The 57,671-nt window shown below is 42.8% G+C and carries 43 protein-coding genes, 6 rRNA genes and 1 riboswitch (2 of these 50 running past the window's edge); of the genes, 5 read left to right on the top strand and 44 right to left on the bottom strand.

The genetic code is table 11. The features are described 5' to 3' along the window. Positions 1-901: the 3' portion of a sodium/proline symporter PutP gene (putP, locus tag AC2TFD_RS02370; RefSeq protein ID WP_335509453.1), read on the top strand. The gene continues 578 nt to the left of window position 1, outside the view; only the last 901 of its 1,479 coding nucleotides appear in the window; its start codon lies beyond the left edge, outside the window; it ends in the stop codon at positions 899-901. Between the two features lie 521 nt (positions 902-1,422). On the opposite strand, the gene gatB is transcribed toward putP, so the two are convergent. The 5 genes from gatB to AC2TFD_RS02345 form a co-directional block, all read right to left on the bottom strand. Next, entirely contained in the window at positions 1,423-2,850 is a 1,428-nt protein-coding gene (gene gatB, locus AC2TFD_RS02365; protein ID WP_484674878.1) for an Asp-tRNA(Asn)/Glu-tRNA(Gln) amidotransferase subunit GatB, read from the bottom strand. A 12-nt stretch (positions 2,851-2,862) separates the two neighbouring features. Further along, entirely contained in the window at positions 2,863-4,320 is a 1,458-nt protein-coding gene (gene gatA, locus AC2TFD_RS02360; RefSeq protein ID WP_484674877.1) for an Asp-tRNA(Asn)/Glu-tRNA(Gln) amidotransferase subunit GatA, read from the bottom strand. Between the two features lie 35 nt (positions 4,321-4,355). Then, the gene (gene gatC, locus AC2TFD_RS02355; protein ID WP_484674876.1) at positions 4,356-4,649 is read right to left on the bottom strand and encodes an Asp-tRNA(Asn)/Glu-tRNA(Gln) amidotransferase subunit GatC; all 294 of its coding nucleotides are present in this window, start codon (positions 4,647-4,649) and stop codon (positions 4,356-4,358) included. A gap of 189 nt (positions 4,650-4,838) precedes the next feature. Then, complete coding sequence (locus tag AC2TFD_RS02350) at positions 4,839-5,384, bottom strand: hypothetical protein (protein WP_335509460.1); 546 nt, start codon at positions 5,382-5,384, stop codon at positions 4,839-4,841. Between the two features lie 268 nt (positions 5,385-5,652). Next, the gene (locus AC2TFD_RS02345) at positions 5,653-6,084 is read right to left on the bottom strand and encodes a YueI family protein (protein ID WP_335509463.1); all 432 of its coding nucleotides are present in this window, start codon (positions 6,082-6,084) and stop codon (positions 5,653-5,655) included. Positions 6,085-6,117: 33 nt separating this feature from the next. On the opposite strand from AC2TFD_RS02345, the gene AC2TFD_RS02340 reads away from it, so the two are divergent. Next, positions 6,118-6,600, top strand: a complete 483-nt coding sequence (locus AC2TFD_RS02340; protein WP_484674875.1) for a hypothetical protein — start codon at positions 6,118-6,120, stop codon at positions 6,598-6,600. Here AC2TFD_RS02340 and aceA read toward each other — a convergent pair. From aceA to AC2TFD_RS02325, 3 genes are all read right to left on the bottom strand, one after another. Further along, positions 6,571-7,848 (bottom strand): isocitrate lyase, encoded by a 1,278-nt coding sequence (aceA, locus tag AC2TFD_RS02335; protein ID WP_335509465.1) that lies wholly within the window; start codon positions 7,846-7,848, stop codon positions 6,571-6,573. The two genes, AC2TFD_RS02340 and aceA, sit on opposite strands and share 30 nt — an antisense overlap. Before the next feature lie 33 nt (positions 7,849-7,881). Beyond that, positions 7,882-9,474, bottom strand: a complete 1,593-nt coding sequence (gene aceB, locus AC2TFD_RS02330) for a malate synthase A (protein WP_484674874.1) — start codon at positions 9,472-9,474, stop codon at positions 7,882-7,884. 354 nt (positions 9,475-9,828) lie between these two features. After that, a complete protein-coding gene (locus AC2TFD_RS02325) occupies positions 9,829-10,878 on the bottom strand; it encodes a glycoside hydrolase family 15 protein (RefSeq protein WP_335567313.1) in 1,050 nt (349 codons plus the stop codon). 189 nt (positions 10,879-11,067) lie between these two features. Here AC2TFD_RS02325 and AC2TFD_RS02320 point away from each other — a divergent pair, with 189 nt between their 5' ends. After that, entirely contained in the window at positions 11,068-11,244 is a 177-nt protein-coding gene (locus AC2TFD_RS02320) for a hypothetical protein (RefSeq protein WP_335509473.1), read from the top strand. Between the two features lie 32 nt (positions 11,245-11,276). On the opposite strand, the gene AC2TFD_RS02315 is transcribed toward AC2TFD_RS02320, so the two are convergent. The 12 genes from AC2TFD_RS02315 to AC2TFD_RS02260 all read right to left on the bottom strand — a co-directional run bounded on the left by AC2TFD_RS02315 (position 11,277) and on the right by AC2TFD_RS02260 (position 28,191). Next, positions 11,277-11,891: an NAD(P)-binding protein gene (locus AC2TFD_RS02315; RefSeq protein WP_484674873.1), complete on the bottom strand. Its 615-nt coding sequence runs from the start codon at positions 11,889-11,891 to the stop codon at positions 11,277-11,279. 9 nt (positions 11,892-11,900) lie between these two features. Further along, positions 11,901-13,346: a uroporphyrinogen-III C-methyltransferase gene (cobA, locus tag AC2TFD_RS02310; protein ID WP_484674872.1), complete on the bottom strand. Its 1,446-nt coding sequence runs from the start codon at positions 13,344-13,346 to the stop codon at positions 11,901-11,903. Positions 13,347-13,559: 213 nt separating this feature from the next. Beyond that, positions 13,560-13,880, bottom strand: a complete 321-nt coding sequence (gene nirD, locus AC2TFD_RS02305; protein ID WP_335509483.1) for a nitrite reductase small subunit NirD — start codon at positions 13,878-13,880, stop codon at positions 13,560-13,562. Between the two features lie 6 nt (positions 13,881-13,886). After that, entirely contained in the window at positions 13,887-16,301 is a 2,415-nt protein-coding gene (gene nirB, locus AC2TFD_RS02300) for a nitrite reductase large subunit NirB (RefSeq protein WP_484674871.1), read from the bottom strand. Positions 16,302-16,659: 358 nt separating this feature from the next. Further along, on the bottom strand, positions 16,660-18,207 hold the full coding sequence (gene pruA / locus AC2TFD_RS02295; protein WP_484674870.1) for an L-glutamate gamma-semialdehyde dehydrogenase: 1,548 nt from the start codon (positions 18,205-18,207) through the stop codon (positions 16,660-16,662). Positions 18,208-18,319: 112 nt separating this feature from the next. After that, entirely contained in the window at positions 18,320-19,486 is a 1,167-nt protein-coding gene (locus AC2TFD_RS02290) for a CamS family sex pheromone protein (protein ID WP_335509489.1), read from the bottom strand. Positions 19,487-19,502: 16 nt separating this feature from the next. Beyond that, complete coding sequence (gene ligA, locus AC2TFD_RS02285; RefSeq protein ID WP_484674869.1) at positions 19,503-21,509, bottom strand: NAD-dependent DNA ligase LigA; 2,007 nt, start codon at positions 21,507-21,509, stop codon at positions 19,503-19,505. Positions 21,510-21,578: 69 nt separating this feature from the next. Next, the gene (pcrA, locus tag AC2TFD_RS02280; protein ID WP_335509493.1) at positions 21,579-23,834 is read right to left on the bottom strand and encodes a DNA helicase PcrA; all 2,256 of its coding nucleotides are present in this window, start codon (positions 23,832-23,834) and stop codon (positions 21,579-21,581) included. A gap of 65 nt (positions 23,835-23,899) precedes the next feature. Next, a complete protein-coding gene (gene pcrB, locus AC2TFD_RS02275) occupies positions 23,900-24,583 on the bottom strand; it encodes a heptaprenylglyceryl phosphate synthase (RefSeq protein ID WP_335509495.1) in 684 nt (227 codons plus the stop codon). Positions 24,584-24,985: 402 nt separating this feature from the next. Continuing rightward, positions 24,986-25,297 carry a YerC/YecD family TrpR-related protein gene (locus AC2TFD_RS02270; protein WP_335509497.1) on the bottom strand — a complete coding sequence of 104 codons (312 nt, stop codon included), beginning with the start codon at positions 25,295-25,297 and terminating at the stop codon, positions 24,986-24,988. Between the two features lie 28 nt (positions 25,298-25,325). Continuing rightward, entirely contained in the window at positions 25,326-26,378 is a 1,053-nt protein-coding gene (locus tag AC2TFD_RS02265; RefSeq protein WP_484674868.1) for a DUF3048 domain-containing protein, read from the bottom strand. A 70-nt stretch (positions 26,379-26,448) separates the two neighbouring features. Next, positions 26,449-28,191 (bottom strand): adenine deaminase C-terminal domain-containing protein, encoded by a 1,743-nt coding sequence (locus AC2TFD_RS02260; protein WP_484674867.1) that lies wholly within the window; start codon positions 28,189-28,191, stop codon positions 26,449-26,451. Positions 28,192-28,357: 166 nt separating this feature from the next. Between AC2TFD_RS02260 and AC2TFD_RS02255 the strand changes: the two genes are divergently transcribed. Next, on the top strand, positions 28,358-28,651 hold the full coding sequence (locus AC2TFD_RS02255; protein ID WP_335509503.1) for a YgaP family membrane protein: 294 nt from the start codon (positions 28,358-28,360) through the stop codon (positions 28,649-28,651). A 321-nt stretch (positions 28,652-28,972) separates the two neighbouring features. On the opposite strand, the gene purD is transcribed toward AC2TFD_RS02255, so the two are convergent. From purD to AC2TFD_RS02170, 17 genes are all read right to left on the bottom strand, one after another. Next, on the bottom strand, positions 28,973-30,244 hold the full coding sequence (gene purD / locus AC2TFD_RS02250) for a phosphoribosylamine--glycine ligase (protein WP_484674866.1): 1,272 nt from the start codon (positions 30,242-30,244) through the stop codon (positions 28,973-28,975). Between the two features lie 15 nt (positions 30,245-30,259). Then, positions 30,260-31,798: a bifunctional phosphoribosylaminoimidazolecarboxamide formyltransferase/IMP cyclohydrolase gene (gene purH / locus AC2TFD_RS02245; RefSeq protein ID WP_335509507.1), complete on the bottom strand. Its 1,539-nt coding sequence runs from the start codon at positions 31,796-31,798 to the stop codon at positions 30,260-30,262. After that, a complete protein-coding gene (gene purN / locus AC2TFD_RS02240) occupies positions 31,773-32,375 on the bottom strand; it encodes a phosphoribosylglycinamide formyltransferase (RefSeq protein ID WP_484674865.1) in 603 nt (200 codons plus the stop codon). The genes purH and purN overlap by 26 nt, the downstream gene beginning before the upstream one ends. Next, positions 32,372-33,397 (bottom strand): phosphoribosylformylglycinamidine cyclo-ligase, encoded by a 1,026-nt coding sequence (purM, locus tag AC2TFD_RS02235; RefSeq protein ID WP_335509511.1) that lies wholly within the window; start codon positions 33,395-33,397, stop codon positions 32,372-32,374. Before purM ends, purN begins: the two co-directional genes overlap by 4 nt. 11 nt (positions 33,398-33,408) lie before the next feature. Next, entirely contained in the window at positions 33,409-34,815 is a 1,407-nt protein-coding gene (purF, locus tag AC2TFD_RS02230) for an amidophosphoribosyltransferase (protein ID WP_335509513.1), read from the bottom strand. Beyond that, entirely contained in the window at positions 34,791-37,019 is a 2,229-nt protein-coding gene (gene purL, locus AC2TFD_RS02225) for a phosphoribosylformylglycinamidine synthase subunit PurL (protein ID WP_484674864.1), read from the bottom strand. The genes purF and purL overlap by 25 nt, the downstream gene beginning before the upstream one ends. Further along, positions 37,003-37,686: a phosphoribosylformylglycinamidine synthase subunit PurQ gene (gene purQ, locus AC2TFD_RS02220; RefSeq protein ID WP_484674863.1), complete on the bottom strand. Its 684-nt coding sequence runs from the start codon at positions 37,684-37,686 to the stop codon at positions 37,003-37,005. The genes purL and purQ overlap by 17 nt, the downstream gene beginning before the upstream one ends. Then, positions 37,683-37,937 (bottom strand): phosphoribosylformylglycinamidine synthase subunit PurS, encoded by a 255-nt coding sequence (purS, locus tag AC2TFD_RS02215; RefSeq protein ID WP_335509518.1) that lies wholly within the window; start codon positions 37,935-37,937, stop codon positions 37,683-37,685. Before purS ends, purQ begins: the two co-directional genes overlap by 4 nt. Position 37,938: 1 nt before the next feature. Beyond that, a complete protein-coding gene (gene purC / locus AC2TFD_RS02210) occupies positions 37,939-38,643 on the bottom strand; it encodes a phosphoribosylaminoimidazolesuccinocarboxamide synthase (RefSeq protein WP_335509520.1) in 705 nt (234 codons plus the stop codon). Between the two features lie 75 nt (positions 38,644-38,718). Then, on the bottom strand, positions 38,719-40,017 hold the full coding sequence (gene purB / locus AC2TFD_RS02205) for an adenylosuccinate lyase (RefSeq protein ID WP_484674862.1): 1,299 nt from the start codon (positions 40,015-40,017) through the stop codon (positions 38,719-38,721). Next, on the bottom strand, positions 40,014-41,162 hold the full coding sequence (gene purK, locus AC2TFD_RS02200; protein ID WP_484674861.1) for a 5-(carboxyamino)imidazole ribonucleotide synthase: 1,149 nt from the start codon (positions 41,160-41,162) through the stop codon (positions 40,014-40,016). Before purK ends, purB begins: the two co-directional genes overlap by 4 nt. Further along, a complete protein-coding gene (gene purE / locus AC2TFD_RS02195) occupies positions 41,155-41,643 on the bottom strand; it encodes a 5-(carboxyamino)imidazole ribonucleotide mutase (protein ID WP_484674860.1) in 489 nt (162 codons plus the stop codon). Before purE ends, purK begins: the two co-directional genes overlap by 8 nt. 176 nt (positions 41,644-41,819) lie before the next feature. Beyond that, positions 41,820-41,921, bottom strand: a riboswitch (purine riboswitch). Between the two features lie 85 nt (positions 41,922-42,006). Beyond that, complete coding sequence (locus tag AC2TFD_RS02190) at positions 42,007-42,207, bottom strand: NETI motif-containing protein (RefSeq protein WP_484674859.1); 201 nt, start codon at positions 42,205-42,207, stop codon at positions 42,007-42,009. Then, positions 42,204-42,746, bottom strand: coding sequence for a DUF2179 domain-containing protein (locus AC2TFD_RS02185; protein WP_335509530.1), 543 nt, complete (start codon positions 42,744-42,746; stop codon positions 42,204-42,206). Before AC2TFD_RS02185 ends, AC2TFD_RS02190 begins: the two co-directional genes overlap by 4 nt. Before the next feature lie 107 nt (positions 42,747-42,853). Then, positions 42,854-43,771, bottom strand: coding sequence for an alpha/beta fold hydrolase (locus AC2TFD_RS02180; RefSeq protein WP_335509532.1), 918 nt, complete (start codon positions 43,769-43,771; stop codon positions 42,854-42,856). Positions 43,772-43,837: 66 nt separating this feature from the next. Further along, positions 43,838-44,290: a MarR family winged helix-turn-helix transcriptional regulator gene (locus tag AC2TFD_RS02175; RefSeq protein ID WP_484674858.1), complete on the bottom strand. Its 453-nt coding sequence runs from the start codon at positions 44,288-44,290 to the stop codon at positions 43,838-43,840. A gap of 360 nt (positions 44,291-44,650) precedes the next feature. Then, positions 44,651-44,812 (bottom strand): response regulator, encoded by a 162-nt coding sequence (locus AC2TFD_RS02170; RefSeq protein WP_335509535.1) that lies wholly within the window; start codon positions 44,810-44,812, stop codon positions 44,651-44,653. Between the two features lie 54 nt (positions 44,813-44,866). Here AC2TFD_RS02170 and AC2TFD_RS02165 point away from each other — a divergent pair, with 54 nt between their 5' ends. Continuing rightward, the gene (locus AC2TFD_RS02165) at positions 44,867-46,087 is read left to right on the top strand and encodes a hypothetical protein (RefSeq protein ID WP_484674857.1); all 1,221 of its coding nucleotides are present in this window, start codon (positions 44,867-44,869) and stop codon (positions 46,085-46,087) included. A 58-nt stretch (positions 46,088-46,145) separates the two neighbouring features. Here the strand turns inward: AC2TFD_RS02165 and AC2TFD_RS02160 are convergent, their stop codons facing one another. From AC2TFD_RS02160 to AC2TFD_RS02130, 7 genes are all read right to left on the bottom strand, one after another. Continuing rightward, positions 46,146-47,042 (bottom strand): fumarylacetoacetate hydrolase family protein, encoded by an 897-nt coding sequence (locus tag AC2TFD_RS02160; protein ID WP_484674856.1) that lies wholly within the window; start codon positions 47,040-47,042, stop codon positions 46,146-46,148. Between the two features lie 575 nt (positions 47,043-47,617). Beyond that, positions 47,618-47,733 (bottom strand): 5S ribosomal RNA (gene rrf, locus AC2TFD_RS02155). Positions 47,734-47,811: 78 nt separating this feature from the next. Continuing rightward, positions 47,812-50,747 (bottom strand): 23S ribosomal RNA (locus tag AC2TFD_RS02150). Between the two features lie 200 nt (positions 50,748-50,947). After that, positions 50,948-52,497 (bottom strand): 16S ribosomal RNA (locus AC2TFD_RS02145). A 319-nt stretch (positions 52,498-52,816) separates the two neighbouring features. Further along, positions 52,817-52,932: ribosomal RNA gene (gene rrf, locus AC2TFD_RS02140) — 5S ribosomal RNA — on the bottom strand. A gap of 79 nt (positions 52,933-53,011) precedes the next feature. After that, positions 53,012-55,947: ribosomal RNA gene (locus AC2TFD_RS02135) — 23S ribosomal RNA — on the bottom strand. Between the two features lie 200 nt (positions 55,948-56,147). Continuing rightward, positions 56,148-57,671: ribosomal RNA gene (locus tag AC2TFD_RS02130) — 16S ribosomal RNA — on the bottom strand (it continues 26 nt past the right edge of the window). The 16S, 23S and 5S rRNA genes sit together here, the layout of an rRNA operon.

Raw genomic sequence — 57,671 nt, 5'->3', positions numbered from 1 at the left:
GATGCTGATTGCACTAATGCTTGTTCCGGCAATCGGAATCTTTAGTACGGGTGGTCCTGCCGAAACGTTTGATACCATCAGAGCTATCGATCCGTCTAAACTTGATTTATTAAAGGGAACGACTTTCTTAGGAATCGTATCTGCAATGGCGTGGGGACTTGGTTATTTTGGCCAGCCGCATATCATCGTCCGCTTCATGGCTATTAAAACGATTAATGAAACAAAAAGTGCCCGTCGTATTGGTATGGGCTGGATGATTATTACCCTAATCGGTACTATATTTACTGGATTAATAGGAATTGCTTATTTCCAACAGAATCCACAGCATGTTTTGGAGAATCCGGAGGCTGTTTTTATAGAACTTAGTCAAATATTATTTCATCCGTTATTCGCAGGATTTGCATTAGCAGCGATTCTTGCTGCGATTATGAGTACAATTTCCTCTCAATTAATTGTTACTTCTAGTGCACTTGTTGAAGATTTATATAAAGTGGTCATGAACAAAAATGCGAGTGATAAACATCTAGTCTTCTTAGGAAGAATGGCTGTTCTCCTTGTTGCTGTCGTTGCTGCAGCACTTGCTTTTAAACAAAACAGCACGATATTAGACTTAGTTGCGTATGCATGGGCCGGTTTCGGAGCAGCCTTCGGTCCAATCATCCTTTTAAGTTTATTCTGGAAAAAGATTACGAATTGGGGAGCCCTTTTCGGAATGATCGTCGGTGCTGTAACGGTTATTGTTTGGAAAAATGTTGGACTTGGCGAAACACTTTACGAGATTGTTCCCGGCTTTGTTTTTAACCTACTCGTTGCTGTTATCGTAAGCTTAGTCACATATAAGAAGAATGAAGCAATTGAAAAAGAGTTTGATGAAAGTGTACGTTTATTAAAACAAGAATAGGTTACTAAGAAAAACGCTCAGCTTGAGCGTTTTTCTAATTTTGTAATGCAGCAAATTTCCCCTTTTTCCATTACACAAACGTTTGATTAGAATGGACTCCCGCCCTTGTTATAAAAGAGTTTCCCCTTAAAAAATGGGGGGATTTTGTCAACTAAATAATCGTTTGATTAGTTTTAATAAAAACCCTTATCCCAATGAATATTCTACGTTTTTCCTATGAAATTATTGTCACTTTTTAATGGATTATTTCCTGAAATCCAGTCCATTTTAAATTCACTCCAATTCACGACATTAAACTGCCCCAAATTTACTAATCAAACATTTGATTAAAAAAGCCATTAACCCTATTATTAAAGGTTCTTCTTCCAGAAAAGGGTAGATTTTTGTCGTTTAATCAAACGTTTAATTAGTTCCACTGTAAGCCTTAGGAAATAAAGATCTTTCCCAGGAAATGATGCGGAATAAGTCGATCAATGATTCGACAAAAAAAACAGACAGAGTAGAATCTGCCTGTTTGACGTTTATCGTTTGCCTAATTCCTGCTGTAATAATTGATTCACCATTTGTGGATTTGCCTGACCCTTCGTCGCCTTCATAAGCTGCCCCACTAGGAATCCTACTGCTTTATTTTTACCGTTCTTAAAATCTTCAACCGATTGTGGATTCGCATCGAGGACCTCTGAAATGATTTTCAGCAGTGTACCTTCATCGGAAATTTGAACAAGGCCCTTTTTTTTTACTATTACTTCAGCATCCCCGCCGTTCTCAATCAACTCATTAAAAACGGTTTTAGCGATTTTTGAAGAAATCGTTCCGTTTTTGATAAGCTTAATCAAGCCCGCTAAGCTTTCAGGCGTTAGGGCAATCTGATGAAGTTCTTTCCCTTCTGAATTCAGGTAAGCTGAAACATCTCCCATGATCCAGTTTGAAGCCAGTTTTGCCTCTGCACCAGCAGTAACACTACCTTCGAAGAAATCGGCCATTTCTTTCGTTACCGTTAAAACTTTCGCATCATAAACAGGTAATCCTAGTTCTTCCACATAACGCTTTTGGCGTTGATCGGGAAGCTCTGGAATTTCAGCTGCAATCCGTTCTTTCCATTCCTCATCAATATAGATATCGAGTAAATCTGGTTCAGGGAAGTAACGATAATCATCAGATCCTTCTTTTACACGCATAAGTATGGTTGCGCCGGTAGCTTCATCAAATCGACGTGTCTCTTGGTCAACTTTTCCGCCCTGACTGATAACTTCACGCTGCCGTTTCTCTTCAAATTCCAAGCCTTTGCGGACAAAATTAAACGAGTTTAAGTTCTTTAATTCTGTCTTCGTTCCAAACTCTTCTTGTCCGACTGGACGAATCGAAATATTTGCGTCACAACGGAGCGACCCTTCTTCCATCTTACAATCAGAGACTCCTGTAAACTGGATAATCGATTTTAATTTTTCAAGATAGGCATAGGCTTCGTCAGGTGTCCGGATATCTGGCTCAGAAACGATTTCCACAAGGGGTGTTCCCTGGCGGTTATAGTCCACTAATGAATATCCATTACCATGGCTTAGTTTCCCTGCATCTTCTTCCAAATGAATTCTCGTTATACCAATTCGTTTTGTGTAGCCATTCACCTCAATTTCAATCCAGCCGTGCTCTCCGATTGGTTTATCGAATTGAGAAATCTGGTATGCCTTCGGATTATCTGGATAAAAGTAGTTCTTCCGGTCAAATTTCGTATGACTGGCAACCTGGCAATTTAAGGCCATTGCAGCCTTCATTCCATATTCTACTGCCTTTTTATTTAGAACTGGCAATACTCCGGGATAACCAAGGTCGATTACACTTGTATTTGTATTCGGCTCTGCACCAAAGTGGTTTGGGCTTGCCGAAAAGATTTTTGAATCCGTTTTTAACTCCACATGAACTTCTAAACCAATCACTGTTTCAAATTCCATCGTCTTCACCCCCTATAGTCCCGGCTTCTGTTTATGATAATCAGTAGCTTGCTCAAATGCATGTGCCACGCGATAGACTGTTGCTTCATCAAAATGCTTGCCGATAATTTGTAACCCAAGCGGCAGGCCATTATCAAATCCACATGGAATTGATATTCCCGGTACCCCTGCTAGGTTCACAGGAATCGTCAAAATATCATTTACATACATTGTTAACGGATCATCCATTTTTTCACCAATTTTAAACGCTGGGGTCGGGGTTGTTGGACCAACTATACAATCATATTTTTCAAATACATCTTCAAAGTCCTTCTTGATTAACGTCCGGACCTGCTGAGCTTTTTTGTAATAAGCATCGTAATAACCAGAACTTAGCGCAAAGGTACCAAGCATGATTCGGCGTTTTACCTCGTCACCAAAGCCTTCAGATCGTGATTTCTTATATAAATCAAGTAAATTATCAGCATTTGGAGTCCGATAGCCATAACGAACACCATCAAAGCGGGCAAGATTGGCAGACGCTTCCGAAGATGAAAGTAAATAGTAAGCGGCTAATGCATATTTAGAGTGCGGCAAACTAACCTCTTCCCAAACAGCCCCTTGTTTTTCAAGCACCTTTAATGCATCGAGCACGGACTGACGGACACTTTCATTTACACCTTCACCCAGGTATTCCTTAGGCACAGCTATCTTTAACCCTTTAATATCTCCCGTTAATGCCGAGACGAAATCTGGCACGTCGACATTCGCTGATGTGGAGTCCATTGGATCTAAACCGGATATTGCTTGCAAAAGATAGGCATTATCTTCAACGGTTCTAGTAATAGGGCCAATTTGATCAAGAGACGATGCAAAGGCAACGAGCCCGAAACGGGAAACACGGCCATATGTAGGTTTTAACCCTACTACCCCGCAAAAAGCTGCTGGCTGACGGATTGACCCACCTGTATCAGAACCTAAAGAAAACAGCACTTCACCTGCCGCAACGGAAGCAGCGGACCCGCCTGAAGATCCTCCTGGTACTCTTTCAAGATTCCACGGATTACGAGTCTTTTGATAATGCGAATTCTCATTAGAAGAGCCCATCGCAAACTCATCCATGTTTAACTTTCCGATTGTTACTGTTTCTTGCTGATGCAGTTTCTGAACAACGGTAGCATCATAGATGGGATTGAAGTTTTCTAGAATCTTACTTGCACAGGTTGTCACAAGCCCTTTTGTAACAATATTGTCCTTTACACCAATTGGAAGCCCAAATAACATACCATTTTTGGAACCCGCGGCAAGCTTGTCATCGAGGGAACTGGCTGTTTGCCGAGCTTTCTCTTCATCCAATGTTAAAAATGCCTGAATTTTGCCCTCGACTTGGGCTATACGTTTATACGACTCATCCACAAGATCAGAAGTCTTAAGTTCCTTTTTATGTAAAAGTTCATGAAGATCTGAAACTTTATAATCAAATAAGCTCATGATATCCCTCCTTTATATTGCTACAGAACCAGTCTCTACTCCCCTAGAATTGCGGGGACCTTTATTTGCCCATCCTGGTGATCTGGAGCATTTTTTAGTACTTCTTCCCGTGGCAGACCCTTTTGCTTAATGTCTTCACGGAAGATATTCTTCATATCCAGCACATGGTAGGTTGGTTCAACATTTGTCGTATCCAGCTCATTTAACTGTTCGGCAAATGTAATAATCGCGTCCAGTTGCTTTGTGAACCTTTCAGTTTCTTCTTCCGTAATGGCTAATCTAGCCAGGTTGGCTACATGCTTTACCTGCTCGTTTGAGATTCGTGTCATCTTTCAATCCCCCAATCCCTCTATGTCTTAGTTAATTTACTATTGATAATACCAAACTTTTTCGCTTTACCGCAATGATTGCCTCATCAGTATGGACAAAAGGAGAATTTTTAAGATTTTGGGCAAAAAAAATAGGAGCCTTAGCTCCATAGATGATCTTGTTTTGTGCCTATATATCTCATTATGTAACTATTCTTGCGGAATAACCTCGCCATTGCTATTTAAAGCTCTAACCTGTGGTCGAAAACCTAGTCCTATATAGTATCTTTTGCCGTCTTTGTTAATTACTTTCGCCTCTTTGTAATCCTCACTTTCGTGATCGGCAATCTCTATTCTATTAATATCTTCATTCAGAATTTCTCCAAACGCAACATATATATCTTTCAGAACTTTTCCTTTATCATTATACTTTGTATAATTTTCTACGTAGGTAGAATAGGTTATGCTTTCAGCATGCTCCCAGCCATTTGGACCACTATTCTTCCATCCATCATTATCGTTCCCTTCAAAGAAGGAAACACCCAGCACCGGTTCTTTAATATGTTTAACTTCTTTCCCTTCAGCCTTCGTGCTATAAAGAACAATCGTAATTCCATCACTTTTTGTCTTGTACAGCACGTTCTGCACTTCAAATGGAATGGTTTCAGCAATTGCTTTTTCTAGGGTTGGATATTTGCACCCTGTGAGAGTAAGCATTAGAACAATTACAATAAAAAGAATGGTATATCTTCTCATAATTCCCCTCCTAAATTTTGGTCAGAAGCTATTTATCTAGTAATCTATTAGTTTTATGACCATTATTTTTGCGTACTTATTATGAGTTTTACTAACCCTTTGTCTGTCCTACTGCATTTACTTGGACCTATCGGTAATTGTCCCTATAAATAATAATATTCCAATTTTTATAAAAGTTCCAGAGATATCCAAATATAGTAAAATAGGCGTATGTCTGAGGTATTAAAAAAGCAATCTAAATTTTTTTAGACTGCTTTTTCTATGTTTATTATTTTTTAAACAGTTTCGAAAAAAGACCCTTACTTTTTGGCTGCTCTGGTAAATTGATTGCCTTTTTTGTAATGTAGATTTCTTCTTTATCAATCGCATAGTCCATCGCTAAAATTAAGCCAATGTCTGTATCGTGCTCTTTATTGGTCACAATCGTATGCTCAAGCTTGTATTTAACTGCCAGCTTCACATATTTAGATAGGACTGAGTAATCCATATTTCCATTTAGAAAGAGATTAGACTGCGGATTCTGTTTCATTTCCCGTTCAACCTGCGGATAAATCGCAGCTTCTGCAACTTGACTTTTCTTAAGGGCAATAATAATTCGCTCCCGTAACGATCCCAAATATTTCCGCCTCTCATCCGGCTTTGTTTCCAAAGGGCCATGTATACCCTGTTGAAGAACCTCCTCAACATTTGGCTTTTTCAAAAGTAATCAACTCCATTTAAAGGGCTATTTATTATGTATGATGATACCTTAAAAAAGGTTCATTTCCAAAAAAACTGTCTATTTGAGAGTGCTTATGCGGGAGTGTTTCTTGTTATCCGAGAGTATTTTCTGGTATCCGCCAGTATTTTCCGCCATCCGCCAGTATTTCTCGCCATCCGCCAGTATTTCTCGCCATCCGCCAGTATTTCCACGCCATCCGCCAGTATTTCTCGCCATCCGCCAGTATTTCTCGCCATCCGCCAGTATTTCTCGCCATCCGCCAGTATTTCTCGCCATCCGCCAGTATTTCTCGCCATCCGCCAGTATTTCTCGCCATCCGCCAGTATTTCCACGCCATCCGCCAGTATTTCTCGCCATCCGCCAGTATTTCTCGCCATCCGCCAGTATTTCCACGCCACTCCCACACAATCCCCTCCCCCTCATACAAAAATCCCCCTCTCCACCTGGAGAGAGGGATCATCTAAATTATTTTGTAAATTGCTCTTCCTCGGTTGAGCCTTTTAACGCTGTGGTGGAAGAGGTACCTCCTGTAATAACCATGGATACCTGATCAAAATATCCTGTTCCCACTTCACGTTGGTGTCTTGTTGCAGTGTAGCCATATTGCTCACTATCGAACTCTGCCTGTTGCAGTTCGGAGTATGCGGCCATGCCGCGCTCTTTGTAGCCGCGGGCAAGCTCAAACATGCTGTGGTTCAGGGCATGGAAACCTGCTAGTGTTACGAATTGGAACTTGTAGCCCATTTTTCCAAGCTCTTGCTGGAATTTCGCAATGGTTTCTTGATCCAGTTTCTTTTTCCAATTGAAGGATGGTGAGCAATTGTAAGCCAGCATTTTACCAGGGAATTTCTCATGGATGGCCTCAGCAAATCTTCTCGCTTCTTCAATGTTCGGCTCAGATGTTTCACACCAAATCAAATCTGCATATGGTGCATAGGCTAAACCACGGGCAATCGCCTGATCGAGCCCGGCTTGCGTACGGAAAAAGCCTTCTGCCGTCCGCTCTCCTGTAATGAATGGTGCATCATTCATATCAATATCACTCGTAATTAAATCTGCAGCATTTGCATCTGTACGTGCCACCAGCACGGTTGGAACGCCCATAACATCTGCCGCCAAGCGGGCAGCAATTAAGTTTCTAACAGCCGTCTGTGTCGGCAGCAATACCTTTCCACCCAAGTGACCGCACTTTTTCTCAGAAGAAAGTTGGTCTTCAAAGTGAACACCTGCAGCACCTGCTTCAATCATGCCCTTCATCAGTTCAAAACAGTTTAGCTGTCCGCCAAAACCTGCTTCTGCATCGGCTACAATCGGAACGAACCAATCAATTGAGTCATCCCCTTCTGAATGGGTGATTTGATCTGCACGTTGAAGTGCTTGGTTAATTCGCTTTACGACGCTCGGTACGCTATTTGCTGGATATAGGCTTTGGTCCGGATACATATGTCCAGATAAATTGGCGTCAGCTGCTACCTGCCAGCCGCTTAGATAGATGGCCTTTAATCCTGCTTTTACCTGTTGAACAGCTTGATTTCCTGTCAGTGCACCTAAAGCATTAACATAATCCTCTTCATGCATTTGCTTCCAAAGCTTTTCTGCACCACGTCTTGCCAATGTATGCTCGATGTCCAGGGAACCGCGAAGCTTGATAACATCCTCAGCTGTGTACGGTCTAGTAATCCCATTCCAACGCTTATCTAATTCCCAGCTTTCTTGTAATTCCATTGCTCTTTTGTTTGTCATTATAAATTCCTCCTATTAATCTATTAAAATTTTTTATAAAAGCTCATATCCAGGTAATGTCAAAAACTCTACAAATTCATCATTTAAGACCAAGCCATCAAATAGCTCCACCGCTTTAGTGAAAGTTTCATTCTCATAAGCAGACAGGCCAATTTCAGCCTTGATTTTCTCTAATTCCTCAGTCTTAAATTTCTCATACATTTCAACTGTTACTTTTCTGCCGTCCGCAAGTACACCTTTCGGATGGCGGATCCACTGCCAAACTTGAGCACGCGATATTTCAGCGGTTGCTGCATCCTCCATCAAGTTATGGATTGGTGCAGCTCCTTTTCCAGATAACCAAGAAGCAATGTATTGAATACCAACATTGATATTAACGCGAACACCTTCTTCGGTAATCTTTCCTCCTGGTACTTCAAGGAGATCAGCTGCAGTAATCGTAATCTTCTGTTGTTTGCTACTATGAATCTGGTTTGCTAACGGCATCCCTCTACCAAATACTTCTAAAGCTACCGGTACCAGGCCAGGGTGTGCCACCCATGTACCATCATGACCATCGTTTACTTCACGCTCTTTATCAGCAGTAACCTTCGCAAATGCTTCCTCGTTCGCTTTTGGATTTTCACGGATGGGTATTTGTGCTGCCATCCCCCCAATAGCCGGGGCTCTCCTGCGGTGACACGTTTGAATGGTCAGCAAGGAATAGGAGCGCATAAATGGTGCAGTCATGGTTACCTGTGATCGATCCGGTAAAATAATATCTTTGTGGTTACGCAGCTTCTTCAAATAACTGAAAATATAATCCCATCTTCCGCAATTTAGACCTGCTGAATGTTCCTTTAATTCAAAAAGTATTTCATCCATTTCAAATGCAGCCATAATCGTTTCAATTAAGACAGTCGCTTTAATGGTTCCTTGAGGTATTCCAAGCTTCCGTTGTGCAAAAACAAAGACATCATTCCAAAGACGTGCTTCCATATGACTTTCAAGCTTTGGAAGATAGAAATATGGCCCCGTCCTTCGTGCAAGTAGATTTTTTACATTATGGAAAAAGTACATACCGAAATCAAAGAAGCTTCCGGAAATGGGCTTGCCATTTAGTTGCACATGTTTTTCCTCTAAATGAAGTCCGCGCGGTCTAACAAAGAGGACTGCACTTTCCTCATTTAGAACATATTTTTTACCATTTTGATTTTCATAGGAAATCGTCCGACTTACTGCGTCTCTTAAGTTGATTTGTCCCTCGACGAGGTTCTCCCAGGTTGGTGAAGTAGCGTCTTCAAAATCTGCCATAAAAACCTTTGCACCAGAGTTTAGCGCATTAATAACCATTTTTCTGTCCGTTGGTCCGGTAATCTCTACACGGCGATCCTGAAGGTCTTTCGGCAAGGGAGCAATGGTCCAGTCCCCATTTCGTATTTGCTTTGTTTCAGGAAGGAAATCCGGCAGGTGCCCGTTATTAATTTCCTCTTGGCGTTTTTCCCTGGACTGTAACAGTTCCAGTCGCCTTGTTCCAAATCTTTGTTCTAACTCCTCAATAAAGTTTAGCGCTTCGGGTGTTAAAATCTCACCGTATTGCGCTTTGAGGGCTCCTACTACCTCAATACCTGTTGTTTGCGTCGACATGGACTCGTTCACCCCTTTGTTATAACACAGTGTATTACCATGTGTTGTATTATATAACACAAAATTTAAAAAAGGAACTATTTTTCTGAAAGTTTTATTAAATTAGGTAAAATAATCCTAAAGTACTAAAAAAAGCGGAAGCGCCCTGTTCAGCGGCGTATGGCCTGGAGCGCTCCAACCGAGATAAAGGAAACACGAAGAGCCGGAGGCGATTCGATGTTGACTAATCGTAGGGCGGAGAGCGAAGGACACTAGCCGCTAGGGCGCTGGAGCTGGACAGTAATCTAGGTTCAAAAACTTATACTTATCTTTTAAAAAAGAGGCAGTTGAACTATTTCTCAACTGCCTCTTCCTTTACATTAATCTTTCGTATCGCTCTTTGGCCAAAATATACATGGCACTTCCCCAGCCTAATGGGGTATTGGAATTATATTCTGCACATTTGGCAAAGTATAGTTCTGGTAAACTGCCATCCGTAAGCATTACACTTTCTGTTTGTTTTATGTAATGGTTTGCTTTTTCAATATTGCCTAATTCTAAATGGCAAAGTGCCAGCCAAGGCAGTCCAAACGTCCATTCAGCCTCTGTTCCGTAGTAAAATGTCAAATTATGGTGCCTTCCTTCATGTTCAACCGTTGAATAATAGGAATCTCCTTTGTAGCGAATCACTCCGCGTTCGCGTAAAAGTACCTTTTCGACCTGGTTAACAATCACCTTAGCCTTGTCCCCAGTTAAAACCTGATACGGGAAGATTAAACTTAATTGTGCTAAATCAAAGGGCCGATCGCTGCTTTCCCCCGGGAACAGGTTACTAAGAGCTTGATATCCATTGGTAATCCATTCACCAGGCACAAAAACAATATCTCTAACTGCTTGGAGGCCCGCCACACATGCTCCGACAGAACTAGAATGGACTTCTCGCCATTCCTCCCACATGCCATTATCTGCGTCTTGCCAGTACTCCACACAGCCTAAATAGCCCACCAGTTTTTGAACAATTTCATGATCCTTTTCATCTCTGATGATGTTTTTTCCCTTTGTCTGCCCCATTCCAATCCCCCAAAGTATGGCCCCGATGGCATCATGCTGGGCATGCCCCCATGGAGTGTCGATTTCCCTTACTTCGGAGGCAGAATATCTTGAATGGATGTATTCCCATTGCTCTCTCGGCTTCTGAACGGTATGAATGTCCAGTTTCCACTCGTATTCTCTAAATAAGTCCAAAATTCGGTGATAAGTCATTTCGTAAAATTGATTGTTCTGCTCCAAATAGGGCAGTGCCATATAAAAGGAATCGCGCAGCCACACATAATGATAGTCCTTTGACGAAGAGGCCAAATACAAACCATGCGGCAAACGTAACTGATCTAAAATTTGATAGCTATGCAACACTCTCTCGTTCATCTTTTCAACCTCATTTACTTTTTATCTATCTTTTTTGCCTGTTTGAGGTCTTTTTATACGCTTAAAAAGTGAGTATAAACTCTGAAAAAGTTGTCCATGCTGAAAACTATAAACATAGATTAGGAGAGTGAGAAAATTGAAATTTAGGAAGGTAAATGTAGACTTTTTTGCAAGCAGGGGTGAATATCGATGAGTTTGGAAGAATTAAATAAAGTGATTGAAGTGAAAAAAATGGATTTAGAGGAATGCGAGCATGAACTTAACAACCGTTACTATCCTTCTATCGTTCGAATAGCCATGATGAATTACATCGTAAATTTACAGGAACAATTAAAAAAGCATGATAATGACCTGATAAATCTATAAAAGCCACAAAAAATGACGTGTGTGATTACACGTCATTTTTTCCGCATTATTTGTAAAAATTCACCTTCGCGATTTTGACTGTTTAAAAACTCCTCATTAACTATCGCGGATAACAAATTCCTTTTTCTAACAGGGTCTTGCACTTCTTTCAAGATTTTCTGTCTCGCAGAAAATAAAAATTCCAAATATTCTTCATACCGTTCATCAAATTGCTGGTCCAGCTGCTCTCGGATTCTTCGTGCCAATGTGGGGCTGGCTCCACCCGTTGACACTGAAATGGTCAATCGTCCGCGTTGAATTTGAGAGGGAACATGGAAGTCTGAACCTTCAGGATCATCCGCAATGGTTACAAGCTGATGGTCACCCGCAGACTTCTTAATTGTCTGATTCAACTCCATGCTGTCCGTTGCAGCAAAAATCAAAAACGCACCATGGAGATCTTCTTCTGAAAACATTTTTTGCTGCCAGTTTATTTTTCCAATATCCGCAACTTTTCTAAGTTCCTTCGTTGCTTCCGGACTGATTACGACAACTTGGGCTCCAGAGCCTAAGAGACCGTGAACCTTGCGTTCAGCAACCTTACCGCCGCCAACCACTACTGCCTTTTTACCCTCGAGTTTTACCATAATTGGATAATTAAAATTCAAGCAATCCCACTACCTTTCACAAGCAACTGGATGCTGAACTAAAAAGTCTGCCAACGCTTCTTTTGTAGCAGATTCCGGCATTCCGTCTGATCTAAGGCCAGCACGTTCAACTGCATTCTTTGTCTGCTGCCCTATGCAAACAACTTGTAGATTGTTCAAAAGTTCGATGGGGTTAATAGTACAAACCTCTAGCCCTTCCAAAAACGTTCCAACTGTAGCTGCACTCGGAAACACCATTGTATTCACGTCTGCTTCTTCAAGCATTCGTTGAAAAATTGGTATAAACTGCATATCCATTTCTTTTTTACTTGTCACCAAATAATCAGCATTCTCAATCGTTTTACTCTTATTGTCCCCGACAATCAACAGGCTGCCCTCCCGAGGCATGTCCACCAACAATCCAGCAATAAAACCCCGTTCTTTTAGAGCTTTAATTGATTTACTAGAACCGCCATAAAAACTAGCACGTATTTCTCGGATATCCATCCCTTTATCCATGACAGCTTCAAAAAATTCACTGACACTTTCTGGGGATGAGAATAGGATCTTTTCATAGGTTTTTACATTACTTAACTCAACAGGCAATTTGGTCTTCTTCCATTTTGGAAATTCAATGACATCCGCACCCAGATCCATCAATTCCTTTGCCAAGCCGCTTACACTTTCCCCAGTACGTGCAAGCAAGATCTGCCTGCCATACAAAGGCATTTTTTCGAACCAACTGATTTTTTCACGAAGGGATATCACATTACCGACGAGGATAATCGCTGGGTTACGAAAATTAGCTTCCAATACCTTTTCCGAAATATCCGCTAGTGTTCCCTGCAATGTTTTTTGACGGCCAAATGTACCCCATTGAATCAGGATAACAGGAGTAGAAGAAGGTTTTCCATGTCCAATCAGATTCTCACAGATAAAAGGCAGGTTTCCTACTCCCATATAAAAGGCGATGGTATCTACGCCGCGAACAAGGCCTTCCCAATCAAGCATTGGCTTGCCTTCCGCTGATTTATCATGCGCTGTAACCACTGCAAACGACTCCGCATGCTCTCGGTGGGTGACTGGAATTCCCGCATAAAGGGGGGCTGCAATCCCCGAAGATATACCAGGAACGATTTCAAAAGGAATTTGATAATGAGCAAGGGCCGCGGCTTCTTCCCCAACCCGGCCAAAAACACCTGGATCTCCGCCTTTTAAACGAACGACCACCTTACCTCCTAGTGCCTTTTCTACTAATAGGTCATTGATACTTTCTTGGCGTAATATATGGCGGTCAGGCAATTTCCCGCAATAAATTAGTTCGCAGACCGCCGGCGCATACTCCAATAGTTTTGGATTTGCGAGGCGGTCATATAAGATCACCTCAGCCTGCTGAATTGCTTCCAATCCTTTTACGGTGATTAAACGGACGTCCCCTGGTCCCGCTCCTACTAAAAATACCTTCCCTGTCTTCATCCTGCAGCCATCCTTCCAAACTCTTTATATAAGGCTCTTTTTTTGAGCTTTGTGTGCTTCTTGGAACAAAATTTAATGATTGTACTGAGTCTCAGAAAATAGAACTAACTTAATTAAAAAAGAGCCTGAAAACTAAATTCTATAGCGCAAAATAACTATTTCCGCGTTAAAATCGGCTTTAAGATTTTAACAACAGGCTTACGAAAAACAGTCTTAACTAATAATATAAACGTTATCGCCTTCTACTTCCACCTGATAGGTTTCGATTTGACCTTCATCTGGTGCCTGAACCTTGCCATCTGCTAAGGAAATTTTCCAATCATAGACTGGGCAAAAAACATAGTCGCCGCTTACCAATCCTTCTGTTAACACGCCGCCCTTTGGGTGCGGACTGTGATTTTCAATGGCATATACTTTTCCGTTTGTGACTCTAAATAAAGCTATTTCGCAATCATCCATTTTTACAGAATAACCAGCCCTTACTGGAAGGTCAGAATATTTTGCTACTAGAGTCTTCGCATTTGTTAAAATCATTTATGATCACTCTCCAGCCTTAACAGTGTGTACTGCATAATATTTATCTTTTATTTCATCACTTTCAATTGCTTCATTCCAAGGTTCGATGTACTTCGCTAAGGTTTGATCCATACGCGCATTTAATGCTTTTCTAGTTTCTTCATTTGCCAAGACCTCTTTGACATGCTCTAGGCCAACGCGTTCAACCCATTTTGAAGTCCGCTCTAGGTAATTAGCTGTTTCGCGGTAATATTGGAGGTAGGCACCGGTCATTTCCATAACCTCAGCTTCTGTTTTCACGGTTGCCAAAAGGTCACCTGCGCGGAGGTCGACACCGCCGTTACCTGCTACGTAAATTTCCCAGCCGCCATCAATTCCAACAAAGCCAATATCCTTAATTCCAGCTTCTGAACAGTTTCTAGGGCAGGCTGACACACCCATTTTTACTTTATGCGGTGTATCAAGACGTTCAAATTTCTTCTCCAGCTCAATGCCTAGTGACATAGAATCCTGCGTACCGTAGCGGCAGAATTGTGCACCAACACAAGTTTTTACCGTCCGGAGTGTTTTTCCGTAAGCATAGCCTGATGGCATATCAAGCTCTTCCCACATACTAGGAAGGTCTTCTTTTTTAACCCCGAACAAACCAATCCTTTGACCGCCTGTTAATTTTACAAGTGGAACTTCATACTTTTCTGCTACTTCAGCAATTTTTTTCAAATCAGCAGCCGTCGTAACACCGCCATACATTCTTGGCACAACAGAGTATGTTCCATCCTTTTGGATATTTGCATGCATTTTCTCATTTACTAGGCGGGAATCACGGTCATCTTTGTATGCGTCCATATGAACCATACCTAGGTAGTAGTTAATCGCAGGACGGCATTTCGTGCAGCCTTCCTCGTTATTCCACTCGAGGACGTTCATCACTTCTTTCACACTTGTTAAGCCCTTTTCTTTAATTTCCGCAATCAACTCTTCACGGCTAATGGTTGTACAGCCGCAAATGCTTGTTTTTTGTGCCGCTGAGGCATCAAATTGATCACCTAGTGTATAGGCTAAAATATCATTCACCATCGGTTTGCATCGTCCGCAAGATCTGCCGGCATTGGTACAATGGCTAACTTGGTCAAGTGTTGTTAAACCTTGGGCTTTAATTGCCTCCACGATGGCACCTTTCGTCACACCATTACAACCGCATACCAATTCATCATTTGGCATTGAGGCGATATCGCCGCTGCTGCCTTCAGCTGAACATTGTGATTCAAAAATAGAAATCCCTGTAATGTCTTCCTTTTTTGAAAGCAATCGAAACAGTCTTGTACTATCTTTGGTGTCGCCATAAAGAACAATCCCAACAATTATGTTATTGCGAACTAAAACCCTCTTATAAATACCTTCATATTCGTTATATACCATGATTGATTTTGTGGTGCCATCCTCAAAAATCTCACCTGCAGAGTAAAGGTCTACACCAGCGACTTTCAGCTGCGTTCCCGTTACAGAGCCTTTATATGGAGTTGTTTCAATCCCACAAATTTTTTCAGCAAGGACTTTTCCTTGCTCATATAATGGTGCAACCAGCCCATAAACAATTTCTCTATGCTCGGCACACTCACCAACCGCATAGACATTCGGTACATTCGTTTCCATATAGTCATTCACGACAATTCCACGGTTTACATAAATTCCGCTTTCCTTCGCCACAATCGTATTTGACTTAATTCCGATTGCCATAACTACAAGATCTGCTCTAGCAAAAGTTCCATCTTTGAATCGAAGACCAGCAACACGCTCATCACCAATGATTTCAACCGTTTCTTTTTCCATTAGAAAGTTCATACCTTGGGATTCGAGCTCTGCTTTTAGCAGGCTTGAAGCGATTGGGTCGAGCTGTCTTTCCATTAGGCTTGGCATAAGATGTACGACATCAACCTTCATCCCTAGGTTCAGTAATCCTCTTGCAGCTTCAAGTCCAAGAAGACCGCCGCCAATTACGATTGCCTTTTTATATTCTCGCGCCGAATTGATCATCATTTCACAATCTTTTATATCCCGAAACCCGGTTACTCCCAATTTGTCTGCCCCCGGTATTGGCAGAATAAAAGAATTCGAGCCTGTTGCGATAATTAACTCATCATATTCTACCTCACGACCCCGATCGGAAACGACCCTCTTTGCTTCTACATCGATCTTGGTTACAGCTTCACCTGTGAATAATTGAATATTATTTTCTTTATACCAGTCTACTGGATTCATAATGATTTCTTCAAAGCTCGCCTCTCCTTGAAGAATATTTGATAATTTTATACGGTTGTAGTTAGGATGCGGCTCTTGTCCAAAAATAGTAATTTCAAAATGATTTGGTGCTAGTTTAAGAATTTCCTCAATGGTTCTAACTCCCGCCATTCCGTTCCCGATCATAACTAGTTTTTTCATGTTTGATCGCTCCTTCTATGATTTATCTATGAATTTACGTTAATAATGTTTTTCTCTATACTTACATAGTAATCCTCATGGAGCTGAAATATTGTGAAGTTCGTCACAATTCTATGGTTACTTGTGAACCGTTTCACATAATTGTCAAAAATGATTCTAAGTATGGAAGTTGGTTGTTGAAAAGGGGGTTTGGACAATTTTTCACTAGTTTTGGATATTTTTTATTGGGTTTTGGACATTTTCCCGCTAGTCTTGGACAATTTTCAATGGGTTTTGGATTATCAGACAATTTTTACCAAAAACCCCCTGAGTTTTCCATACAAAAAAACCCCTCCTCAGACGAGAAGGGGTCATCACATTAATACATTTCAGAAGTAGTTTTTGCCTGCATGTGCAGCAATAAGTAGTCTGGTCCTCCAGCTTTGGAGTCTGTTCCAGACATATTGAAGCCTCCGAATGGCTGATACCCAACAATCGCACCGGTACATGAACGGTTGAAGTATAGGTTACCAACATGGAAGTCTTCTCGCGCTTGCTCTTGGTGTGCACGATTTCTTGTAATAACTGCACCAGTTAGGCCGTACTCTGTGTTGTTTGCTATTTCAATCGCTTCCGTGAAATTCTTTGCCTTAGTGAAACCAACCACTGGACCAAAGATTTCTTCCTGCATGATACGAGCATCTGGAGCAAGGTCAGCAATAACGGTTGGTTGAATGAAGTAACCTTTTGAATTGTCTCCTTCACCGCCAGCCATCAACCTGCCTTCCTGCTTGCCGATTTCAACATACTCCATAATTTTTTTGAACGCATTATGATCATTAACTGGGCCCATGAACGTTCCTTGCTCCGTTGGGTCACCTACTGTTAGTTCTTTAGTTAATTCAACCACACGGTTCAATACAGTGTCATACACATCCTCAACAATGACTGCACGAGAGCATGCTGAACATTTTTGACCAGAGAAGCCAAATGCACCTGCAACAATAGACTGTGCAGCAAGCTCAAGATCACCTTCTGAGTCAACCACGATGGTATCTTTACCTCCCATTTCAGCAATCAAACGCTTCATCCAGATTTGCCCTGGATTTACTTTTGAAGAACGTTCGAATATACGAAGTCCGACATCACGTGAACCTGTGAAGCTGATAAAACGTGTATCTTTGTGATCAACTAAATAATCGCCAACCTCTGAACCGCTGCCTGGAACGAAGTTTAATACACCTTTAGGAAGACCTGCTTCTTCCATTACTTCCACAAATTTAGCCGCAATGACTGGTGTAGTTGAGGCTGGTTTTAATAGAACCGTATTCCCTGTCACGATAGCTGCAACTGTTGTTCCCGCCATAATAGCAAAAGGGAAATTCCAAGGAGAAATAATAATGCCCACTCCTAAAGGAATATAGTCGTATCGATTGTATTCGTTTGGACGGCTATTTACTGGTACGCCATTTTTAAGCGCTAACATTTGCCGGCCATAATATTCTAAGAAGTCAATTCCTTCAGCTGTGTCTGCGTCTGCCTCTTTCCAAGGCTTGCCCGCTTCCTTTGTCATAAGAGCAGAAAACTCATGTTTACGACGACGGATGATTGCTGCTGCTTTAAATAATACATCCGCTCGAACTTCAGGCTTTACTTTTCTCCAAGTTTTAAACGTTTCAACCGCAGCCTGCATTGCCTTTTCTGCAAGGTCACGTCTTGCTTTTGAAACAGTACCAATTACTTCTTCTTTATTGGATGGATTATAGGAAACAATTTTATCTTCTGTTGAGATTTTTTCGCCGCCGATTACTAAAGGATAATCTTTTCCTAAATAGCTCTCAACTGTTTTTAAAGCGTTTAAATATGATTGGCGGTTTTCCTCAATTGTAAAATCTGTGAATGGTTCATGCTTATAAGGTTGTACCATGTCATAAAACCTCCTATATACTATAAACTCAACATCCTTATTCATTTTATCATGTTTCTTTTAACCGTATCAATTGATAACCGAAAGCAAAAAAACCTAGCATCAGCTAGGTTTAATAAATATGCACAAACGGTTCAGCTTCATTTGCCTTGCGGACAATTAATGCTTCAGGTCCGTCAACAGAAGTAACACTTACCGAAACAGAAATATAATTAGGAAAATGCTCTAAGACAAGACCTGTTACATATTGAGTAAAGCCAATCGCCTCAGATTTTCCATAAAATTGGATTGGAATGGAGATATCCAAATCAGTAAATTGATCTCCTATATAGAAAGCACGGCCGATGACTCCATTAAAGTTTGGAAAATATTCCTCTACATCCTGTTTAAAGTTTAAAAAAGCAGTTACATCATCACGGTGCGCTTCTTGTGCCTCCGTTGATGGAAAGAGGAAGTACTTTTCTGAAACAGGCTCCCACGCATTTATCGTTGAGCTTCCTTTATCCACGTGCGCATACGTGAAAAAAGTTCCTGGAACGACAGAGGATCTGCTTTGCTGTTCAAATAGCGCAATGGTAATCGGTACATCCTTCAAATTCTTCATTGCTCTAAGGCGCCTAATCACCTCATCCGCAATTTTTTTCCCTTCGCGCTCCATTTCAGGAAATTCAATTTTGCGCTCGAAGTAAGGCTCACCCACCGCTGTCCGGTAATAATGGACCGTGTTTAAGGCCAAACCAATCACAACACCGCCCAATTTGACCGTATCATTTTCGCCTTTGATCAGGTAATCATGCTCTAATATATGGGCTAAGTAGATAGGGCTGTTACTGTTTCCTGCCTGAAAATCCACACCGTCTTCCAATACTGGGTTTAAGCCAATATTTTCGTTCTCCTTTAATTTCTGAGCCTCAACTTGAGCTGGAGTGTATTTGCGATTCAACCATAATCTAACGGTATTGCGCTTTAATTCCTGTCCTTCACGGAACAAATAGGTTTTTGGGTCAAATTGATGTTGCGCGATTCTCATCAAGCCAGTCTCAAATTCGTTAATGTCATATCTCGTATTGATGTTTCCTACAATTAATCCACGTGCTTCCCCAGGTTCGAACGGTAAAATCGTCCGATAATAGTTGTCTGAAATATTATATTTGGGAATGATCGCTTTCTCTTCCGACTCTTTTTTCGTTTGCACCACGTTCTCCTGCTTTTGAAAGTTCGGTGCACATCCGCTTAGAAGGATAACAAGAGATAGAGCGATGATTGAGAGTTTTCTCACTTCGACACACCTCTCTCTATTTATTTAATTCTACTAACAGCTTCTCCTCGTCCCATACTTCAATTCCCAGCTCCTCAGCCTTCGTAAGCTTTGAACCCGCATCTTCACCTGCTATCACAAGATGCGTTTTTTTGCTGACGCTTCCTGCTACTTTTCCACCTAGGGCTTCAATCTTTTCCTTGGCTTCATTCCTAGAGAGCTGCTCAAGTTTACCTGTTAAAACAACCGTTTTACCAGCAAAAATGCTATCTGACTCTTCAACAGATACTGGCTTTGCTCCTTTGTAATCCATATTAACTCCTAATGCTGTAAGTTCCTTTACTAACGCTTCCGCCTCTTCCTGGTCAAAGAAGGCAACAATAGAGTCTGCCATTTTATCTCCAATTTCATTGATCGCTAGTAAGTCCTCTTTGTTTGCCGCAGTTAGTTTTTCCATTGAATCAAAGCTTTGCGCAAGTGTTTTTGCTGCTTTGGCTCCTACATGGCGGATTCCAAGACCAAAGAGCAGCCTTTCTAGGGAATTTGCTTTAGAAGCCTCTATTGCTTTTAACAGATTTGTTACGGATTTTTCTCCCATTCTTTCTAATGCCAATAGCTGTTCTCGCGTGAGCTTATAAATATCGGCAACATCCGAGATTAACTTTTCAGCAAAAAGCTGACTGATTACTTTTTCGCCAAGACCATCAATATTCATCGCCTCACGTGATACAAAATGAATCAATCCTTCACGAATTTGCGCAGGGCAACTAGGATTAATGCATCGTAAAGCCACTTCTCCTTCTAAACGGACAAGCTCACTTTCACATTCTGGACAATGCGTTGGCATATGGAAGTCAAGTTCTTCTCCCGTTCTTTGTTCTGCTAATACATTGACCACCTCAGGGATAATATCTCCCGCTTTTTTAACGACTACTTGGTCGCCAATCTTAATATCTTTTTCTCGGATCAAGTCTTCATTATGCAAGGAGGCACGCCCGACTGTTGTACCCGCTACCTTAACTGGCTTTAGTATGGCTGTTGGTGTCACAACACCGGTTCTACCCACGCTTAATTCAATATTCAAAAGAGTGGTGACCACTTCTTCTGCCGGAAATTTATAGGCAATGGCCCAGCGAGGACTTTTTGCTGTTGTTCCAAGCTTACCTTGCTGCTCATAGGAATCTACTTTAATCACAATTCCGTCTATTTCGTATGGTAAATTCGGACGCTTATCTACCCAGCCATTTACATATTCAATAACCTCATTAATGGTAGGGCATTTTCTTCGCTCCTTATTGGTTTTAAAGCCAAGACGATCTAAGAAATCGAGACCTTCACTATGCGAGGCAGCATAGATTTCCCCAGCACCACCAATTCCATATAAAAAGACATCCAGATTTCGCGTTGCTGCAATTTTCGGATCTAGTTGTCTTAACGATCCCGCTGCTGCATTTCTAGGGTTGGCAGCTAATTCCTCGCCACGTTCTTCCTTCGCCTTATTTAAAGCTTCAAAGGATCTTTTCGGCATAAATGCCTCACCGCGGACCTCGAGTGAAACACTTTCACGTAAACGGAGTGGAATCGATTTGATGGTCTTTAAGTTGGCAGTGATATCCTCGCCAGTGGTACCATCCCCTCTTGTTGCCCCTTGGATAAACAATCCGTCTTCATAGCGTAATGAAACTGCGAGACCATCAATCTTTAATTCACAAACATAGGAGAATTCATCCCCAACTGCCTGCCGGATACGGCGGTCAAAATCTCTTAAGTCCTGCTCGTTAAAGGCATTGCCTAAGCTTAACATCGGTGTCCGATGCTCCACCTTTTCAAATAAGTCCAGCACTTCACCGCCAACGCGGACTGATGGAGAATCTGGTGTTTTCAGTTCTGGAAATTCAGCTTCTATCTCTAAGAGTTCTTGCATTAAACGGTCATATTCTGCATCAGGCACAGAGGGGTTATCCAGCACATAGTATTCATAGCCATATTGATTTAATAGGCTTTTTAGTTCATTGACTTTAAGTTCCGCGGTTTGAAGGTCCATACATCCAGCCCTTTCATATTAAAATTAAATATGATAACGAGAATAGCCCCAAAAAGGGGCATTCTTTTTTTATACCTTTTTTGTTATTGGTGCAAACTTAGCCAGCAGGCGCTTGATACCAGTTGGGCTTGGGAAAGCTATATCCAGCTCTGTTCCTTCACCTTCCCCTTTTACACTTACTACTGTACCAATGCCCCATTTACCATGCTCAGCTTTATCGCCAACCTTCCAGCCAATCGTATCTCCACCAGTGGAAGCCGCTACAGGTCTCATAACTGGTTTTCTAGTTACTGGTGTCCCGAACGAGGTGCTTGTTGAACCCATTGTACTCCGGCCAAAAGCAGTTCCTCTTGTACCGAACGAAGTACCTTTCTTTTCTGCTGGTTCCACTCCTTCTAACAGCTCTTCTGGAATCTCTTTGATGAACCTTGATGCTGGATTCATGTTCGTTCTACCAAACAAGGTTCTCATCTGAGCGTTTGTAATGAATAGTGTTTGTTCCGCCCTCGTAATTCCTACGTAAGCCAAACGGCGCTCTTCTTCCATTTCTGCTTCTTCCATTAGTGAGCGGCTGTGAGGGAAAACTCCTTCTTCTAACCCGATTAAAAAGACAACAGGAAATTCTAATCCTTTTGCAGAGTGAAGTGTCATTAGGGTAACGGCATCAACTGCTTCTCCATCATCATCAAGTGAATCGATATCCGCTACAAGCGCTAAATCGGTTAAGAATGCAACAAGACTCTTATCTTCATTCACTTGTTCAAAATTCTTGGTAACAGATAATAATTCATCCAAGTTTTCAAGTCTGCTTTGGGCTTCGATTGACTTCTCTGCCTTCAGCATTTCTCGATAACCAGACTTATCTAGTATTTCCTCAACTAGCTCGGTTACCGATAAAAATTCTTGCATTTGCGTATAATTTTTTATTAAATCTCTAAATTCCCTGGCACCTTTGGTGATTTTCGGGCTTAACCCTAGTAACTCCACGGAGTCGAGCGCCTGGAAAATGGATATATCATGCATGGCAGCAAAGTCAGCCATCTTATCAATGGAACTCGAACCAATTCCGCGCTTAGGCACATTAATGATCCGCTGTAAGCTGATGTCATCATCAGGATTCGAAATGAGCCTCAAATAAGCGAGCATATCCTTGATTTCTTTTCTGTCATAGAACTTCGTCCCGCCAACGATGCTATATTCAATATTTGATTTTAGCAAAACTTCTTCCATTACACGGGATTGAGCGTTTGTCCGATAAAGGATGGCAATATCGGATAGCTTTTTGCCATCGCGTGTTAATTCTTTAATTTTCCCAGCTACAAACTGAGCTTCTCCCTGCTCACTATCCGCACGATAATAAACAAGTTTGTTTCCTTCCGGGTTTTCGGTCCAAAGATTCTTTGCCTTACGGGTTATATTATTTTCTATAACCTTATTCGCAGCCAAAAGAATCCTCTTGGTGGAGCGATAGTTTTGCTCAAGCAAAATCACTTTGGCATCCGGATAATCTTTTTCAAACGAAAGAATGTTGGCTATATCCGCTCCCCGCCAGCGATAAATCGACTGGTCAGAATCCCCGACCACACAAAGGTTTTTAAAGCGATTTGCCAAAAACTTCACCAGCATATACTGTGCTCGGTTGGTATCCTGATACTCATCAACATGTATATACTGGAACTTTCGCTGATAATATTCAAGTACTTCTGGTACGCGCTGGAACAATTGAATAGTTTTCATAATCAAGTCATCAAAATCAAGCGCTTGATTTTTCCGTAACCGTTTCTGATATTCTGTATACACATCACTAACTGTTTGTTCAAAGTAGCCCCCGGCGGTTTTAGCATATTCTTCGGGATCAATTAATTCATTCTTTGCCGAACTAATCGCCCCTAAAATCGCCCGCGGGTCATATTTTTTCGGGTCAAGGTTCTTATCTTTAAGAATTCCTTTTACTACTGATTGCTGATCACCTGTATCCAAAATCGTAAAGTTACGATTGAACCCCATCCGGTCGATATCCCGACGCAAAATTCTTACACACATCGAGTGGAAGGTGGAGATCCAAATTTCCTCGGCTGCTCCGCCCATCACTTTTCCAATACGCTCTCTCATTTCACGAGCGGCTTTATTTGTAAAGGTAATCGCTAAAATATTATAAGGATTTACACGTTTTTCAACGATTAGATAGGCAATTCTGTGTGTTAATACTCTCGTTTTCCCACTTCCAGCACCAGCCATCAGTAAAAGCGGACCGTCCGTTGCTTTTACAGCGTTTTGCTGTTCTGGATTTAAACCATTTAGAAGCTTTTCTGATAAATATTGCAATTCCTTCACCACCATAACGAACATTTGTTCTTATTTTAACTCTTTTGTTCTATTTAAGCAAATTTTCACCGTACAGCTTTTACTGTTGCCAAAGCTTGGGCAAAATCATCGTAAATGGCATTTCCAACCACAATGACATCAGCATGCTTGGCCATTTCGGCGGCTTGGGCAACGGATTTAATTCCACCGCCGTAAAAAAGAACGGTCTTATCAAGAACTTTTTTCACCTCATCAATTACCTGAACATCTCCATATTTACCGCTATATTCAAGATAGAAGATTGGCAAATGGAACATTTTCTCTGCCATCATCGCATAGGCCTTTACTTCTTCGATTGTTGCATTTGTATCAGCAGATGTCAGTTTAGCAGCCTTGCATTCCTCATTCAATATGCAGTAGCCTTCCATGACAATCTCTTCCCAATCCATAATTTCACCAAATTCTTTCACTGCTTGATGGTGAAGTCCGGTTATCCACTTGGTATCACTGCTATTTAAAATCGTTGGAATAAAATAAAGGTCAAAGCCGGGGGTAACACTTTCAATACTAGAAACTTCGAGGACACAGGGAACAGTAAAGCGGCGTATTCTAGCCATCAAATCAAGAACATTTTCCAGAGTAACTCCATCAGTCCCTCCAACGATAACACCGTCTGTTCCAGATTCACATATTTTTTCTAACTGTTCATCACTTATCTCTTTATTTGGATCGAGTTTAAACACATGGCGCCACTCGCGAAAATCATACATCCCAAGATCCTCCCATTCATCTTCATTCCACCATTATAGCATTTACAGATTCGTTTAAAAAAGAAAACACTAATTGAAATAATAGAAATGTTAACCATATTAAAAAAGCGGGGGCGACTTTGTCAGTGAAAAAGGCAGTTCATTTTTTTCCTCGGGTCCACAGACATAAGCGAGCCGAGAAGGTTGCTCTTTAACCTTCTTGACTGATTGTCGGAAATGTGGAGGCGACTGCCCTGGGACGAAGGCATAAGACGAACCCTGCAAGAAGGCGTTCTTTGCCTTCTTCAGGGGGTGGCTTATGACTCGAGTCCCAAGGAGCCGAAACTAGACAAGGTTATGACCCAAGCTCCTAGGCGCCGGAGCTGGATTAAAAAAACCGAAGAGCACTCTCTTCGGCTTGGTTTACTTTTCTTCAGTTGGTTCTTCCGTTTTAATCCGCTCTAATACCATTTCATAGGTATCATTACCAAAATTCAAGCAGCGTTTCACACGTGAAATCGTTGCTGTACTAGCACCAGTTTCTGTTTCAATTTTATGATAAGTATTTCCATCACGGAGCATTCTAGCTACATCTAGGCGTTGTGCTAAGGATTGAATCTCATTAATGGTACATAAATCATCAAAAAAACGATAACATTCTTCGAGATCCTTTAAGGAAAGAACGGCTTGAAATAACTGATCAAGCTCTTTTCCGCGTAACTTATTTATTTGCATTTGGATTACCCCTTTAGATAGTAAGAAATTATTTTACATTAAATGATACACTTGATTGAAGTCCAGGATTCGTTGGGATAACATTCACCCAAGTTTTTCCAGGGACAAATGGAACCACTTCACTATTTTTTATTGGCACGATTAGACCATTATCATTTTTCCATTCCACTTGTATTACCTTGCCCAATTGCAGCAAGTAACCTGATCCCCCTGCTTCTAAGTCAATTTCCTTATGGCCAACATTATCAATGACTTGGTGCGTTGTCTCGATGATAAACAGATTGTCTAACAGGATAGGTTCTTTTGTTTCGTTATCAATGGTTTGGTCTCCATCAGAGAAACGTTTGTATTTTCCAACTGATTCATCATACTCGTAAATAGAGTCGAAAACCCCGCTAGCAGAGTATGAAACCATTACTGACTTCGCTTCATCCCCAGTTACCGATTTACTTTCATCCTCTGATAAAAATGTAAATTCATGCGGCGATTGATCCATAGAGTATTTCTTTTCTTTTGCACCTTTTAAAACATTTTCATACGTGATATAAGAATTATGGGGCGCCTGGCGGTCACTAGACCTTTTAAATAAAGTACCGTCATAAACCATTCCATTTAAATTATCAATAAACCCGCGTTCAAGCAATTCTTGTGCCTCTGCACTATAGCCGTGAGCTATAAAAAGTGCATTAAGCCCTTTTGCTACATCAATGTAATAATCCCTTGCACTTCGAATAGGCCCAATATTTTCAGGACGTTCGCTTTGAAAAACGGCAAGAAACCTGGTAACATCGCCTTCAGCTAGTATTTCATAAACTATATCTGCTTTGTGCAAACCAGATTGCGGTCTGGCTTTGGGATGATTGTTAACCATTACCGCGACTGCTCTGCCCTCGGTCTTTTTCTCTGAAACTATACCTGTTAATGGGTAGTGATAGGGTAGTTCCGTCTCAACTTCTCCCTGTATCACTTCCTCCACCTCTTTTACCGGGTCCTTTGGCTCTGGTCCATTCGCTTTTTCTTTCTCACTGCAGCCAGAGAGCAGTAAAAGAGCTGCTGTTGCTGCAACAGCCCACTTTTTCATCTTTTAAACACTCCTAACTTTATCTAAAAGGAGGTGGAAGATTTAATCTCCATTTAAATACTTTTATATTTTAACGCATTATCGAAGGAAAGAGTACCGTTTTGTTCATGACATCGTACATTCCCTGCGGCGTAATACGAATATAAGGTAAATGAGTAGCGGAAAAGAATTGCAAACTGTATACAGGATCTGAAAAAGAATAGCCGCGACCCCTCAATTCCTCAAGCAGTTTCTTTTCTTCATTTATTAATTCCTTAATGGGAAGATTAGACATTAGACCATTTAATCTTAATGGAACCTCACACACAACGTGTTCATCTTCAACCATGACGATTCCGCCGCCCAGCTTCTTCATCCTTTCAAATGCCGCAAGCATATCCGTTTTATTTTTTCCAATTAAGATAATATCACCTGTATTGGAATAGGAACTTGCGAGTGCTGAAAGATTTGTTGCAAAACCTTTCAACAGGGTATTAATCCTCCACTTTCCATTCCGATCTAACAGCGTGAAAAAGCATTCGTCATGATCGGTGGACAACTCATCACCTGAGGCATCGATTGCGATAGAATAAGGCTTCGTAATGACCGAATTCTCCATCTTAATTCCAAATGGCATGGAGAACTGCAGGTCATCAATACTTAGTTTCCATTCAAGTTCCATTGGCTTTAGACCATACTCATCCCAATTGATTGAGTGGTAAGAATCGACCGTTTGTCCTTCACGTTTTACCCAATTCCCTTTTGCAAGAACAGAATGCGGTGTTGGATTTTCAATACTTGATAAGAAATTAATGTTTGCGACACGGCCCGTAGCAATATTTCCATGCAGATGGTCAATATTATAATAACGGGCAATGTTCACCGTAGCCATATTATAGGCATCGATCACAGGTACACCTTTTTCTATGGCAATCCGAATCATTTGATCATTCATACCTTGTTCATAAAAAGTCGATGTTGCCCCATCTGTGTTAAACATGAGACGATCGTAGGCTTGAATGCCTAAGCGTTTTATATCGTCTAGCAGTTCTGGCAGGTCGGGACGAATGGATGAATATCTCAATGAAACCATATATCCCTGCATTAAACGGTTATAAACTTCTTCACCTGTCATCGCCTCATGGTCACTATCAGCACCTAAGAGCATCATTTTTGCTAACGTTTTCTCAGAGGCTCCAGGAAAATGACCCTCAATCTTTTTGCGCATCCGCTTCGTTTCTTGCATCCAGTGCAGCATCATATCATCGCCATCTAGCAACTTCGGCCATCCTGTCAATTCCCCGCCTTGCAAAACAGCGTCGTGCTCTAACCACGATTTAATATTGCTATGTGAAAAAACATCCACTTCATTCAATATTTCAGTTTGCGGGTCAAACCTGCACCACCAGAACATCGTCGTTGGAATGGAACGCAGCTCTTTTAGTAAGGAAAACGCTTCCTTTTTCTTCAGATTCATAATCAATGACATGTTGTCATTGATTATGGTCGTTGTTCCAAACTGGGATGCATAGGCTGCAAGCGTATGGGGATTATATAATTGATAAGGATGGGCATGTGGCTCAATATAACCTGGGACAAGTATTTCATTTGTGCAGTCAACGACTTCACAATTTTCCAAATGGGCCGGTAAATTCTCGCCGACGTATACAATCCGATCATCATATATCCAAATATTCGCCCGCATCCACTGGCGAAATGTCTGATTTAAATACAAGGCATTTTTCAATAAAAGAGTTGGTGAAGTTTTACCATCTAAAACTGATACATGCGCGCGTAAGTGTTTATTTTTCCATCGATACCGTTGTTCCAGCATACGATACCCTTCCTTTCTTGAAGCTATCTATCTATTAAAAGTATTGTTTTATCAATAAAGAAAGCCCTTACAAAAATTAGATTTACCTTATACTAACATATTTTACTGTTTAACGCATTAAAGAAATGGTAATTGATTTAAAAATATTGTGAAGGAGTGAACAAAAATGAACGTTACAAAAAATATTGGGATTTTAAATGCATTAATTAGGATTACCATTGGGCTGACGATTCTTTCTTGGAGTACCGCTAAAATGGTGAAGTTTCCGTGGAGAGATTCTTATTTGTTTATTGCTATATGTGGTGCAATGAAGGTTGCAGAAGGTATTGTTCGTTTTTGCCCGGTCACGGCACTGTTTGAAAGGTATCAGGAAATGGAGCAGCAGCAAATACCTTTAGCGCTTGGCGATGAATCTGCTGAATCTAATATTGATGAGGTATTGCCGTATAATCCTTCGTAAATGTTTGAGTATAGTTTGCTTGATGGCTATTCGTGCCCTTCAACTCAAAATTATTTGGATCGTGGTAACGAATAAATGCTTTTCGTGCCCCTCCACACAGAATTATCCGGTTTGCGGTAACGAATAAATGCTTTTCGTGCCCTTCAACCCAGAATTATCCGGTTTGCGGTGACGAATAAATGCTTTTCGTGCCCTTCAACCCAGAATTATCCGGTTTGCGGTAACGAATAGCCTCTCTATTCTTGCCCTTCCGCTTAGGTTTCACTGGTTTCGGTACCATATAAAAACGGGCTGACCCCAAAATGGTCAGCCCTTACCTTTTTAACTTAAGACGCGCCCGATTGCCTTCGAACCGATATCCTTACGATAAAACACACCATCGCATGATAATTTTTGCAGTTCTCTATATACAGTATCTTGTGCATCCTGTAAGCTATCAGCTTTTGCCCCAACTAAGAGAACCCTGCCTCCATCCGTAACAAATTCACCTAGTTGATTTTTATTTGTACCTGCGTGGAACGTATAGACTTCCTGTGAAAAATCTGATAATCCTTTAAGAACAGCACCTTTATCATATTGTTCTGGATATCCTTTGGCTGCCACGACTACCCCAATCATCGGTTGCGTATCCCATACCAATTCCGGCGTCTTGCCAGCCAATAAGTCTAAGATTGTCTGTACTAAATCCGATTTTAACCTCGGTAAAATAACCTGTGTTTCCGGGTCGCCAAAACGAGCATTAAATTCGATTACCTTTGGACCTTTGTCGGTTACAATCAATCCTGCATAAAGAATTCCGCAAAAGCTTCTTCCTTCTTGGATCATTGCATTTGCAGCAGGCTTAAGGATCGTTTCGATAGCTGTTTCAACTGTCTCGTTGTCAATATGAGGAACTGGTGAGTAAGCACCCATTCCACCCGTATTTGGACCGTTATCACCATCAAAGGCACGCTTATGATCTTGGGCGATTTCAAGAGGGATCACAATATCCCCATTCACGAATGCCATGAGGGAAAATTCCTCACCAGCTAAAAACTCTTCAATAACCACACGTGAAGAAGCGTCGCCAAATTTTTGGCCCACAAGCATTTCTTCCGCACTCTGTAATGCTTCTTCAAGCGTTAAGGCAACCGTAACACCTTTTCCGGCAGCCAATCCATCCGCTTTAATAACGATTGGAGCACCTTTTTCTTCAATATATTGCTTTGCATCCTCAAAGTTGGTGAATACCGCATATTCAGCAGTAGGAATCTGATACTTCCTCATGATTTCCTTTGCAAACGACTTACTTCCTTCGATTTCAGCTGCTAATCCGCTTGGTCCAAACACAGCTAAACCTTCAGCCTGAAATTTATCTGCCAATCCTTCAAGCAATGGCACCTCTGGGCCAATGATCGTTAAACCAATTTCCTGTTCGATTGCAAATTGAATTAACTGAGCATGTTCACTCTCTGAGATTAGGACTCGTTCAGCCACATCTTCCATCCCATCATTACCTGGAGCAGCATATACTTTTTCAACAAGGGGGCTTTCACTTACCTTTTTGCACAGTGCATGTTCTCTTCCGCCTCGTCCAATGATTAGAACTTTCACTTCTTTCACCTCGCTTTAGTGTTTAAAATGTCTTACTCCGGTAAACACCATGGCAATTCCGTATTCATCCGCTTTTTTGATGGAATCTTCGTCACGGATGGAACCGCCTGGCTGAATGATTGCCGTAATTCCCGCTTTAGCTGCTGCTTCAACGGTATCATCCATTGGGAAGAAAGCATCAGAGGCAAGTGCAGCGCCTGCTGCTTGTTCACCAGCTTGTTTTAAAGCAATTTCAGCGGCACCTACTCTGTTCATTTGACCAGCGCCGATTCCAATTGTCATATCCTCTTTTGACACGACAATGGCATTGGATTTTACATGTTTAACAACTTTCCAGCCGAGCTTTAATGCTGCCCACTCCTGCTCAGTTGGCTGTCTTTTTGTCGCTACTTTAATCTCAGCGTCTTCCAAAGTGAATCGGTCCTGTTCTTGAACAAGAAGCCCGCCTTCTATGGTCGTTAACTTTAATTCTGGTTTTTGTGTGTCTAAGAATGGAATCGTTAATAAACGAAGATTCTTTTTGGATGTTAAAACCGATAATGCATCAGCTGAGAAAGACGGTGCAATAATGATTTCCAAGAAAATCTCATGAAGTTTGCCTGCAGTCTCTGCATCCACTTCTCGATTAAAGGCAATGATTCCGCCAAAAATGGATACAGGGTCGGCAGCAAATGCTTTTTCAAAAGCAGTAAAAGTACTTGTCCCTGTCCCAATACCACAAGGATTCATATGCTTAACAGCCACTGCAGCGGGTTCAGTAAATTCTTTTACGATTTGCAGAGCTGCATCCGCGTCATTGATGTTATTATAGGATAATTCTTTCCCATGAAGCTGTTCCGCATTAGCAATGGAGAATGTGGAACCAAGTGGTTTTTTATAAAAAGCAGCTTTTTGATGTGGATTTTCACCATAACGAAGCGATTGCTTTAATTCATATGTAACCGTCAATTTTTCAGGTGTTTCTTCCTGAGCAAGATCAGTCATATATTCAGCAATTAAAGCGTCATATGCAGCTGTATGACGGAAAACTTTTGCCGCCAGCTTTCTGCGTGTTTCCAGCGTTGTTTGACCATCGGCCTTTAATTCCTCAATTACATTACTATAATCCACAGGATCCACAACTACCGTTACATACTGATGATTTTTAGCAGAGGCACGTAACATAGATGGACCGCCAATATCGATATTTTCAATCGCATCGTCTGTGGTTACTTCTGGCTTCTCAATAGTTTGTTGAAAAGGGTAAAGGTTCACACAAACGATTTGAATCGGATTAATACCATGTTCATCAAGTTGTTTTTGGTGCTGCTCATCATCATGTTTAGCTAGCAATCCGCCATGAATAAAAGGGTTTAACGTCTTTACACGTCCTTCTAATATTTCTGGAAAACCGGTAACATCACTTACACCAAGAACAGGAATACCTTGTTCTTGCAGTGCTTTTTTCGTTCCGCCTGTTGAAATAATTTCAAACCCTAAGCTGACTAACTCTTTAGCAAAATCAGAAATACCATTTTTATCAGAAACACTAATTAGTGCGCGTTTTTTTGTCATTGGTGACTTCCCCTTTCATTAACAGCATTTGCAAGATGGATGGATAAAGCTTATGTTCGATTTTTTGGATTTTCTGCTGCAAACTTTCTCTTGTTTCTTTATTTTCAATTCGGATACGTTCTTGGACAATTATCGGACCCGTGTCCATTCCTTCATCAACGTAATGGATCGTTACGCCAGTCCACTTCGCTTTTGCCTCCAGGGCCTGACCAACCGCGTCTTTACCTGGAAAGGCAGGAAGAAGCGAAGGATGGATATTTACGATTCTGCCCGAATACTCACCAAGCAAGGTTGGACCTAATAGTCTCATATAACCTGCAAGGACGATAAATTCAACACCATAACTGGTTAATTGCTCCGTAATTACCTTCTCATACGCTTCTTTGGAGCTATATTCCTTTGGGTTAAAAGAAAAAGCCGGGATACGAGCGGCATTTGCCCGTTCAACAGCAAACGCTCCCGGTTTGTCACAAACAAGAAGAGCTATATCCGCTTTAAGCTCTCCCGTTTGTACTACATCGATGATGGCTTGAAAATTGCTACCATTTCCAGATGCAAAGACAGCAACTTTTTTCATCGGCGGCCACCTAGTACAATTCCCTCTTCTGCTGTAACCATACCAATCTCATATGGAGTTTCCCCGGACTCTCTTAAATGATCCATCAAGTCAGCGGCGTTTTCTTTATCAACAGCGATAACCATGCCGATACCCATGTTAAAAATATTATACATATCCTGCTGTTCGATCTGGCCAACTGTCGTGATTAAATTAAAAATCGGTGGAATCTCCCAGCTCTTATCATAAATCGCAGCTCCAAGTCCCTCAGGAAGCATCCGCGGAATATTTTCAATAAATCCGCCGCCTGTAATATGGGCCATCCCTTTTATTTCGAATTTTTTCAAAGCCGATAAAATCGGTTTTACATAGATTCTTGTTGGTTTTAATAATTCCTCTCCTAAACTGCAGCCAAGTTCGTCTACATATTCCGTTAAGGCCCAATTATTGAAAACCTTTCTAACGAGTGAATACCCATTGCTGTGAATTCCGCTTGAAGCTAATCCAATCAACACGTCTCCAGGCTTGATATTTTGTCCTGTGATCATTTTGGATTTCTCAACAGCTCCAACGGTGAATCCTGCTAAATCATACTCACTTTCACTATACAAACCAGGCATTTCCGCTGTTTCACCGCCAATAAGTGCACAGCCTGCCTGTTCACATCCATCACTAATACCCTTTACAATTGCCTCTATCTTTTCCGGATCTGCTTTTCCGCATGCAATATAATCTAAAAAGAACAAAGGCTCTGCCCCTTGAACCACGATATCATTGACACACATTGCAACAGCATCGATACCAATGGTGTCATGCTTATCCATCCAAAAAGCAATCATCAGCTTTGTGCCAACTCCGTCTGTTCCTGAGACAAGAACAGGTTCTTTTAGGTTAAGAGAAGATAGGTCAAACATTCCGCCAAATCCGCCTAACCCGCCTAATACACCTGCTCGGGCTGTTCTTTGCACATGCTTTTTCATTCTTTCAACAGCCTCATAGCCTGCTTCGATGTTTACCCCTGCCTGTTTATACGCATTTGCCATGATGGTCCCCCTTATTTTTGGTAATAATATTGGAGTGTATCTGGATATATTTCCGTTGGATAATTACCTGTAAAACAGCCAAGGCAGAAACCATCCGTTCCTTCAGTTTTTACAATTGCTTCTACCATTCCCTCTGTGCTTAAAAACGTTAGGGAATCAGCACCAATAAGCTCGCGAATATCTTCCACTGATTTATCCGATGCAATTAATTCCTCCTTAGACGATGTATCAATCCCATAGAAACAAGGATTTTTTATCGGCGGAGAACTGATCACAACATGTACCTCTGTCGCTCCTGCTTCCTTTAGCAGCGATACAATCCGTTTGCTCGTGGTTCCGCGAACGATGGAGTCATCCACCATTACAACACGTTTTCCTTCTACCACACCGCGAACAGCGGACAGCTTCATTTTTACCCCTTGCTCTCGTAAGGTTTGAGTAGGTTGAATGAAAGTTCTGCCAACATATTTATTTTTAATTAAGCCCATTTCATAGGGAATACCGGAAACTTCTGCATAGCCAATCGCGGCAGAGATACTTGAATCTGGAACACCTGTTACTACGTCGGCTTCGATCGGAGCTTCAACTGCCAATCTTTTCCCCATATTCTTACGGGCTGTATGCACATTAATACCTTGAATGTTACTATCCGGTCTTGAGAAATAAACATATTCCATCGCACAGATTGACTTTGTTGAATTGAAAGCGAATTGCTCAGAAGTAATTCCGTCCTTGTTTATAATCAATAATTCTCCCGGTCGAATATCACGGATAAATTCCGCCCCAATGACATCAAATGCACAGGTTTCGGAAGCAACCACATAGGCATCTCCTAAACATGCGAGTGATAATGGTCTTAACCCATGAGGATCAAGAGCAACCATTAATTCATTCTCCGTTAGGATTAAATAGGCGTAAGCTCCTTTTAACATCGAAAGAGCATTTTTAACCTGATCTTTAAGCTCAGGAAATCCGCTTCTTCTAATTAAATGAGCTAAAACTTCGGTATCAGAGCTTGTTTGAAAAATACTTCCCTGTGCTTCCAGCTGGTGCTTTAAGAAATTAGCATTTACTAGGTTTCCATTATGGGCAAGGGCAAGACTGCCCGTTTGGGAATGGAACAGCAAGGGCTGGACATTTTCATAACCGGCGCCTCCTGCCGTTGCATAACGTACATGCCCAATCGCAGAGGTTCCCTTTAATTCTTCCATTACCTTCGGAGTGAAAATCTCTGAAACGAGTCCTTCACCTTTGACAACCCTTAGCTTTTCTCCGTTGGATACGACGATACCTGTACCCTCCTGGCCGCGATGCTGCAGACTATGAAGCCCATAATAGGTAAGCTGTGCAGAATCTGGGTGTCCCCAGACACCAAATACTCCGCACTCTTCGTTTAATCCCTTGATTTCAGCAAGCATGGAATAGCTCCTTTCCAGGCATCCTTCAATTGGTTTACAGAAGCTTCTAATACTGTATCGGTTTTAGATAAAACCTTTAACGTTCCTGTTTCGTTCACTTCTCCGATTAATTGTGCAGTTACTAAACTCTCAAACTGTGCTTGATGTTCTTTTTTCACAGATAACAAGAAACGAGATTGTGATTCACTGAATAAGGAAGAAACGAGATTCCCTGAAACATTCACTTCCGCTCCGAGTTTGTCATTGTCGAAAAGACTTTCGGCAATCGCCACTGCTAAACCGCCTTCTGATAAGTCATGAGCAGATTGAACTACGCCAGCACGGATGGCCGCTAATACTTGATCCTGATTTGCTTTTTCTACCTCAATATTTAACTCCGGAGCTTTTCCAAAAACTTTTCCGTGAACTAGTTTTTGAAGCTCACTTCCACCGAATTCATCCTTTGTTTCTCCAACTAAGTAGATAAGGTCGCCACTATTTTTAAATGATTGTGTGGTGATATGATCAATATCTGTTACCAATCCAACCATTCCGATTACTGGCGTTGGATAGATGGCCGTACCGCTTGTTTCGTTATATAAAGAGACGTTACCGCCAATAACTGGAGTTTCAAGAACGCGGCAGGCTTCACTGATTCCATCCGCTGCTTTTTCAATTTGCCAGAACACTTCTGGCTTTTCTGGATTACCGAAGTTTAAGTTATCAGTAATGGCTAATGGTTCTGCACCAGAGCAGACAATATTACGGGCTGCTTCCGCTACGGCAATTTTCCCGCCCACTTCAGGGTCTAAATACACATAGCGTGAGTTACAGTCAGTTGTCATCGCTAATGCCTTACGAGTTCCACGAATACGAACTACTGCCGCATCTGAACCTGGTGATACAACTGTATTTGTCCGCACCATATAGTCATACTGCTGATAAACCCATTCCTTGCTCGCAATTGTTGACTGACTTAAAAGCTTTAGAAGTGTTTCTTTTAGATCGGAAACCTGTGGGATTTCCTGCTCCATTGCCTGAAACTCCTCATAATACGCAGGAACTTTGGATAGTTTGTGATAAACAGGTGCGTCTTCCGCTAAAGCGTCAACCGGAACATCTGCCACGATTTCGCCATGGTGCAGCAAACGTAGTTTTTTATCATCTGTTACTGTACCAATCGCTACAGCTTCCAGGTCATATTTTGTGAATAAATCTTTTATCTCCTGCTCTCTTCCCTTTGTAACAACAATTAGCATACGTTCTTGAGATTCTGAAAGCATCATTTCATATGCAGTCATACCTGTTTCACGCTGTGGAACGAGGTCTAAGTTCATTTCGATACCCATTCCAGCCTTACTTGCCATCTCAGCTGATGAGCTTGTTAATCCTGCTGCACCCATATCCTGAATTCCTACAAGCGCGTCAGATTGGATCAGCTCAAGGCAGGCTTCTAGTAAAAGCTTTTCCATGAACGGGTCGCCAACCTGAACGGCTGGACGATTTTCATCGGATTGCTCAGTCAATTCTTCAGAAGCAAAGGTTGCACCATGAATTCCATCACGGCCTGTTTTTGCACCGACATACATCACCGTATTGCCGACACCTTGTGCAAGACCTTTTTTAATGTCTTTATGGTCAATCAAGCCGACACACATCGCATTCACTAACGGATTCCCATCATAGCTGGCGTCAAATTGTATTTCTCCGCCGACAGTCGGAATTCCGATACAGTTGCCGTAACCTGCAATCCCAGCGACAACTTCTTTGAATAAGTAGCGCACCCTTGCAGATTCATCCAATTCTCCGAAGCGAAGTGAGTTTAATAGTGCGATTGGACGTGCACCCATCGAGAAAATATCACGGATGATTCCGCCTACGCCTGTTGCGGCACCTTGATATGGTTCAATCGCAGATGGATGGTTGTGGCTTTCAATTTTAAAAACAACCGCTTGTTCATCACCGATATCGACAATCCCTGCGCCTTCACCAGGACCTTGAAGAACCTTTCCTCCTGTAATTGGGAATTTTTTCAATACTGGCTTCGAGTTTTTATAGCTGCAATGCTCTGACCACATAACTGAAAATAATCCCGTTTCAGTGTAGTTCGGTGTCCGGCCAAGAATGTTTTCAACGAGCGTAAATTCTTCATCGGATAAGCCCATTTGCTGATAAAGTTTTTCTGTCTTTACTTGATCTGGTCTTGGTTCATGCTTTAACAACATTTGCTTCCCTCCAGCTTCTTACAATCGATTGAAATAATTTAAGTCCATCTGCGCCGCCTAATAACTCATCAACAGCTCTTTCTGGGTGCGGCATCATTCCAAGAACATTTCCTTTTTCATTGATAATGCCTGCTATATCTTCTAAACTTCCGTTCGGGTTATCTTGGTACGTAAAAACGATTTGATTGTTCGCTTTGAGCTTCACGAGTGTTTCTTCATCACAATAGTAGTTTCCTTCACCGTGAGCGACAGGAATGCTAATGGTTTCTCCTTGAGAGTAGGCCGTAGAAAACATCGTCTTATTGTTCTCTACCTTTAATTCAACAGGTTTACAGATAAATGATAGACTTTCGTTACGTTTCATGGCTCCAGGCAGTAACCCAGCTTCAAGCAAAATCTGAAACCCATTGCAGACACCAAGAATCGGTTTACCAGCCTCTGCCGCTTTTACTACCTCTTTCATTACCTTGCTAAAACGAGCAATGGCGCCTGTTCGTAAGTAATCACCATATGAAAAACCGCCAGGAAGTAAGATGCCGTCAAATCCCTCTAAGCTTTCCGTATCATGCCATACATATTCAACCTGCTCACCAAGTTCATCCTTAATCGCATGGTACATATCGATATCACAGTTAGACCCCGGAAAAACGATGACTGCAAACTTCACTGAGGAACAACCTCCTCTACTTCATAACGGTAGTCTTCAATAACTGGATTTGCTAACAGCTTGCTGCAAATTTCATTGATTACTTCATCAAGATTACGCTCTGACTTTTCAATCGTCAGCTCCATATATTTACCGATTCGAACATCGGATACCTCTGGATAGTTTAATGATTGCAGTGAATGCGTTACTGCCTTACCTTGTGGATCTAGTACACTTTCTCTCAACGTAACATATACCTTTACTTTATACATGCTATTTTCCCCCTAATCTGTTAAAAACAGTTTCGTAAGCTTCTGTTAAACTTCCAAGGTCCCGACGGAATACATCTTTATCGAGCTTTTCATTTGTCTTTTTGTCCCATAATCTGCAGGTATCCGGTGAAATCTCATCTGCTAATAAAATGTCTTCAGCAGCATCCTTGCCAAATTCTAGTTTGAAGTCGATCAAATTGATGCCTAGTTCAGCGAAAAATCCTGTTAAAACTTTATTGATTTGCAGGGCTTTTTCTTTTAAAACGGCCAGTTCTTCTGCTGTTGCAACGTTCAATTCGTAAATATGGTCAACAGTTACGAGTGGATCGCCGAGGTCGTCATTTTTTAAATAAAACTCGACCAGCGGTTTTGTTAACTCTTTACCTTCCTCGATTCCCATGCGCTTTGAAAAACTGCCTGCAGCCACGTTTCGGACGACAACTTCAAGAGGGATGATACTTACTTTTTTAACCAGCTGCTCCGTTTCCGACAGTTGCTTAATAAAATGCGACTCAATTCCCTGTTCTTTAAGCTTTAAAAATAGCAAACTAGTAATTTCGTTATTCAAACGCCCTTTACCGGTAATATCCGCCTTCTTTTGCCCGTTAAAAGCTGTAGCTGAATCCTTATATTCAATTAAAACCGTCTGTTCATCATCTGTTTTAAAAATCCGCTTTGCTTTTCCTTCATACAAAAGCTCTCTCATAGAACGCCTCCTGAATTGGCAATATTGGGAATCTTCTTGATAAGTTAGGGGTGCACTTGCACCCCTTCTATTTTTTTACCCGTTCAACCCTAATCGTTCAAAAATGGTATCAACATGCTGAAGGTGATAGTTGTAATCAAAACAGTCAGCAATTTCTTCCGCTGAAAGCAGGCTAGTAATTTTCGGCTCTTCTTCAATCAAGCCGCGGAATGGTACTTGTTTTTCCCATGACTCCATTGTTTTTGGCTGCACAGTATCGTAGGCCTCTTCACGTGATAAGCCTTTGTCAATCAACGCCAGCAGTACTCTCTGTGAGTAAATCAGCCCAAGTGTACGATCCATGTTACGTTTCATGTTTTCCGGGTAGACTGTAAGGTTTTTAATGATGTTGCCAAAACGATTTAACATGTAGTTCAAGGCAATCGTAGCGTCCGGTAAAATGATCCGCTCTGCAGACGAGTGTGAAATATCCCGTTCATGCCATAACGGCACATTTTCATATGCGGTCATCATATAGCCGCGAATCACACGTGCCAAACCAGTCATATTTTCGGACCCAATTGGGTTTCGTTTATGAGGCATTGCTGATGATCCTTTTTGTCCTTTTGCAAAAAACTCTTCTACTTCACGCGTTTCACTTTTTTGTAGCCCGCGGACTTCCACAGCGAATTTTTCTATCGAAGTCGCAATCAATGCAAGAGTGGACATATAGTGTGCATGGCGGTCGCGCTGCAAGGTTTGAGTTGAGATCGGTGCAGGCTGAGTCCCAAGTTTTTCACACACATATTGTTCAACAAACGGGTTAATATTCGCATACGTTCCAACTGCTCCAGAAATTTTTCCAAACTCAACACCAGAAGCGGCCTGATTAAAACGCTCCAGGTTTCGTTTCATTTCTTCGTACCAAAGAGCAAGCTTTAAGCCGAATGTAGTCGGTTCCGCATGTACCCCGTGTGTACGCCCCATCATTACGGTAAATTTATGTTCGATCGCTTTGTTTTTTAGAATTTCTATAAAGTTTTCAAGATCCTTTCGGATAATCGCATTGGCCTGCTTTAATAAGTAAGAAAGCGCGGTATCTACCACATCCGTTGAAGTTAAACCGTAATGTACCCATTTGCGCTCTTCTCCTAATGTCTCGGACACAGCGCGGGTAAAAGCCACAACATCATGTCTAGTCTCTTCTTCGATTTCTCTAATCCGGTCAATATTAAAGAATGCATTCTCACGAAGCTTCTTTACGTCCTCTTTCGGAATTTCTCCTAACTCCGCCCATGCCTCACATGCAAGGATTTCAACCTCCAGCCACGCGTTAAAGCGATTTTCATCTGTCCAAATCGCACCCATTTCAGGTCTTGTATAACGATCAATCATTTTTTGGCCTCCAAACTTTTATCTTCCCAAATGTGACTGTTACTCACATCTTCAAGGGCAGTATCAACCGTATCACATAGAATGGTTACATGCCCCATTTTTCGTTTAAATTTCGCCTCTTTTTTACCGTAAAAATGAACCTTCCAATCCGGTACACATGTTACTTTTTCTAACACGTTTTGAACATGCTCTCCTAATATATTAACCATGACTGCAGGCTTTAATAGCTCAGTCTTACCAAGAGGAAGGTTACACACAGCCCTGATATGCTGTTCGAATTGTGATGTTTCACAAGCTTCAATCGTATAATGCCCTGAATTATGCGGTCTAGGAGCGAGTTCATTTATATAAATTGTATCCTCATCCGTTAAAAACATTTCAACCGCCAGCGTTCCCACTAACTCAAATGCATTGGCAAGCTGAATCGCGGATTGAATGGCCTTATCCTCCGCTTGTTTACTAATACGTGCAGGCACAATCGTTTGGTGGAGAATATTATCCTGATGAATATTTTCGCCAACCGGAAATACTGCTGTTTCCCCTTGCGAATTTCGAACGATTATGACGGAAATTTCTTTCGTAAAAGAAACCCATTTTTCCAAGATACATTGTCCGTGTTCAAGAAGTACTTTAGCCTCTTCAATATCCTGGCTATTTTTAAGAACTGCTTGCCCTTTGCCGTCATAACCGCCGCGTGCTGTTTTCAATACAACGGGATAACCAAGTCGTTCACAATTTTCTTGAAGATCATTCAGCGAATTGATGACCGCATATGGTGCCACCTCGACACCTGCATTTGAAATTGCCGCTTTTTCTTTCACCCGGTCTTGAGTAATTTCAAGCAGGTTCTTACCCTGTGGTACATAGGCTTGATTACAAAGCCATTCAAGCGCTGCAGCATCTATATTTTCAAATTCGTAGGTAATGACATCACTGATTTCAGCAAGTTGGCTAATGGCTGCTAGATCATCATAATTGGCGATAATCTTATAATCTGCCACCTGACCGCATGGAGAATCTTCCGTTGGGTCTAAAACCGCGATTCGATAACCCATTGCTCTTGCGGAAAGGGCCATCATTCTTCCGAGCTGACCGCCGCCAATAATTCCAATCGTTTGTCCTGGTAAAATTGTTTGATTAGACAAGCTCTTCACTACTTTCTATTGCCGCTTTTTTTGCTTCCTCGCGGACTTTCTCAAGTCGTTCTTGTAATTTTGTATCGTTAATCGCTGCGATCTGAGCAGCGAGCAAACCAGCATTCGTGGCTCCTGCCTTCCCAATTGCTACCGTTGCCACTGGTACGCCAGCCGGCATTTGCACAATCGATAATAATGAATCCAACCCATTTAATGCCTTCGATTGAACAGGAACCCCAATCACAGGTAATGTCGTCTTTGCAGCCACCATACCTGGCAGATGAGCAGCACCGCCGGCACCTGCAATGATTACCTTAATTCCCCTTTCTCTAGCATTCTCAGCAAATTCAAACATCAAATCAGGAGTACGGTGTGCTGAAACGACCTTTTTTTCATACGGAACCTCTAACCGGTCAAGGATCTCACAGGCATGCTTCATCGTTTCCCAATCTGATTTACTTCCCATTATTACTGCGACAATCGGATTCATGTTCTCGCCCCTTTTTATAGCTCCAGCGCCCCTGAACAAGTCGCTTGCGCTTTTATTACTTTCTTATATAAAAAGCCCTAAACAGATACTTCCCCAATTTCGCAGAAATGAGAGAAAGTAGTCTGTCCGGGCTATTCGGCACAGATAAAATACCTTGAAATGATTTTGTCATTTCCGGCATTTCCACTTTCCCTCATAGTCCAATCATTTACGGTAATTGGGTAGAAACTTATGGGCCATATTCCCATTATTATACGAGGGTATTACGTAATTTATTTATTTGACACCTTTATATTATAATTTATGGAGCAAATGGTCAATAAAAACGAACAATTTTATTCTTTTAAAATATAACGTTCGCTTTTATTCGATACAAGCTCCTTCAAATATAATCTGCCTTCCGATGGGTTCATAGGCTTTTTCGTTCCCATTAATTACCTCGTGGAAGATCGGTTTTTCCGTACGGCGAATTGGGATATATCCCTGCTTCTTCATACGCTCTAAACAAGCCTCAATACTTTCATCTTCTTGAACCTCAAATTGCATTTTCTTCTTTTTACTCATGAAAACAATTTCCCTCTTTTCACTGATTTCACCCAAAAGCCGCCATGGATCGCTTTTGGTTCATAGGAGATGATAAATGCTTTGGGATCTATACCTTTTATCGTTTCATATAATTTAAGTTCGAATTTCCTTGGAGTCAAGATTTGCAGGGCCATACGATCTCCCTCGAGCCCATGGGCCGCCCAATCTGTCACTCCAAAACCTTTTTCTCTTAAAACCTTTGGCAGATCCTTATCATATTCCTTTGTGATTACATTCACCGTAATATAGCCCAAAGCCAGCTTTTCCTCAATTTTCATCCCGACAATCACACCGATACCGTACCCAACCGCATAAGCTATTAAGTTTTGAATTTCATTAATATTATTCAATACAAGACCAAGTCCTAACACGTAAATCACTACTTCAATCATACTCAGTGACGCCGCTAAATATCGCTGACCTTTTAATGTTAAAATCATCCTGATCGTAAAAAATGATACATAGACAATATTGATAACCAAGATAATCGCGACCATCACAAAACTATTCTCTAACAATGAGTACACCCCTATCACTATTTCGTATTTTGTTAGTGTAACCCTTTTTATAGAATTTTTCATTCATTTTAAATAGACCTGCCATTTTGACAGGTCTCAAGCTAGGATTATTTAACCAAGGGGAATTGATTTGAAGGATTGTCTTTTGCATGGTCAAGGAGTGTAGTTAAAATGTCATTCCAAATTTGGTCATCATCCGTTAAAAAATGACCTGCTACAGGGATAAAGTGAGTTTGGCAATTTGGGATAAGAGAAGCAGCCTTTTTCATTTCCTCTGCCGGAGCCATTCGATCCCCTTGACCATGCCAAACATCAATCGGTACAGCAATGTCAGCAAAGGAAAATCCCCAAGGTTTGGATAATAAAATAGGTTCATTCACACATTCATCCACAGATACTCGAAAGGCTTCGCCCATATGCATCATTAAACCTTTTAACTGTTCATCTGTTTGTAAAAATTGACGATCCCACTCATGTAAATGCTTGTTTCCTTTTTTATTTTGCTCTATGAACTTTTCTGGCTGTTCTTCAAGCAGCTTTTTCGTTGAGCGATAACTTGCTCTTACTAGCCACGGTGCTTTTCTAGCGAGAAAAAAAGCGATTTTATTGGCAGTCATTGTACCTTTTGGAGATTTCCCATTTTCAAATGGAGTGGTGCTGGCTACTAAAGCTACTGATTCAAGTCTTTCAGCGAGCTTATAGGCACAGGCTGCAGCAAATGCGCCGCCTCCTGAAACCCCAATAATCGAGAACTTACCTAGCTTCAAAAAGTCTGCTGCTTCATTTATATCATCAACCCAATCAAGCAGGGTTCGGTTTGGCTTTGGGTCTGATAACCCAAAGCCCGGACGGTCCAACGATATCAATCGAATTCCCAATGTCTTAGAGATTTTATCATCCCCAAGAAATAGTAAGCGGGACCCTGGTGTACCATGAAAAAACATAACTGGCAGCCCTTGCGGCTCTCCATATTCAATCACAGCCAACTTTCTGCCATCTTTTAATGGAACCATATAGTCTCTCATTTCATTCTCCTCCATTATTTAATTTAATTAAATATTTTAGGTAACTTAAATATTACTCAAAAAAATTTACTCCTTCTGAGCTTCGACTGCGATATGATATAGTTTTTCATGAATGTCTAATAACTTCTCCAGATCATCCTTTGGTAATTTCGCATAATATTTTTCAATGATAAATAACTGATTCTTTTCGACCATTTCGTTATAGTGATGACCTTTTTCACCGAGTTGGACGATAATTTCGCGGCGGTTGTCAGGATTGATCTCTCTGTTTATATAATCCTGCTTTTCAAGCTTTGATATAAGCTGACTTGCAGCACTTGCCGTAATCGCTAAAAAGTGTGAGATTTCATTTACAGTCCGATTTTTTACCCTTAATAGTTCTAAGATTACTTGTTGTTTTGTTGAAAGGTCTGCAAACTCATCATTCATTAATTTTTTATAGTCTTCTAAAAATAGTGAACTCAACGCATTGGAGTAATCTAATATTTTGCTGCATAACATTTCTATATCTTTGTTCACTTCTTTCACCTCTTTACATTTCCATTATAAACCAATATAAACATTTAAGTAAACTTAAATGTTTATAAAAGTTAAAAAGCTAAGCTGGTAACCAGCTTAGCCTCTAGATTAATGTTTTTTTCAAGTTTCGTAAATAATGATGACGGATGAATAAAAAATAGATGATTTGTACGATAAAAAAGCTTGCTATTACGATAACCATTTCGGTTGCAATTGACATCGCAAATAAGCTTTGCAACGCCATAAAGGCAAAAACACTGTGAATGATGGCTACAATAATGGGGACAAAGAAAAGCAGTAACAGCTGCTGTGTAACAGTCTTGTTCAGCTCCCCATCTGTTAAACCTACCTTTTTAATGGTTAAACATCCAATAAAACAAGATGTGGGGAATACTGTTCAAATTGGTAAAGGACACTGTCAAAATGATTGACTGACTGGGTATTAAAGCCAAATTTATGTAAATGCTCTTCAAGCAGTGTAACAAGTTGTTTATCATCTTCTACAACAAAAATTTTAAACATATGATTCTCCTTTAATTGGGGATTCTAAGAAAAAAAGATTTTAGGTGGTAACTCATGAAAAAAATACTAGTGTTCGTACTTTTATTATTAACCATTATTCCAAGTGCTGTCTCAGCAATACCGCATGAAAATCTAAAAGCAGCTTTTGTAAGAAACAATGAATTATGGATAAAAATAAAGGAATGGGAAATGAAAATTACAGACTCAGGTTATGTAAGATACCCCAAATGGTCATTCGATGGCAGTTGGATAGCCTATTTGAAGTCAGTAAAAGAGGGGGATGTTTTTGACCTATGGACGTACAATGTAAAAACCAATAAACACTATAAGGTAAAAGAAAATGTCAGTGATAATTTCCAATGGTCCCCTTATGAAAATAAAATCGGATTTCAAGTGGCAAAAAATTTATTTACTATTAATTCCGGACAACTAGGTCAATTTATTCCAGTTGCGAAAAACGTTGAAAACTTTTCTTGGCTTCCAACAGGGAATGGTTTACTTATTTCAACCAAGAAAAATCCAAAACTTAACTCAGATATAATTTTATCAAAAGTTATCTTAAGAAAAAATGAAAAGCCTATGATTAGCTATTTTTACACAATAAACGTGGATAATGATGAAATATTGGTCTCTACTAGTATATTTAAATGGTCAAACGACAAGAATTGGTTGAGCTTTTTATTAATCCCTACCGCTTCCTTATCTGCTGATGGAAATATCTTATCCGTCCTGTCCTCTGATGGAAAAACATTTCACCGAGTGGATGAAATGCTGCGGGAAGATGCCTGGTTCCAATGGGCGCCATTTAACAGCCTATTAGGATATATAGAAGGTACTGGAAGAGAAGCTACCATTACTAAGCTATTAAAGGTTTTAAATGCCCCAACAATGGAAAATGATGTTTATACCCCTGCCGGTTTTGTAGATCGCGATTTAACTTGGCAAGACAACTGGACTATCTTCGTTTCACGTTCGAAGGAAAGTGGTGAAGGAATCTTAGACAGAAGACCATTGCCAAACCTATATAAGATTAATCTATCGGATAATAAACAAACCCAGGTAACTGCTCCACCTGTAAAGTATGGGGATTTTAGACCTCAAGTCGTTAAAAATAATCTAATTTGGATAAGAACAGATCGGAGGAATACACATGTACTCGTATCGCCTACCTATCAAATGAATGAAATGGTTTGGATTAACAATATCAATATTGGCAGTTCTTACTATGAAAAATGGAGTTGGGATGAGGTATTTAGTTTATATACGGGGCGCTAATTTTTATGTTTAGGAGGAGCACCAGGCAGGTTTATAGTGCCTGTCTCCTCCCCCAGACTTAAATGTCTTCAACTAATGTATTGGTAAGTGTACCTAACTTTTCAACTTCAACCGTTACCACATCACCCGGTTTCAAGTAAACTCTCTTTTCCCTTGGATATCCAATGATAACACCTTCAGGAGTTCCAGTAAGAATCACATCACCTGGTGTAAGAGTCATATGCTGTGAAACATAGCTGACAATCTCTTCAACATTAAAAATCATATCGGATGTATTGGAATCTTGACGTTTTTCTCCATTTACATATGTTTTTAATTGCAACTTGTTGGGATCCCCTGCTTCATTCGCTGTGACAAGATATGGACCGATAGGGCAGAAGCCATCAGATGTTTTTCCAAGCAGCCATTGATGTGTTCTTTTTTGCAGGTCACGTGCTGAAAAATCATTTGCTGTGCAGTAGCCAAAAACATATTCTAATGCATTTTCCTTACTTACATACTTCGCTTCTTTCCCTATTACTACCCCTAATTCAACTTCATAATCCAGTCGCTGGGTCACCTTTGGTACAGCTATCTCACATTTATGTCCTGTTAATGTATTATTAAATTTGCTAAATAATATTGGTACATCCGGATAGGGAGCTCTTGTTTCATCTGCATGTTTGCGATAATTTAAACCTATACAAATAATCTTGTTCGGCTGTGTGACACAAGGTCCCCACTCTATCTCTTCTTCACTTTTGATGTAATTTGGTTGATCTTCAACTGGCAGATTGGCAATATAGTCCTCGACTAAAGAAATCGCTTCCTGACCACCTGCGATTACATCCATGATATTTGTATGTATTTGATTATTAGGGCTAACTTTTAATGCCTCTTCAAGGTCAATAAGGCCATTCTCCGTTTTTACTCCTAACACATTCCTGCCTTCTTTTATGATCGTTACTAGTTTCATTGAATTGGTATCCTCCTTGTTTTCGCATCCTTACCAACTCATTTCTCTATTACTTACTTTTTATCCTTCCATTGGTCTTTAATTAATTGAAGTTATTTTTAGAAAAGACACACTCGTTATATTAAAAGTGCATGATTAACTATTTTGTGCCCGTAGTCCAGTCAATCGTTAATTACGGTAAGATTCAAATCGTGATTGTGCCCCTAATCCGGTCAATCGCTATTTACGGTAACAATCCAGTCGTGATTGTGCCCCTAATCTGGTCAATCGCTAATTACGGTAGCAATCCAGTCGTGATTGTGCCCCTATTCCGGTCAATCGCTAATTACGGTAACAATCCAGTCGTGATTGTGCCCCTAATCTGGTCAATCGCTAATTACGGTAGCAATCCAGTCGTGATTGTGCCCCTATTCCGGTCAATCGCTAATTACTGTAACAATCAGTCGTGATTGTGCCTCTAATCTGGTCAATTGTTAATTAGGGTAACAATCCAATCATTACTCTGCTTTATAAAAGTGAATCATTTCAGAAAACACACAAAAAAACACAACCTTCATCAGGTTGTGCTTCAGTTTGCCTGGCAACGTCCTACTCTCACAGGGACAAAGTCCCAACTACCATCGGCGCTGAGAAGCTTAACTTCCGTGTTCGGTATGGGAACGGGTGTGACCTTCTCGCCATTGCTGCCAGACTATTTAATTGAGGTTCATTCCCTCAAAACTAGATAATGTCAGAAGAAGTTAGTAAAAACGAGTTCATCTTTTAAAAATTGGTTAAGTCCTCGAACGATTAGTATCAGTCAGCTCCACACGTCACCGCGCTTCCACCTCTGACCTATCAACCTGATCATCTTTCAGGGTTCTTACTAGCTTGACGCTATGGGAAATCTCATCTTGAGGGGGGCTTCATGCTTAGATGCTTTCAGCACTTATCCCGTCCGCACATAGCTACCCAGCGATGCCTTTGGCAAGACAACTGGTACACCAGCGGTGCGTCCATCCCGGTCCTCTCGTACTAAGGACAGCTCCTCTCAAATTTCCTGCGCCCACGACGGATAGGGACCGAACTGTCTCACGACGTTCTGAACCCAGCTCGCGTACCGCTTTAATGGGCGAACAGCCCAACCCTTGGGACCGACTACAGCCCCAGGATGCGATGAGCCGACATCGAGGTGCCAAACCTCCCCGTCGATGTGGACTCTTGGGGGAGATAAGCCTGTTATCCCCGGGGTAGCTTTTATCCGTTGAGCGATGGCCCTTCCATGCGGAACCACCGGATCACTAAGCCCGACTTTCGTCCCTGCTCGACTTGTAGGTCTCGCAGTCAAGCTCCCTTGTGCCTTTACACTCTGCGAATGATTTCCAACCATTCTGAGGGAACCTTTGGGCGCCTCCGTTACTCTTTAGGAGGCGACCGCCCCAGTCAAACTGCCCACCTGACACTGTCTCCCACCCCGATCAGGGGTGAGGGTTAGAATTTCAATACAGCCAGGGTAGTATCCCACCGACGCCTCCACCGAAGCTGGCGCTCCGGCTTCTCAGGCTCCTACCTATCCTGTACAAGCTGTACCAAAATTCAATATCAGGCTACAGTAAAGCTCCACGGGGTCTTTCCGTCCTGTCGCGGGTAACCTGCATCTTCACAGGTAGTATAATTTCACCGAGTCTCTCGTTGAGACAGTGCCCAGATCGTTACGCCTTTCGTGCGGGTCGGAACTTACCCGACAAGGAATTTCGCTACCTTAGGACCGTTATAGTTACGGCCGCCGTTTACTGGGGCTTCGATTCAGAGCTTCGCTTAGAGCTAACCCCTCCTCTTAACCTTCCAGCACCGGGCAGGCGTCAGCCCCTATACTTCGCCTTGCGGCTTCGCAGAGACCTGTGTTTTTGCTAAACAGTCGCCTGGGCCTATTCACTGCGGCTCTTCGAGGCTATTCACCTCAAAAAGCACCCCTTCTCCCGAAGTTACGGGGTCATTTTGCCGAGTTCCTTAACGAGAGTTCTCTCGCTCACCTTAGGATTCTCTCCTCGCCTACCTGTGTCGGTTTGCGGTACGGGCACCTTTTATCTCGCTAGAGGCTTTTCTTGGCAGTGTGGAATCAGGAACTTCGGTACTATATTTCCCTCGGCATCACAGCTCAGCCTTACGGTGAACGGATTTTCCTATTCACCAGCCTACCTGCTTACACGCACATATCCAACAGTGCGCTTACCCTATCCTCCTGCGTCCCCCCATCACTCAAACGATAAAGAGGTGGTACAGGAATATCAACCTGTTGTCCATCGCCTACGCCTTTCGGCCTCGGCTTAGGTCCCGACTAACCCTGAGAGGACGAGCCTTCCTCAGGAAACCTTAGGCATACGGTGGATGGGATTCTCACCCATCTTTCGCTACTCATACCGGCATTCTCACTTCTAAGCGCTCCACCAGTCCTTACGGTCTAGCTTCAACGCCCTTAGAACGCTCTCCTACCACTGACATCGTAGATGTCAATCCACAGCTTCGGTGTTACGTTTAGCCCCGGTACATTTTCGGCGCAGAGTCACTCGACCAGTGAGCTATTACGCACTCTTTAAATGGTGGCTGCTTCTAAGCCAACATCCTGGTTGTCTAAGCAACTCCACATCCTTTTCCACTTAACGTAAACTTTGGGACCTTAGCTGGTGGTCTGGGCTGTTTCCCTTTTGACTACGGATCTTATCACTCGCAGTCTGACTCCCACGGATAAGTCTTTGGCATTCGGAGTTTGTCTGAATTCGGTAACCCGATGAGGGCCCCTAGTCCAAACAGTGCTCTACCTCCAAGACTCTTACAACGTGAGGCTAGCCCTAAAGCTATTTCGGAGAGAACCAGCTATCTCCAAGTTCGATTGGAATTTCTCCGCTACCCACACCTCATCCCCGCACTTTTCAACGTGCGTGGGTTCGGGCCTCCATCCAGTGTTACCTGGACTTCACCCTGGACATGGGTAGATCACCTGGTTTCGGGTCTACGACCACATACTTATTCGCCCTATTCAGACTCGCTTTCGCTGCGGCTCCGTCTCTTCAACTTAACCTTGCATGGGATCGTAACTCGCCGGTTCATTCTACAAAAGGCACGCCATCACCCATGAACGGGCTCTGACTACTTGTAGGCACACGGTTTCAGGATCTATTTCACTCCCCTTCCGGGGTGCTTTTCACCTTTCCCTCACGGTACTGGTTCACTATCGGTCACTAGGGAGTATTTAGCCTTGGGAGATGGTCCTCCCAGCTTCCGACCGGATTTCTCGTGTCCGGCCGTACTCAGGATCCACTCAGGAGGGAACGAAGTTTCAACTACAGGGTTTTTACCTTCTATGACGGGCCTTTCCAGACCGCTTCATCTACCCCGTTCCTTTGTAACTCCATGTTGAGTGTCCTACAACCCCAAGAGGCAAGCCTCTTGGTTTGGGCTATGTCCCGTTTCGCTCGCCGCTACTCAGGGAATCGCGTTTGCTTTCTCTTCCTCCGGGTACTTAGATGTTTCAGTTCCCCGGGTCTGCCTTCAATACCCTATGTATTCAGGTAAAGATACTGCTCCATTACGAGCAGTGGGTTCCCCCATTCGGAAATCTCCGGATCAAAGCTTACTTACAGCTCCCCGAAGCATATCGGTGTTAGTCCCGTCCTTCATCGGCTCCTAGTGCCAAGGCATCCACCGTGCGCCCTTTCTAACTTAACCTAAATGGTTATTCTCTTAATTTAATAAGAGAGAAAAACTAAAATGGCAATTCACTCGGTTTTTACTTGGTTTCTTCTTCTTACGATTATCTAGTTTTCAAAGAACGATTAAAAAAAGCTTTGAGAGAATTGTACTCTCAAAACTAAACAAACAAGTAACAGTCAACGTTTATCAGTCCACAAGGACTGTATATTCCTTAGAAAGGAGGTGATCCAGCCGCACCTTCCGATACGGCTACCTTGTTACGACTTCACCCCAATCATCTGTCCCACCTTAGGCGGCTGGCTCCTTACGGTTACCCCACCGACTTCGGGTGTTACAAACTCTCGTGGTGTGACGGGCGGTGTGTACAAGGCCCGGGAACGTATTCACCGCGGCATGCTGATCCGCGATTACTAGCGATTCCGGCTTCATGTAGGCGAGTTGCAGCCTACAATCCGAACTGAGAATGGTTTTATGGGATTGGCTAAACCTCGCGGTCTTGCAGCCCTTTGTACCATCCATTGTAGCACGTGTGTAGCCCAGGTCATAAGGGGCATGATGATTTGACGTCATCCCCACCTTCCTCCGGTTTGTCACCGGCAGTCTCCTTAGAGTGCCCAACTGAATGCTGGCAACTAAGAACAAGGGTTGCGCTCGTTGCGGGACTTAACCCAACATCTCACGACACGAGCTGACGACAACCATGCACCACCTGTCACTCTGTCCCCCGAAGGGGAACGTCCTATCTCTAGGAGTGTCAGAGGATGTCAAGACCTGGTAAGGTTCTTCGCGTTGCTTCGAATTAAACCACATGCTCCACCGCTTGTGCGGGCCCCCGTCAATTCCTTTGAGTTTCAGCCTTGCGGCCGTACTCCCCAGGCGGAGTGCTTAATGCGTTAGCTGCAGCACTAAAGGGCGGAAACCCTCTAACACTTAGCACTCATCGTTTACGGCGTGGACTACCAGGGTATCTAATCCTGTTTGCTCCCCACGCTTTCGCGCCTCAGCGTCAGTTACAGACCAGAAAGCCGCCTTCGCCACTGGTGTTCCTCCACATCTCTACGCATTTCACCGCTACACGTGGAATTCCGCTTTCCTCTTCTGTACTCAAGTCCCCCAGTTTCCAATGACCCTCCACGGTTGAGCCGTGGGCTTTCACATCAGACTTAAAGGACCGCCTGCGCGCGCTTTACGCCCAATAATTCCGGACAACGCTTGCCACCTACGTATTACCGCGGCTGCTGGCACGTAGTTAGCCGTGGCTTTCTGGTTAGGTACCGTCAAGGTACCGGCAGTTACTCCGGTACTTGTTCTTCCCTAACAACAGAGCTTTACGACCCGAAGGCCTTCATCGCTCACGCGGCGTTGCTCCGTCAGACTTTCGTCCATTGCGGAAGATTCCCTACTGCTGCCTCCCGTAGGAGTCTGGGCCGTGTCTCAGTCCCAGTGTGGCCGATCACCCTCTCAGGTCGGCTACGCATCGTCGCCTTGGTGAGCCGTTACCTCACCAACTAGCTAATGCGCCGCGGGCCCATCTGTAAGTGTCAGCGTAAACCGACTTTCAGCTTCCCCTCATGAGAGGGAAAGAATTATCCGGTATTAGCACCGGTTTCCCGGTGTTATCCCAGTCTTACAGGCAGGTTGCCCACGTGTTACTCACCCGTCCGCCGCTAATCAAGAGGTGCAAGCACCTCAAGATTCGCTCGACTTGCATGTATTAGGCACGCCGCCAGCGTTCGTCCTGAGCCAGGATCAAACTCTCCAAGAAAGTTGATATAGCTCATTTTGTTACGTTGGCTTAGCTTTTATTAAAAGCTAAAAAATTGTTTGTTGACGTTCTTGTTTGTTTAGTTTTCAAAGAACAATTTATCGCTTGTGTTTCAGCGACTGGATTAATAGTATATCGCATTTCTACTACTATATCAATTATTAATTATTTCCAATTTATTAGAAGTAAGTAATGTTGACATGGTGCTTTCTGAGCGACTTTACTATCATAACACCATCGGTGTTATTAATGCAAGAGAAAGTTTTTTCCATTTCTCATTAAGGGATTAAAAAAGACAGAAAGATTATTTCTGTCTTTCGCCTGGCAACGTCCTACTCTCACAGGGACAAAGTCCCAACTACCATCGGCGCTGAGAAGCTTAACTTCCGTGTTCGGTATGGGAACGGGTGTGACCTTCTCGCTATTGCTGCCAGACTATTTAATTGAGGTTCATTCCCTCAAAACTAGATAATGTCAGAAGAAGTTTAGTAAAAACGAGTTCATCTTTTAAAAATTGGTTAAGTCCTCGAACGATTAGTATCAGTCAGCTCCACACGTCACCGCGCTTCCACCTCTGACCTATCAACCTGATCATCTTTCAGGGTTCTTACTAGCTTGACGCTATGGGAAATCTCATCTTGAGGGGGGCTTCATGCTTAGATGCTTTCAGCACTTATCCCGTCCGCACATAGCTACCCAGCGATGCCTTTGGCAAGACAACTGGTACACCAGCGGTGCGTCCATCCCGGTCCTCTCGTACTAAGGACAGCTCCTCTCAAATTTCCTGCGCCCACGACGGATAGGGACCGAACTGTCTCACGACGTTCTGAACCCAGCTCGCGTACCGCTTTAATGGGCGAACAGCCCAACCCTTGGGACCGACTACAGCCCCAGGATGCGATGAGCCGACATCGAGGTGCCAAACCTCCCCGTCGATGTGGACTCTTGGGGGAGATAAGCCTGTTATCCCCGGGGTAGCTTTTATCCGTTGAGCGATGGCCCTTCCATGCGGAACCACCGGATCACTAAGCCCGACTTTCGTCCCTGCTCGACTTGTAGGTCTCGCAGTCAAGCTCCCTTGTGCCTTTACACTCTGCGAATGATTTCCAACCATTCTGAGGGAACCTTTGGGCGCCTCCGTTACTCTTTAGGAGGCGACCGCCCCAGTCAAACTGCCCACCTGACACTGTCTCCCACCCCGATCAGGGGTGAGGGTTAGAATTTCAATACAGCCAGGGTAGTATCCCACCGACGCCTCCACCGAAGCTGGCGCTCCGGCTTCTCAGGCTCCTACCTATCCTGTACAAGCTGTACCAAAATTCAATATCAGGCTACAGTAAAGCTCCACGGGGTCTTTCCGTCCTGTCGCGGGTAACCTGCATCTTCACAGGTAGTATAATTTCACCGAGTCTCTCGTTGAGACAGTGCCCAGATCGTTACGCCTTTCGTGCGGGTCGGAACTTACCCGACAAGGAATTTCGCTACCTTAGGACCGTTATAGTTACGGCCGCCGTTTACTGGGGCTTCGATTCAGAGCTTCGCTTAGAGCTAACCCCTCCTCTTAACCTTCCAGCACCGGGCAGGCGTCAGCCCCTATACTTCGCCTTGCGGCTTCGCAGAGACCTGTGTTTTTGCTAAACAGTCGCCTGGGCCTATTCACTGCGGCTCTTCGAGGCTATTCACCTCAAAAAGCACCCCTTCTCCCGAAGTTACGGGGTCATTTTGCCGAGTTCCTTAACGAGAGTTCTCTCGCTCACCTTAGGATTCTCTCCTCGCCTACCTGTGTCGGTTTGCGGTACGGGCACCTTTTATCTCGCTAGAGGCTTTTCTTGGCAGTGTGGAATCAGGAACTTCGGTACTATATTTCCCTCGGCATCACAGCTCAGCCTTACGGTGAACGGATTTTCCTATTCACCAGCCTACCTGCTTACACGCACATATCCAACAGTGCGCTTACCCTATCCTCCTGCGTCCCCCCATCACTCAAACGATAAAGAGGTGGTACAGGAATATCAACCTGTTGTCCATCGCCTACGCCTTTCGGCCTCGGCTTAGGTCCCGACTAACCCTGAGAGGACGAGCCTTCCTCAGGAAACCTTAGGCATACGGTGGATGGGATTCTCACCCATCTTTCGCTACTCATACCGGCATTCTCACTTCTAAGCGCTCCACCAGTCCTTACGGTCTAGCTTCAACGCCCTTAGAACGCTCTCCTACCACTGACATCGTAGATGTCAATCCACAGCTTCGGTGTTACGTTTAGCCCCGGTACATTTTCGGCGCAGAGTCACTCGACCAGTGAGCTATTACGCACTCTTTAAATGGTGGCTGCTTCTAAGCCAACATCCTGGTTGTCTAAGCAACTCCACATCCTTTTCCACTTAACGTAAACTTTGGGACCTTAGCTGGTGGTCTGGGCTGTTTCCCTTTTGACTACGGATCTTATCACTCGCAGTCTGACTCCCACGGATAAGTCTTTGGCATTCGGAGTTTGTCTGAATTCGGTAACCCGATGAGGGCCCCTAGTCCAAACAGTGCTCTACCTCCAAGACTCTTACAACGTGAGGCTAGCCCTAAAGCTATTTCGGAGAGAACCAGCTATCTCCAAGTTCGATTGGAATTTCTCCGCTACCCACACCTCATCCCCGCACTTTTCAACGTGCGTGGGTTCGGGCCTCCATCCAGTGTTACCTGGACTTCACCCTGGACATGGGTAGATCACCTGGTTTCGGGTCTACGACCACATACTTATTCGCCCTATTCAGACTCGCTTTCGCTGCGGCTCCGTCTCTTCAACTTAACCTTGCATGGGATCGTAACTCGCCGGTTCATTCTACAAAAGGCACGCCATCACCCATGAACGGGCTCTGACTACTTGTAGGCACACGGTTTCAGGATCTATTTCACTCCCCTTCCGGGGTGCTTTTCACCTTTCCCTCACGGTACTGGTTCACTATCGGTCACTAGGGAGTATTTAGCCTTGGGAGATGGTCCTCCCAGCTTCCGACCGGATTTCTCGTGTCCGGCCGTACTCAGGATCCACTCAGGAGGGAACGAAGTTTCAACTACAGGGTTTTTACCTTCTATGACGGGCCTTTCCAGACCGCTTCATCTACCCCGTTCCTTTGTAACTCCATGTTGAGTGTCCTACAACCCCAAGAGGCAAGCCTCTTGGTTTGGGCTATGTCCCGTTTCGCTCGCCGCTACTCAGGGAATCGCGTTTGCTTTCTCTTCCTCCGGGTACTTAGATGTTTCAGTTCCCCGGGTCTGCCTTCAATACCCTATGTATTCAGGTAAAGATACTGCTCCATTACGAGCAGTGGGTTCCCCCATTCGGAAATCTCCGGATCAAAGCTTACTTACAGCTCCCCGAAGCATATCGGTGTTAGTCCCGTCCTTCATCGGCTCCTAGTGCCAAGGCATCCACCGTGCGCCCTTTCTAACTTAACCTAAATGGTTATTCTCTTAATTCAATAAGAGAGAAAAACTAAAATGGCAATTCACTCGGTTTTTACTTGGTTTCTTCTTCTTACGATTATCTAGTTTTCAAAGAACGATTAAAAAAAGCTTTGAGAGAATTGTACTCTCAAAACTAAACAAACAAGTAACAGTCAACGTTTATCAGTCCACAAGGACTGTATATTCCTTAGAAAGGAGGTGATCCAGCCGCACCTTCCGATACGGCTACCTTGTTACGACTTCACCCCAATCATCTGTCCCACCTTAGGCGGCTGGCTCCTTACGGTTACCCCACCGACTTCGGGTGTTACAAACTCTCGTGGTGTGACGGGCGGTGTGTACAAGGCCCGGGAACGTATTCACCGCGGCATGCTGATCCGCGATTACTAGCGATTCCGGCTTCATGTAGGCGAGTTGCAGCCTACAATCCGAACTGAGAATGGTTTTATGGGATTGGCTAAACCTCGCGGTCTTGCAGCCCTTTGTACCATCCATTGTAGCACGTGTGTAGCCCAGGTCATAAGGGGCATGATGATTTGACGTCATCCCCACCTTCCTCCGGTTTGTCACCGGCAGTCTCCTTAGAGTGCCCAACTGAATGCTGGCAACTAAGAACAAGGGTTGCGCTCGTTGCGGGACTTAACCCAACATCTCACGACACGAGCTGACGACAACCATGCACCACCTGTCACTCTGTCCCCCGAAGGGGAACGTCCTATCTCTAGGAGTGTCAGAGGATGTCAAGACCTGGTAAGGTTCTTCGCGTTGCTTCGAATTAAACCACATGCTCCACCGCTTGTGCGGGCCCCCGTCAATTCCTTTGAGTTTCAGCCTTGCGGCCGTACTCCCCAGGCGGAGTGCTTAATGCGTTAGCTGCAGCACTAAAGGGCGGAAACCCTCTAACACTTAGCACTCATCGTTTACGGCGTGGACTACCAGGGTATCTAATCCTGTTTGCTCCCCACGCTTTCGCGCCTCAGCGTCAGTTACAGACCAGAAAGCCGCCTTCGCCACTGGTGTTCCTCCACATCTCTACGCATTTCACCGCTACACGTGGAATTCCGCTTTCCTCTTCTGTACTCAAGTCCCCCAGTTTCCAATGACCCTCCACGGTTGAGCCGTGGGCTTTCACATCAGACTTAAAGGACCGCCTGCGCGCGCTTTACGCCCAATAATTCCGGACAACGCTTGCCACCTACGTATTACCGCGGCTGCTGGCACGTAGTTAGCCGTGGCTTTCTGGTTAGGTACCGTCAAGGTACCGGCAGTTACTCCGGTACTTGTTCTTCCCTAACAACAGAGCTTTACGACCCGAAGGCCTTCATCGCTCACGCGGCGTTGCTCCGTCAGACTTTCGTCCATTGCGGAAGATTCCCTACTGCTGCCTCCCGTAGGAGTCTGGGCCGTGTCTCAGTCCCAGTGTGGCCGATCACCCTCTCAGGTCGGCTACGCATCGTCGCCTTGGTGAGCCGTTACCTCACCAACTAGCTAATGCGCCGCGGGCCCATCTGTAAGTGTCAGCGTAAACCGACTTTCAGCTTCCCCTCATGAGAGGGAAAGAATTATCCGGTATTAGCACCGGTTTCCCGGTGTTATCCCAGTCTTACAGGCAGGTTGCCCACGTGTTACTCACCCGTCCGCCGCTAACCAAGAGGTGCAAGCACCTCAAGATTCGCTCGACTTGCATGTATTAGGCACGCCGCCAGCGTTCGTCC

The sequence above is a fragment of the Neobacillus sp. plas4 genome (assembly GCF_057221695.1).
This window is presented reverse-complemented; position numbering and strand designations above follow the sequence as displayed.

Coding starts and splice junctions, on each gene's coding strand:
- purN (WP_484674865.1), bottom strand. CDS start 32,375: ATGAAAAAAGTTGCTGTCTTTGCATCTGGAAATGGTAGCAATTTTCAA.
- nirB (WP_484674871.1), bottom strand. CDS start 16,301: ATGAAAAAACTAGTTATGATCGGGAACGGAATGGCGGGAGTTAGAACC.
- purE (WP_484674860.1), bottom strand. CDS start 41,643: ATGAATCCGATTGTCGCAGTAATAATGGGAAGTAAATCAGATTGGGAA.
- aceB (WP_484674874.1), bottom strand. CDS start 9,474: ATGTCGACGCAAACAACAGGTATTGAGGTAGTAGGAGCCCTCAAAGCG.
- cobA (WP_484674872.1), bottom strand. CDS start 13,346: ATGAAGACAGGGAAGGTATTTTTAGTAGGAGCGGGACCAGGGGACGTC.
- gatB (WP_484674878.1), bottom strand. CDS start 2,850: ATGGAATTTGAAACAGTGATTGGTTTAGAAGTTCATGTGGAGTTAAAA.
- AC2TFD_RS02325 (WP_335567313.1), bottom strand. CDS start 10,878: ATGAACGAGAGAGTGTTGCATAGCTATCAAATTTTAGATCAGTTACGT.
- AC2TFD_RS02160 (WP_484674856.1), bottom strand. CDS start 47,042: ATGAAACTAGTAACGATCATAAAAGAAGGCAGGAATGTGTTAGGAGTA.
- purS (WP_335509518.1), bottom strand. CDS start 37,937: ATGTATAAAGTAAAGGTATATGTTACGTTGAGAGAAAGTGTACTAGAT.
- ligA (WP_484674869.1), bottom strand. CDS start 21,509: ATGGACCTTCAAACCGCGGAACTTAAAGTCAATGAACTAAAAAGCCTA.
- purC (WP_335509520.1), bottom strand. CDS start 38,643: ATGAGAGAGCTTTTGTATGAAGGAAAAGCAAAGCGGATTTTTAAAACA.
- pruA (WP_484674870.1), bottom strand. CDS start 18,207: ATGGTACAACCTTATAAGCATGAACCATTCACAGATTTTACAATTGAG.
- gatA (WP_484674877.1), bottom strand. CDS start 4,320: ATGAGCTTATTTGATTATAAAGTTTCAGATCTTCATGAACTTTTACAT.
- AC2TFD_RS02190 (WP_484674859.1), bottom strand. CDS start 42,207: ATGAGTAAAAAGAAGAAAATGCAATTTGAGGTTCAAGAAGATGAAAGT.
- purF (WP_335509513.1), bottom strand. CDS start 34,815: ATGCTTGCTGAAATCAAGGGATTAAACGAAGAGTGCGGAGTATTTGGT.
- pcrB (WP_335509495.1), bottom strand. CDS start 24,583: ATGTATGATTTTCGCGAGTGGCGCCATGTGTTTAAACTCGATCCAAAT.
- AC2TFD_RS02350 (WP_335509460.1), bottom strand. CDS start 5,384: ATGAGAAGATATACCATTCTTTTTATTGTAATTGTTCTAATGCTTACT.
- purH (WP_335509507.1), bottom strand. CDS start 31,798: ATGACAAAAAAACGCGCACTAATTAGTGTTTCTGATAAAAATGGTATT.
- nirD (WP_335509483.1), bottom strand. CDS start 13,880: ATGATTTTAACAAATGCGAAGACTCTAGTAGCAAAATATTCTGACCTT.
- AC2TFD_RS02320 (WP_335509473.1), top strand. CDS start 11,068: ATGAGTTTGGAAGAATTAAATAAAGTGATTGAAGTGAAAAAAATGGAT.
- AC2TFD_RS02270 (WP_335509497.1), bottom strand. CDS start 25,297: ATGCAAATAAATAAGTTACGCGGAAAAGAGCTTGATCAGTTATTTCAA.
- AC2TFD_RS02340 (WP_484674875.1), top strand. CDS start 6,118: ATGTATGATGATACCTTAAAAAAGGTTCATTTCCAAAAAAACTGTCTA.
- gatC (WP_484674876.1), bottom strand. CDS start 4,649: ATGACACGAATCTCAAACGAGCAGGTAAAGCATGTAGCCAACCTGGCT.
- AC2TFD_RS02165 (WP_484674857.1), top strand. CDS start 44,867: ATGAAAAAAATACTAGTGTTCGTACTTTTATTATTAACCATTATTCCA.
- AC2TFD_RS02180 (WP_335509532.1), bottom strand. CDS start 43,771: ATGAGAGACTATATGGTTCCATTAAAAGATGGCAGAAAGTTGGCTGTG.
- aceA (WP_335509465.1), bottom strand. CDS start 7,848: ATGACAAACAAAAGAGCAATGGAATTACAAGAAAGCTGGGAATTAGAT.
- purB (WP_484674862.1), bottom strand. CDS start 40,017: ATGATTGATCGTTATACAAGACCTGAAATGGGTGCGATTTGGACAGAT.
- purL (WP_484674864.1), bottom strand. CDS start 37,019: ATGTTGTTAAAGCATGAACCAAGACCAGATCAAGTAAAGACAGAAAAA.
- AC2TFD_RS02170 (WP_335509535.1), bottom strand. CDS start 44,812: ATGTTTAAAATTTTTGTTGTAGAAGATGATAAACAACTTGTTACACTG.
- AC2TFD_RS02265 (WP_484674868.1), bottom strand. CDS start 26,378: ATGAAAAAGTGGGCTGTTGCAGCAACAGCAGCTCTTTTACTGCTCTCT.
- purM (WP_335509511.1), bottom strand. CDS start 33,397: ATGGCAAATGCGTATAAACAGGCAGGGGTAAACATCGAAGCAGGCTAT.
- AC2TFD_RS02255 (WP_335509503.1), top strand. CDS start 28,358: ATGAACGTTACAAAAAATATTGGGATTTTAAATGCATTAATTAGGATT.
- AC2TFD_RS02260 (WP_484674867.1), bottom strand. CDS start 28,191: ATGCTGGAACAACGGTATCGATGGAAAAATAAACACTTACGCGCGCAT.